The organism is Herminiimonas sp. NPDC097707, assembly GCF_044761395.1.
In the GTDB taxonomy this organism is placed as follows: Bacteria; Pseudomonadota; Gammaproteobacteria; order Burkholderiales; family Burkholderiaceae_D; genus Oxalicibacterium.
In genome coordinates this window covers 1381013-1438683 of the sequence record NZ_JBIWCI010000001.1, presented here as the reverse complement: position 1 = coordinate 1438683, position 57671 = coordinate 1381013, and the positions used below count along the sequence as shown (strand labels likewise).

Sequence of the window (57671 nt, the reverse complement as noted above, 5' to 3'; positions counted from 1 at the left end):
TTGTCTTGGCCACGTATGGTTTCGGTCAACTCCAGATTGCGGCGGGTGGCGGCATCGAGGCCGATGAATTCGTTTTCGGTTTCCACCGTGAGCGCGCGGACATGTTGCAGGCCTTTGCCCTGCGTGGCTTGCGCATAACGCAGCAAGGCACCGGCAGCGCCAATGGCGGCACTCAGGTGCTCCGCACCGAAGCCGGTGAGGGTGGACACCTTGAGTTGTTCATGCAAGGCCTTGCTGCCGTGTGCTATATCGAAATGCCAGTCCGGTACGGTCGTATTTTTTGCCAACGCATAATCGGAATCCGGGCCGTCTATGCTGCCCGGCAATAGAACCTCGGCCGGTGCAATGCGTTCCAGTTCATGCTTCAGACGCGTAGCGGCATTCTGAATGTCGGTGGTAAATTCCATCAGCTTCAATGCACCGCTCGCCATCGATAACCAGGCCAGACCGATGGTGATCGTCTTGCGCTGCGTCGTGCTGTACAGCGCGAGCAGCGGCTGTTCGGATTTTTCCGGCAGCAGATCGGAATCGCTCAATGTGCCCGGTGTAATCACGCGCAAGACCTTGCGTTCCACCGGCCCCTTGCTGGTAGCCGGATCGCCTATCTGTTCGCATAGCGCAATCGATTCGCCCAGCTTGACCAGTTTGGACAGGTATTGATCGACGGCGTGAAAAGGCACGCCGGCCATCTTGATCGGATTGCCGTTCGAGGAGCCGCGTTGCGTCAGCGTGATGCCGAGCAGGCGTGAAGCCTTTTCCGCATCCTCGAAAAACACTTCATAGAAATCGCCCATCCGGTAAAACAGTAGCGTTTCCGGATGCTCCGCCTTGATGCGCAGGTATTGCTGCATCATCGGAGTATGCTTTTCGTTCGCTGAGGGAGGACTTGCGTTTGTGCTTGCCGACGACATAGTGGATTCCAAAGTTTCTTTCAGTGATTTTGCCTGGGTATTTCAGCCGGTATAGCTTGAAATATGCCAGGCAAAAACAAAGATGCCATTGTATTCGACGAGATCGATTTTGTTGGGTGCTGCGATGTAAAACCTTGCATGCCTATCCTGCAGCGGCTGCGCCATGGAGACGCAGCCGCTGCAGTTTATCGGCCGCGGCCGCCCGAGCGGTGCGGCGCAGCCGGACGTGCATTGGCATTGCCGCCGAAGCTGCGCGCCTGACCATTGGGGCCGCTTGGCTTGGCGCCAGGTGCCTTGGCGGATTTGGCCGGTGCATTGCCACGTCCTTGTTGCGGTCTGCGGCCCGGTGCGTCGTTGCTGCGGCGCTGGATCGGTTGTGGTTTGGCATTCAGATCCGGTTCAAAACCGACGATCACTTCCGACGGCAATTTGCGCTTGATCAGTTTTTCGATGTCTTTCAGCATGTCCAGTTCATCGACGCATACCAGCGATACTGCTTCACCGGTGGCACCGGCGCGGCCGGTACGACCGATGCGATGCACGTAATCTTCCGGCACATTCGGTAAGTCGTAGTTGACGACGTGCGGCAGTTGATCGATGTCGATACCGCGGGCGGCGATATCGGTGGCGACCAATACCTGCAGGCTGCCATCCTTGAATTCGCTCAGCGCACGCGTGCGTGCGGACTGACTCTTGTTGCCGTGGATTGCCATGCCGCTGATGCCGTCTTTTTCCAGTTGTTCGACCAGTTTGTTGGCGCCGTGCTTGGTGCGAGTGAAGACCAGCACTTGCGACCAGTTATTGGTCTTGATCAGATGCGCGAGCATAGGATGTTTTTTGTCGCGATCCACAGGATGGATTTTCTGTTCGATGACTTCAACGGTGGAATTGCGACGTGCAACTTCAATCATGGCAGGCGAATTCAGCAAGCCATCGGCCAGTGCCTTGATCTCATTGGAGAAGGTGGCCGAGAACAACAGATTCTGGCGATTCTTCGGCAGTACGGCGAGTACGCGACGAATGTCCTTGATAAAACCCATGTCGAGCATGCGGTCGGCTTCGTCGAGAACCAGGATTTCCACCTTGCTCAGGTTGACGGTGCCTTGCTGCATATGGTCCAGCAAACGGCCGGGCGTGGCGACCAGAATATCGACGCCGTGCTTCAGCAACTTGATTTGCGGATTGATGCCGACGCCACCGAAGATAACAGCGGAGTTCAGATTCAAATACTTGCTGTAAGTGCGCACGCTTTCTTCAACTTGTGCCGCCAGTTCGCGGGTAGGTGTCAACACCAGGGCGCGGATAGGGCGTTGTGCGGAAGCCGATGCATGCGGTGTGCCGCTGGTGGCAAGACGGTGCAAAATCGGCAGGGTAAAACCGGCAGTTTTTCCAGTGCCGGTTTGTGCACCGGCCAGCAGATCGCCGCCGGCCAGTACGGCCGGGATCGCCTGTGCTTGAATCGGGGTAGGGATGGTGTAACCGTGTTCGGTGACGGCGCGCACAATTCCATCGGCGAGGCCGAGGTCAGTAAAGGACATGAAAACTCAATAGAAAATTATCGGCCTGTCGCCGCAGAGGGCGCCAGTCGCAGGCAAACGGATTGGGGGTGACGTCAAGAGACAGCGGCAAGGTGACTGGAGATATGCCGCGTGGGGCGAGTATAACAGCAGCGGGCTGCTAGCCGGGGAATAGTTGCCGGCTAGCGGGATGGCTCGATTATTTTGCGAACGGGCTCAGCAGTGACACCATTTGTGCGAATACTTTCGGTGTGCCGGCCAGTACATCACCCTTGTACAGGTAGTCGGACTCACCTTCAAAGGTGCCCATGATGCCGCCGGATTCGGTGATCAGCAGCGAGCCGGCTGCCATATCCCATGGCAGCAAACCTTTTTGAAAGAAACCGTCGATTCGTCCGCAAGCAACATAAGCCAGGTCGAGTGCAGCGGAACCCGGGCTGCGCAGGCCGGCGCAGTTTTGCGTCATGATCTTGAACATTTTCTGATATTCATCGATGTTGTCGGTGGCGCGGCACGGGAAGCCGGTGCTGATCAATGCATCGGCGATCTTGTCGCGTTTGGTGACGCGTATGCGTTTCTCGTTTAAATAGGCGCCGGCACCTTTGGTGGCGGTAAACAAATCGTTGCGAGTCGGGTCGTAGACGACGGCTTGCGTGATCTGGCCGCGTTGCTGCAAGGCGATCGAGACGCAGTATTGCGGAAAGCCGTGAATGAAGTTGGTGGTGCCGTCGAGCGGATCGATGATCCAGACATTGTCGTTATCATCGTGCAGATTGGCGGACGCGCCGGATTCTTCGGCCAGAATGGCGTGATCCGGATAAGCGGTTTTCAGAACCTCGATGATCGCCTGTTCGGCAGCCTGATCGACTTCGGTGACAAAATCATTCGGATTTTTTTCCGTGACTTTAACGCGATCGAGATCGAAGGATGCGCGATTGATGATGGCAGCGCCACGGCGAGCAGCCTTGATCGCCGTATTAAGCATGGGATGCATAGAGATTCCGTTAAAATGGCGACGCTGTCGCGTGAGCGAGAGCTATCCACCTAAATTGAAATTAATGAGCGATGCGGTATGGAGCTGCCATTTCGACATGATTCCTACCGCGCAATGTCGCTATTTTAAATGAACCTGCCACAAACCGACATGTCTCTTTTCAATCGCCTGCGCTTTGTGCTGGTCGAAACCAGCCGTCCAGGCAATATCGGTGCGGCAGCGCGCGCCGTTAAAAACATGGGTTTTTCCGAACTGGTACTGGTCAATCCGCGCTTTCCCGATGCAGCGATGCAGGAAGAAGCAATTGCTTTTGCCAGCGGGGCACAGGATATTCTGTCGTCGGCACGGATAGTCGGCTCGATTGAAGAGGCGCTGGCGGATTGCAACTATGCCGCAGCGGTGACTGCACGCTTGCGCGAATTTTCGCCACCTGTCATTACGCCACGAGAACTGGCGACGCGTCTGGCCGACGAGACTGGCTTGCAGGCGGCCGTGATATTCGGCAATGAACGTTTCGGCTTGCCGAACGAGATTGTGGAAAAGTGCAATGTGCTGATCAACATTCCGGCCAACCCGGATTATTCATCGCTGAATCTCGCGCAGGCGGTGCAAGTGCTGGCGTATGAGGCGCGCATGGCGGCCATAGTCGATGCGCCGTCGGCAGCCAGCAATATTGGTTTTCAGGGAGAAGCAGCGGGTATGGCGCAAATCGAGGGCATGTACGCGCACCTCGAACAGGCCTTGGTGGCGATAGATTTTCTCGATGCCGACAATCCGAAGAAGCTGATGCCGCGCCTGAAACGCCTGTTTTCCCGTACGCAGCTCGAAACGGAGGAGGTCAATATTTTGCGCGGGATTGCCAGGCAAATTTTGGCGAAGCAGAAGAACGCCAAATAAGAATTGAAGTAAGGAACTGTCCCGCTGTTCAATTCCAGGTGCGCATCAAGCCGACGGCCAGGCCTTCCAGCGCAAAATCATCGTGCTCAAGATCGACGCGGATAGCTTGGAAGTCAGGATTTTCCGGTAATAGTTCAATCAAAGAGCCAGTCTTCTTGTAACGCTTGACGGTGACGTCATCGCCCAGACGTGCCACCACGATCTGACCGTTCTTGGCGCTGTCGATTTTTTTCACCGCCAGCAAATCACCATCCAGAATGCCGGCGTCGCGCATCGACATGCCGCGTACTTTCAGCAGAAAGTCGGGTTTGGCGGAAAACAGCGATTTGTCGACGTTATACGTGGCTTCGATATGCTCCTGCGCCAGAATCGGCGAACCGGCCGCCACGCGTCCGACCAGGGGCAGGCTCAATTGCATCAGTGCGGGATGCGGCAGCGATAGTTGCGAGCCGCTTCTGTCCGATCTTGTGCCGCCCATGTCGCGCAGACGTATGCCGCGCGAAGTGCCGGGCGAAATTTCAATTGCGCCTTTGCGTGCCAGGGCCTGCAAATGTTCTTCTGCAGCGTTGGCAGAACGAAAGCCGAGTTCGGTGGCGATTTCTGCGCGTGTGGGTGGAAAGCCGGTGTTTTCTATGGCGTCGCGAATCAGGTTCAGGATTTGTTCCTGGCGGGCTGTCAGTTTGATCATTGCATGCGCCTTGCGTGAGTGATGCCTTGCTGTGAGCTGTTTATATAAACAGTCTGTATTTTTATACAGTGCATGCTTAAACGCAAGCCATTTGCCGATTTATCTACAAGGTCAGCGTGGAAAATTGCGATAAATACCTGAAAGCGTTGAGTTTTCTGCCCTCTGCGCGTATGATTACCGGTTTTCCTCTTCCCACACTCGTCTTGACGCCGGGGTGGGCAATCTTCAATCCGTCCAAAAGGAGCTTACATGCGTCATTATGAAATCGTATTTATCGTCCATCCGGATCAAAGCGAGCAAGTGCCTGCAATGATCGAACGCTACAAAGGCATCGTCACCGCACGCGGTGGTGTTGTTCATCGCGTGGAAGACTGGGGCCGCCGTCAAATGGCGTACCTGATCCAGAAACTGGCTAAAGCCCATTACGTCTGCCTGAACATCGAATGTGACGGCGAAACGCTGACAGAAATCGAAACCGGCTTCAAATTCAACGATGCCGTTCTGCGTCATCTGACCGTGAAAATGAAGAAGGCTGAAACCGCGCCATCGCCAATGATGAAGGCTGTGCAGAAGGAAGATGCTGCCAAGAGCCATCGCACCGAGGCACCTGCTGCCTAATTACTGCAACGACGTATCAGGAGAGTGAATCAGCTTCAGTTTGTAGCCACCATCGCCGAGCGTGAAATACTGCGCTATACCCCGGCAGGCGTCCCGATAGTGTCAGCAGTTTTGCTGCACAGTTCGCAACAAATCGAAGCAGGTGTTCCACGATTGATCGAGTTTGAGATTGCCGCGATTGCCGCGGGAGAAATTTCAGGCAGATTCAATCAAGCCGAGTTAGGCGGAACATTTCAGTTCACAGGTTTCCTGGCACGCAAGAGCCGTAACAGCAAAAGCCTTGTTTTCCATCTCACAGATTTCGAGACCCACATTTAGATACAGGAGCCCAAAATGGCATTCGGTAAAAAATTCGACAAAAGCAAAATGAAAGAAAAACGCAAACAACAAAATCCTTTGTTCAAGCGTAAAAAATTCTGCCGCTTCACCGCTGCACACGTAGAACAAGTTGACTACAAAGACGTGGACACACTGAAAGACTTCGTTCAGGAAAACGGCAAAATCATGCCAGCACGTCTGACCGGCACCAAAGCGATTTATCAACGTCAAGTCGATACAGCAATCAAGCGCGCACGTTTCCTCGCGCTGTTGCCGTACACCGATCTGCACAACGCATAATTAACGACTGAAATAGGAGAAAAACATGCAAGTCATTCTGTTAGAAAAAGTCGTTAATCTCGGCAATCTTGGTGAAATCGTTAAAGTAAAAGACGGTTACGCACGTAACTTCCTGATTCCACAACGTAAAGCTCGTCGTGCGACGACCGCTGCCGTTGCTGAATTTGAAGTCAAGCGCGCAGAACTGGAAAAAATCGCAGCGGAAAAACTGGCTGCATCGCAAGCGCAAGGTGAAAAACTGACCGGCCAAACCGTTCAAATTTCGCAAAAATCGGGTGTGGATGGCCGTTTGTTCGGTTCCGTTACCAACGCCGATATCGCCGTAGCGTTGACCAAGCAAGGTTTTGCTGTTGAAAAAGCACAAGTTCGCATGCCAACCGGCCCGTTGAAAGTAACCGGCGACCACACCGTTGCTGTTGCATTGCACACTGACGTTGTCATTGAAGTCACGATCACCATCGTTGGCGAACACGCTTAAGTTTATTTAAAGCATGTCTGGCACTCGTTGCCTAGAAAAAGCCGGGTTTTCCCGGCTTTTTTATTGCCCATTTTCTGAAAGCGCACACCTCTAGCAGGTATAATTCGCGCCATGAACAACCGTGCCGATCCGCAAGTAGATTCCCTTCGCGTTCCCCCGCATTCGATAGAAGCCGAGCAATCCGTCCTCGGCGGCTTGTTGCTGGACAATGCGGCATGGGACCGTATTGCAGACTTCGTCCATCAGGACGATTTTTACCGTTACGATCACCGCATCATTTTTCAGCACATCGTCAGACTGATCAATGGTTCCCGCCCCGCCGACGTGATTACGGTATTCGAGGCCTTGACCAATAGCGGCAAGGCAGAAGAAGTAGGCGGCGTCTCCTATCTGAATGCACTGGCGCAAAACACGCCGTCTGCCGCCAATATTCGCCGCTATGCTGAAATCGTGCGCGACCGTGGCATTCTGCGCAAGCTGATCACCGTCTCGGATGAAATTTCCGGCCAGGCTTTCAATCCGCAAGGCAAGGAAGTCAAGCAGATGCTGGATGAGGCCGAGTCCAAGATCTTTGCGATTGCGGAAGAGGGGTCGCGTGGCGCCCAGGGTTTCCAGGAAATTCAACCGCTGTTGACGCAAGTCGTTGAGCGTATCGACGAACTGTACAACCGCGACAGCACCAGCGATATCACCGGTGTACCGACAGGCTTTGCCGATCTGGACCGCATGACGTCCGGCCTGCAGCCGGGCGACCTGATCATCGTCGCCGGTCGTCCTTCGATGGGTAAAACCGCATTCTCGATCAATATTGGTGAAACCGTCGCAATCGAAAGCGGCTTGCCGGTTGCAGTCTTCTCGATGGAGATGGGCGGTACACAATTGGCAATGCGTATGCTGGGCTCGGTCGGACGACTGGATCAGCATCGCTTGCGTACGGGTAAATTGGCCGATGAAGACTGGCCGCGTCTGACGCATGCGATTCAAAAGATGAACGATGCGCAGTTGTACATCGATGAAACGCCGGCATTGAATTCGATCGAATTGCGCGCCCGCTCGCGGCGCCTGTCGCGTCAGTGCGGCAAGCTCGGCTTGATCATCATCGATTACCTGCAACTGATGTCTGCCAACTCTTCCGGTGAAAACCGGGCAACGGAAATCTCAGAAATTTCGCGTAACCTGAAAGGTTTGGCGAAGGAGCTCAATTGTCCGGTGATTGCACTGTCACAGTTGAACCGCTCGCTGGAACAGCGTCCGAACAAGCGTCCGGTGATGTCAGATTTGCGCGAATCCGGCGCGATCGAGCAGGATGCCGACGTGATTCTGTTCATCTATCGCGACGAGGTTTACAACCCGGATTCGCCTGACAAAGGCACGGCGGAAATCATTATCGGCAAACAGCGTAACGGTCCTATCGGCAGCGTGCGCCTGACCTTCCTGGGTCAATACACGAAGTTTGAAAACTATACCGGTTCGGCTGCCTTGTATCAGGGCGACTAATTCAATATGACCGATATGACCTCAACTGTAATCATTTCATTTCGCCCGGCCGGCAAGGCCTTGAGCGAACATCGTCGCATTTCAATATTTTAATATTCAAAGAGAGCAATTATGTTTGGACGACTCCTGCCGAAAGAAGGCAAATTTTTCGATCTCTTCAACGAGCATGCAGAATTTTGCGTCAAGGGTGCCAAGGAGATGGTCGCGTTGATGACCAATTTCGACGATCTGGAAATCCGCGTGCATGCGATTGAAGGTATCGAAAAGCAGGCCGACAAGGTAACGCATGCGACACTGGATGCGCTGCATAAAACCTTCATTACCCCTCTCGATCGCGACGATATCCATCAGTTGATTACACGGATGGACGACATCCTCGATCTGCTCGAAGATGCGGCGCAAACAATCTCCTTGTATGACATCAAAGCCATCACGCCGGAAGCCAAGCGTTTGGCCGAACTGTGCCTGGCCTGCACCGAAAAGGTCAAGGCTGCGGTTGGCTTGTTGCACAACATGGATAACTCGCGCGAAATTCTGGCCATCTGTGAAGAAATCGATCGCCTGGAGTCGGACGCCGATCACGTGATGCGCGCTGCGATGTCCAAACTGTTCCGCGAAGAACCGGATGTGCGCAATCTGATCAAGCTCAAAGCGATCTATGAATTGCTGGAAACCGTCACTGATCGTTGTGAAGACGTCGCCAATATCATCGAAGGCATCATCGTCGAGAACGCTTGATTCATTGAGCGTAACGTTGGCGTGCCTTGCCGTTGTTTTATAAATGACGCGCAAGGATGTCTTGTAAGTTTCTCGGTTGCTGGTGTATTTGTCAGCGACATACGCAGATAGAACAAAGAATAAATATCCATGCAAACTCTCCACATGAGCCTTTATGTCCTGGCCTTTTTGATCATATTGGCTTTGGTATTCGATTTCATGAATGGCTTTCATGACGCGGCAAACGCAATTGCGACGGTGGTATCAACCGGTGTATTGAAGCCGCAAACCGCCGTGATGATGGCAGCAGCTTTCAACTTCATTGCGATTGGTGTGTTTCACCTCAAAGTGGCGATGACGATCGGCACAGGAACAATTGATCCCATTGTGATTGATCACTACGTTGTATTTGGCGCATTGGTCGGTGCGATAGTCTGGAATGTGGTGACCTGGTATTTCGGCTTGCCGTCCTCCTCGTCGCATGCATTGATCGGTGGTCTGGTCGGTGCAGCAGTGGCCAAGGCTGGTACCGATGCATTGATTTCCTCCGGCTTGATTAAAATCATCGCCTTTATCGTGCTGTCGCCATTGCTCGGTTTCCTGTTCGGTTCCTTGATGATGGTGCTGGTATCGTGGTTGTTCGTCAGATCGACGCCGCGCAATGTGGATCGCTGGTTTAGAAGACTGCAATTGTTTTCTGCCGCAATGTACAGCCTGGGTCATGGCGGTAACGATGCGCAGAAAACCATGGGGATTATCTGGATGTTGCTGATCGCGGCGGGTGTATCGACCGCAGCCGATCCGCTGCCATGGTGGGTCATTATCAGTTGCTACACCGCGATCAGTCTGGGGACCTTGTTCGGCGGCTGGCGTATCGTCAAAACGATGGGGCAGAAAATCACCAAGCTGAAACCGGTCGGTGGTTTCTGTGCTGAAACCGGCGGTGCGATTACCTTATTCCTGGCAACTGCGTTGGGTGTGCCGGTTTCGACCACGCATACCATTACTGGCGCGATCGTTGGTGTCGGTGCATCGCGGAAGATGTCGGCAGTGCGCTGGGGTGTCGCAGGCAATATCGTTTGGGCGTGGATATTCACGATTCCTGCGGCTGCCTTTATGGCGGCGATTGCGTGGTGGTTGGGGACGATGATTTTGTAATCATTTCCGTTTAATAAAAAAGCCGCTTTATGCGGCTTTTTTATTGTCGTTTTGGTCCGGAATTTGTTGTATTGATGTTTGGTTTTCTTTGATCAATCTTGGTTTGCCGGGTGTGGCCCGGCGGCCACTTACTTTCTTTGCTTCGCCAAAGAAAGTAAGTAAAGAAAGGCGACCGCGGAGCCGCAGCCCCTGCGGGGTTCCCGTCTGTGCGGGGCAAAAAATGGGAAGCGAACGGAACTCGCCTTCGGCTCAGACAACGTTCACTTCTTTATCCATTTTCTGCCCCGCACAAACGGCTGCGTCAAAGCGGATAACAACCATAGCCTCTCTGATTTACAGAAGCAACGCACATAACGTGAAACAGCAAAGCTGTTGCTTTTGACTTGCCCGCATCTGACGTTGCCAAGTCAAGTGATCGTTAGACGGATAAAGAGCACAAACTTGTCTGAGCCGTAGGCGAGTTTGTTTGTGCTCCCGGCTGGCGATTGCTTGACTTGGGTACCCGCTTTAGCGGGCAACGGCTCCTGCGGTCGCCTTCTTTTGCTTACTTTTCTTGGCGAAGCAAGAAAAGTGAGCGGCTGCCGGGCCGCCCCCGGCATACCAAGCGTGATCTAAGAAATACAAGTATCAACACCAACAAACCAAAATCAACAAACCAAAATCAACAAACCAATAAAAAAAGCCTGCTAATCCAGCAGGCTTTTTTGTTACCACCGAAGCAGCGTGTGCTTACAACACTTCGCTCGCATGATCCGCCAGACGCGAACGCTCACCACGCGCCAGCGTGACATGACCACTATGTCCCCAACCCTTGAAGCGATCAACGACATAAGTCAAACCGCTCGAACCTTCAGTCAGGTAAGGCGTATCGATTTGCGCGATATTGCCGAGGCAAATGATCTTGGTGCCCGGACCTGCACGGGTGACCAGTGTTTTCATCTGTTTCGGCGTCAGGTTTTGCGCTTCATCGATGATCAGGAACTTGTTGACGAAGGTGCGTCCGCGCATGAAGTTGAGCGACTTGATCTTGATGCGTGAACGGATCAGGTCCTGCGTCGCCGCACGGCCCCATTCGCCAGCATCGTTGTCGGACTTGTTCAGCACTTCCAGGTTGTCGTCGAACGCGCCCATCCACGGCGACATCTTCTCTTCCTCCGTACCCGGCAGGAAACCGATGTCTTCACCGACCGGCACCGTCACGCGGGTGACGATGATTTCGCTGTAGAGCTTGGTTTCCAGTACTTGCGCCAAACCTGCTGCCAGTGCCAGCAAGGTTTTACCGGTGCCGGCCTGACCGAGCAGCGTGACGAAATCGCATTCCGGATCCATCAACAGATTCAGTGCAAAGTTTTGCTCGCGGTTGCGTGCGGTCACGCCCCATACGCTGTTCTTCATATGCGCATAATCGCGCAGGGTCTGGAGAACCGCCGTCTTGCCGTTGATCTGGCGCACCTGGCCGTAGAACGATGCTTCGCCATTCTTCGGTTCCATGTAGACGAACTGATTGACTAGCATCGTCGGCACGACGGGGCCGCTGAGGCGATAGAAGGTGTAACCGGTACCGTGCTTGTTTTCCTGCCACGATTCCATGCCCTTCGCATGTTTGACCCAGAAATCGTCCGGCAATTGCATGATGCCGGAATAGAGCAGGTCGGTATCTTCCAGTACGTGATCGTTCAGATACTCTTCCGCCGGCAAGCCCATCGCGCGCGCCTTGATGCGCATATTGATATCTTTCGATACCAGCACGATAGGGCGTCCCGGGTATTGCGCTTCCAGTGCGCGTACTACGCCGAGAATCTGATTGTCGGCCTTGCCCATGGGCAGGCCTTCCGGCAGCGTCACGTTCTGCAATTTGGTCTGGAAGAACAGGCGGCCTTTGGCATCCTTGTTGCCGAGTTTCGATAAAGGGATGCCTTCATCGATGGCATTTTCCTCGACGCCGCTGACCAGTGCATCCAGCGAACGCGATACCTGACGCGCACTGCGTGCGACTTCCGACATGCCCTTCTTGTGATCGTCCAGCTCTTCCAGAGTCATCATGGGCAGATAGACGTCGTGTTCTTCAAAGCGGAATAGCGATGTCGGATCGTGCATCAGCACGTTGGTATCCAGTACAAACAATTTTTTAATGCCGGATTTGTCGACCGGACGGCGGACGCCAGATTTTGGCGCCAGTGCGACGGTTTGTGCGGAGGCTGCACGCGGCTTTTCAGCCGGTGTTTTGTCGACAATTTTGGCGCGGACCGGGGCCGGCGCAGTGTGGCTCTGGCGTGCTGTCGGCTCAATCAATGTCAGTGCTTTGACAATCTTGTCCTTATCCGCCTTCGGATAGTCTTGCGGTGACAGCAGTGCAGCAGGCTTGGTCGGTAATTTAGGCAGGGGCATCAGGACCTCGATCTAGAAAGTTGGAAACATTGCACATACAAACAACGATGATGCACAGGCGAAAAGCAGGGACGGAGGAACGGATTTGAAAACGGTTGAGGAGAGGACGAAAGCGGAGGAGGTACAAATCAAAAGCAAAAAAGCCGTTTGGGAAGGCTCATGGCCTAATCCGCAAACGGCTTTCTTGGCGAAAAATTCTTTTGAATTCAATGGGTTCTACAAACCTAGGTAAGAGCCTTCACAAACTCCAGTACTTCATCGATGTGTCCAGGCACTTTCACTCCACGCCATTCTTTCACCAATTTGCCCGACTCGTCAATAATAAATGTAGAGCGTTCGATGCCGCGCACTTTCTTGCCATACATATTTTTCATCTTCATGACATCAAACATCGTGCACAAGGTTTCATCCGGATCGGAAATCAGTTCAAACGGCAATGCCAATTTTTCCTTGAAACCTTCGTGCGAACGGATGCTGTCGCGGCTGACACCAAAAATTTCGGCATTGGCAGCCTGAAACTGCGAGTACAGTTCGCGGAATTGAATTCCTTCCGTCGTGCAACCCGGCGTATTGTCCTTGGGATAGAAGTACAGGACGATTCTTTTCCCTTTGTAATCAGATAGTTGAAATGTCTGATTGCCTGTCATTGCGGCGGAAAAATCCGGCACATTCCGATTGAGTGCGGAAGGGCGCTCTGCCACGGCGATGTCTTGATCCATTTTTATCACTCTCTTAGTCGATGGTGTCGGCGCTATGCGTATGGCGCATGATGGACGAGCGATTCTTTGTCATTCCGGCATGTATTTAAAAATACATAATGCGGCCAAAAACAAAGATGGGGGCGAGATTTTATCCTTCAAGCAATGAAATCTGAAAATGCTGTTTTATTTGCATCGCCCGCACACGAACTCAATCCTGATTGAGCACCTTGATAAAGACAATCATTTTTGACCTTGGTTCAGCCAGCTTGCGAATGCGGTGACAAGCGGAAATTCATGCGTCAAATATCAGAGCCAGCGCGACCTTGCGGCCTTCTGCCATCAGAATGTTGTAGGTGCGGCAGGCGGCTTGATTGTCCATGCATTCGACACCTATGCGGCGCGCCGTCAATGGCGCAGTCAGGCGCGGATGCACGAAACGCTGGCGCGTGCCGGTGCCGAGAATGACGACATCCGGCGTGATGGCGTTGATCTGCTCGAAATGTTCGACTGTCAGGGCATCGAAGGAATTCACCGGCCACGGTGCAGGGGCAATCTCGGGCAGGACGATGAGGCTGTAGTTGAACGGAAGCAGATTGATTTCAACGCCGTTTTCATCGTAAGCAGTAACAGTCTGGTATTGCTGGGTGACGGTATTGTGGAGCTTCATGACGGTATAGGCGGAATATGAATCGGGATCGCAGGTGCGTATTTCCGATAGTTAGAAGATAAAGAACGCTTATTGTAACGTTTTCAGCCTTTAATCAGTCTTTATCGATTGATAAAATCAGTCGCTTTCGGCAAAATGGATCTCTTTCGCCGTGTAACATTGCGGCCGTCATTTTTCGCCGGTGTCGAGTTGTCCATCTTGCATGGATGACTTGAAGGGCCGGCGTTTCTATTAGGGCTTATCCGATAGGCTCTGAAAAATAACAAGGATATGTGCTGTGCGACCGATTCAAAAATCGAAAAAACTGGCTGACGTTTGCTACGACATCCGCGGCCCCGTGCTGGAAAAAGCACGCCAGATGGAAGAAGACGGTCACAAGATCATCAAGTTGAATATCGGCAATCTGGCCACTTTCGGTTTCGATGCGCCGGACGAGATTGTGCAGGACATGATCCGCAACCTGTCAAATGCGTCTGGTTATACCGATTCCAAAGGCTTGTTCGCGCCGCGCAAGGCGATCATGCAGTACTCGCAGGAAAAGAAAATTGCCGGCGTGACGATAGACGACATCTATCTCGGCAACGGCGCTTCCGAATTGATCGTCATGAGCATGAATGCCTTGCTCAATACCGGCGATGAAGTGCTGGTACCTTCGCCTGATTATCCTTTGTGGACTGCCGCGGTCAGCCTGTCAGGCGGTACGCCGGTGCACTATGTGTGCGATGAACAGGCCGACTGGTTCCCGGATATCGACGATATCAGGAAGAAAATCAATTCGAATACCAAGGCCATCGTCGTCATCAATCCAAACAATCCGACCGGTGCCTTGTATCCGGTGGAGTTGCTGCAGCAAATCGTCGACCTCGCACGCGAACATCAATTGATCGTATTTGCCGACGAGATTTACGACAAGGTTTTGTACGATGGCGCCAAACACGATTCGATCGCTTCACTGGCTGATGACGTGTTGTTCATTACCTTCAACGGCCTGTCGAAAAATTACCGTGCCTGCGGCTATCGCGCCGGCTGGATGATCGTTTCCGGTGAAAAGCGTTATGCCAAGGATTACATCGAAGGCTTGAACATGCTGGCCTCGATGCGTTTGTGCGCCAATGCGCCTGGCCAGTACGCGATTCAAACGGCACTGGGCGGCTACCAAAGCATCAATGATCTGGTCGGCCCGGGCGGACGCCTGACGCGTCAGCGTGATCTTGCGCACAAATTGCTGACCGAAATTCCGGGTGTGACTTGCGTTAAACCGAAGTCGGCCCTGTACATGTTCCCGCGCCTTGATCCGAAGATGTACCCGATCAAGGATGATCAGGATTTTGCCTATCAATTGCTGGCCGAGGAAAGCGTATTGATCGTGCAGGGCACGGGTTTCAATTGCCCGACGCCTGATCATTTCAGGGTAGTCTTCCTGCCGAATTCCGACGATTTGACGATAGCGATCGGCCGTATAGCGCATTTCCTCGAAGGTTATCGCAAGCGGCTGGGTTGAACGGTCATTTTATTAGTCGCCGCGTTTGCACAGCTTGTGAGCGCATATTGCAACTGACATCTTTTATACAGAAATTATGAAATCCATCAAAGTAGGTTTGTTAGGTGCAGGCACTGTCGGTGCAGGAACATTCAATATCCTGAAGCGCAATCAGGAAGAAATTTCCCGTCGCGCCGGTCACAAGATTGAAATCGTCATGGTGGCCGATCTGGATGTGGCGCGTGCCAAGGAATTGGTCGGCAGCGCCGATTGCGAAGTGGTCAATGACGGCAATCTGGTGGTCAACCATCCCGATATCGAGGTCGTGGTCGAATTGATAGGCGGTTACGGCATCGCGAAAGATCTGGTCTTGAAAGCGATTGCCAACGGCAAGCATGTGGTCACTGCCAACAAGGCTTTGCTGGCGGTGCATGGCGATGAAATTTTCAAGGCGGCGCAAGACAAGGGCGTGATGGTGGCGTATGAGGCGGCGGTTGCCGGCGGCATCCCCATCATCAAGGCCTTGCGCGAAGGCTTGACGGCCAATCGCATCGAATGGATCGCCGGCATCATCAACGGCACCACCAATTTCATCCTGTCCGAAATGCGCGACAAGGGTCTGGATTTCGACACCGTTCTGAAAGAAGCGCAACGCCTGGGTTATGCCGAAGCCGATCCGACTTTCGATATTGAAGGCGTCGATGCAGCACACAAGGCAACACTGATGGCTTCGATTGCATTCGGTATTCCGGTGCAGTTCGACAAGGCGCACATCGAAGGCATTACCAAACTGGAAGCCATCGACATTCGCTATGCCGAACAACTCGGCTACCGGATCAAATTGCTGGGTATCGCCAAACGCACGCCGCAAGGGATTGAATTGCGCGTGCATCCAACCCTGATTCCTGTCAAGCGTTTGATTGCCAATGTGGAAGGCGCGATGAATGCCGTGGTGGTGCAGGGCGATGCCGTGGGAGCAACCCTGTACTACGGCAAGGGCGCTGGCGCCGAGCCAACCGGTTCCGCCGTGATTGCCGATCTGGTCGATATCGCGCGTCTGGCCGATGCCGATCCGGCCCATCGCGTACCGCATCTGGCATTCCAGCCGAATGCAATGAGCGCGTTGCCGATACTGCCGATTTCCGAAGTCACGACCAGCTATTACCTGCGCATGCATGTGTCCGACAAGCTGGGTGTGCTGGCGAATGTCACCAGCATCCTTGCAGAATCGACCATTTCGGTGGATGCCATGCTGCAGAAAGAGCCGGCGCTGGGCGAATCGCAAACCGACATCATCATCCTGACGCATCAGACGCAAGAGAAAAATGTCGAAGCGGCGATCAGGAAGATAGAAACCTTGCCGACCGTGCATGGCAAGGTCACTAAAATCAGGCTTGAACATTTGAGCTGAACGGATAAAAAGGCGCTCGATAGGGCGCCTTTTTTCATGGCGCCATGCCCGTATGGTTTGCAATACGGTAAAACATCGACTCCCGGTGTAGCGGTTTGCGGCAAAAGGTCGGCAAAACCGGGATGGAGCAGGGTGTGCAAGCTATAATGGCGGTTGCTTTCATTGCTATTTATCCTATACCACGACATGCAATATATCTCGACCCGCGGTGCGTCCGCCCCCCAGTCCTTTTCCCATATCCTGCTTGGTGGCTTGGCGCCCGATGGCGGACTGTATCTGCCGGCTGAATATCCGCAAGTCACGGGTGCAGAACTCGATGTGTGGCGTACGCTGTCCTACGCCGATCTGGCGTTTGAAGTGCTGAAAAAATTCGCTACCGATATTCCGGAAGCGGATTTGCATGCGCTGGTGCACAAAACCTATACCGCGGACGTATATCGCAATGTGCGCCACGGCGAAGAAGCTGCACGCATTACGCCTTTGCGCCTGGTAGAGGAAAAAGACGGCAGCAAACTGATGCTGCAGGCCTTGTCGAATGGCCCGACGCTGGCCTTCAAGGACATGGCGATGCAATTGCTCGGCAATCTGTTCGAGTACACGCTGGCCAAACAACATGCGGAATTGAATATTTTCGGTGCAACGTCCGGCGATACCGGTAGCGCGGCGGAATACGCGATGCGCGGCAAGAAGGGCATACGCGTCTTCATGCTGTCGCCGCACAAGAAAATGAGCGCCTTCCAGACGGCGCAGATGTTCAGCCTGCAGGATCCGAACATTTTCAATATTGCCGTCGACGGCGTATTCGACGATTGCCAGGATATGGTTAAAGCCGTCTCCAACGATCACGCATTCAAGCAGCAGCAGAAAATCGGCACCGTCAATTCGATCAACTGGGCGCGTGTGGTGGCACAGGTCATTTATTACTTCCGCGGCTATCTGAGTGCGACTACCAGCAACGAACAAAAAGTATCGTTCACTGTACCGTCGGGTAATTTCGGCAATATCTGCGCCGGTCACATCGCGCGCATGATGGGTTTACCCATTCACCAATTGGTGGCTGCGACCAACGAGAACGATGTGCTCGACGAGTTTTTCCGCACCGGCGTGTATCGCGTGCGCAAATCGGCTGAAACCTATCACACCACCAGTCCGAGCATGGACATCAGCAAGGCATCGAACTTCGAGCGTTTCGTGTTCGATTTGCTGGGTCGCGATGGCGAGCGCGTGCGCGCCCTGTTCCAGAAAGTGGAAACGCACGGCGGCTTTGACCTGTCCGGCAAGCCGGGCAGCGATGGCGACGAGTTCAAGAACATTGCGCAGTTCGGTTTTGTTTCCGGCAAATCGACGCATGCAGACCGCCTGGCCACGATACGCGACCTGCACGCCAAGTACGATCTGATGATAGACACGCACACTGCGGATGGCGTCAAGGTCGCACGCGAACACCTGACGCCGGGCATCACGATGATCGTGCTGGAAACCGCCTTGCCGGCCAAATTCAATGAAACCATACGCGAAGCCCTGGGCCGCGATGCCGAGCGTCCGGCCGGTTTCGAGAATATCGAGGATTTGCCGCAACGTTTTGAAGTGATGACGAATGATATCGACAAGATGAAAGCGTTCATCACCGCGCATACCGGTTTGTAAAATCAGGATGTTTTCTGCAGCTGAATACACCTGCATTTACAATCGTTTTATTATCAGATTATCGAGCCGAGCATGACTGAACCCAAACCGCTGTTGAGCGTTGCTGAAGCACTGGCCTTCCTGTTGTCTTCCGCAAGACAAATGACGGAAACGGAAAACCTGCCGACGCTGGAAGCGAACGGTCGCATTCTCGCTATTGCACAAAGCTCGCAACTGGATGTGCCGCCGGTAGACAACACATCAATGGATGGTTATGCGGTGCGTGCTGCCGACTGCGCCAGCGGCGCGGCCGTGCTGCGCGTCAGCCAGCGCATACCGGCAGGACATGTCGGTCAGCCTCTGGAAGCCGGTTGTGCCGCACGTATTTTTACCGGTGCGATGATTCCGCAAGGCGCAGATGCAGTCGTGATGCAGGAAGTGTGTGTCGCATCGAAAGAGGGCGCTGACGATCTGGTGACCGTCAAGCACGCGCCGCAATCCGGCGAATGGATACGGCGCGCCGGTGAAGATATCCAGGCCGGCAGCGTGATTCTGCATGCAGGCCAGCGCTTGCGCGCACAGGAAATCGGACTTGCCGCGTCGGTAGGTTTGGCGACATTGCCGGTGGTGCGCAAGTTGCGCGTCGCCGTCTTTTTTACCGGTGACGAACTGGCGATGCCGGGCGATGCACTCAAGCCGGGAGCGATTTACAACTCCAATAAATTCACCCTGCGCGGCCTGCTGGAAAATCTGGGCTGCGATATTACCGATTACGGCATTGTGCCGGATACGCTGGCAGCGACGCGCGATACCTTGCGCCGTGCGGCAGCGGAGCATGATTTGATCATCACGTCCGGCGGTGTGTCGGTGGGCGAAGAAGATCACATCAAGCCGGCAGTGGAAGCCGAAGGGCATTTGAACATGTGGCAGATCGCCGTCAAGCCGGGCAAGCCGCTGGCGTTTGGCGAAGTCGATCGCGCAGAAAAATCCGGCAAGGAAAACGACACGGCATTCTTCCTCGGTTTGCCCGGCAACCCGGTTTCGAGTTTTGTCACCTTCCTGCTGTTTGTGCGTCCGTTTATTCTCCGGTTGCAAGGCGTGCAGGATGTGGCGCCGCGGGCATATGCAATGCGGGCCGATTTCAACTTGCCGAAAGGCGATCGACGCAACGAATTTTTGCGTGCGAAAATCAATATGGAAGGCGGCCTTGATCTGTTCGCCAACCAGAGTTCCGGCGTGCTGACTTCCACCGTGTGGGGCGATGGCCTGATCGACAATCCGCCGGGCAGAGCGATTGCGCAAGGCGATATCGTGCGCTTTATTTCATTCAGCGATTTGATGCATTGATCCATTACGAGTAAAGCAATATGAAAATTCAACTCAGATTTTTTGCCAGCGTGCGTGAAACGCTGGGTGTGACGCAAGAGTCGATTACGGTGCCGGAGAGCGTGACTACAGTTGGCGATGTGCGCGTATTTTTGCAGCAGCGCGGCGGTCTATGGGCCGAAGCACTGGCAGATGGCCGTTCATTGCGGATGGCCTATGATCAGGAAATGACCAATGCAGAGACGCCGATAGCGGATGGCGGCGAAGTGGCTTTCTTCCCGCCTGTCACCGGCGGTTGAATGCGGCAGCTTATTGCAGCAAGCAATAAGCAATTGAGCAATACGGAGTAAATCAGCATGGCGATACGCGTACAAACCGAAGATTTCGATGTCAGCAAGGAAGTGGCGGACTTGCGTGCGAACAGCCCGCAGGTCGGGGCTGTCGTTACTTTCATCGGCACTGTGCGCGACATGAACGATGGTGCCAGCGTGGCCGAGATGGAGCTGGAGCATTATCCCGGCATGACGGAAAAAGCATTGCAGAATATCGTTGAGCAAGCCAAGTCACGCTGGCCGATTTTTGACGCTTTGGTGATTCATCGCATCGGCCCTTTGCTGCCGCTGGAACAGATCGTACTGGTTGCCGTGACGTCGGCACATCGTGGCGAAGCGTTTTCCGCCTGCGAGTTCATCATCGATTACCTGAAAACAGAAGCACCATTCTGGAAAAAAGAGCAAACGCCGGACGGTGCGCGCTGGGTGGACGCGCGGGAAAGCGACGACACGGCGCTGACGAAATGGCATGGGGAAGGCCCGCTGTGAGCTGGCTGGCCGTCGGCTTCGGCGCGGCACTTGGCGCATGGTTGCGCTGGGGATTGAGTGTTTGGTTCAATCCGCTGAATGCCAATATCCCATTGGGAACGCTGATGGCCAATCTGGGCGGCGGTTACCTGGTCGGGATTGCCGTCGCTTTCTTCACCGGTCATCCAGGCGTGCCGCCGGAATGGCGGCTGTTTGCGGTTACCGGCATTCTCGGTGGGCTGACGACCTTTTCCACCTTTTCTGCCGAAGCCGTTCTCTTGCTGCAACGCGGCGACTATCTTTGGGCGCTGGGGCACACGATGTTGCATCTGCTAGGCTCGATTCTGTTCTGTATTGCAGGCTTTGCCACCTACAAGGCATTTACCTGAATTTGATTCAGCGCAAACCAGGCGTCTGAGATTTCCGTCACACTCGCTGCATATGGCGCAATGCCATACTTGAAAAAGGGTCGTGTTGACCCAATTTCTCTCTGCATCAATGATTTACCGAAGGAGAAATGCAATGCGTCTCGATAAATTGACCACCAAGTTGCAAGAAGCCCTCGCTGATGCCCAGAGTCATGCAGTCGGCAACGATAACCAATACATAGAACCAGTCCACGTACTTGTCGCACTGCTGAGTCAGGACGACAGCAGCACGCGCTCGCTGCTGCAACGCGCGGGGGCCAACATCAACGGCATGGTGACAGCGCTGAAAAGCGCGCTGGAGCGCCTGCCCAAAGTCTCAGGCACTGGCGGCCAGGTGCAGGTCGGCCGCGATCTGACCTCGCTCCTGAATCTGGCGGACAAAGAATCGCAGATGCACGGCGACGAGTTCATCGCCACGGAAATGCTCTTGCTGGCACTGACCGAGGACAAGTCCGAAGCCGGCAAGATCGCGCGCGAGAACGGTTTGACGCGCAAGGCGCTGCAAGCTGCGATCAAGGCGGTGCGCGGCAGCTCGAAAGTCGATTCGGCCGAAGGCGAAGGCCAGCGCGAAGCGCTCAAAAAATACACGATGGATCTGACCGAGCGTGCACGCATCGGCAAGCTTGATCCGGTCATCGGCCGCGATGATGAAATCCGCCGCACCATCCAGATTCTGCAACGTCGCTCCAAAAACAATCCGGTATTGATCGGTGAGCCAGGCGTGGGTAAAACCGCCATCGTTGAAGGTTTGGCGCAACGCATCGTTAACGGCGAAGTGCCTGAAAGCCTCAAGGGAAAACGTGTGCTGTCGCTCGACATGGCATCGCTGCTGGCTGGCGCCAAATATCGCGGCGAGTTTGAAGAGCGCCTGAAGGCGGTATTGACCGAGCTCGCGGAGGACGAAGGCCAAACCATCGTCTTCATCGACGAGATGCACACGCTGGTCGGCGCCGGCAAGGCCGAAGGCGCAATGGACGCAGGCAATATGCTCAAGCCGGCATTGGCGCGCGGTGAACTGCACTGCGTCGGTGCCACCACGCTGGACGAGTATCGCAAATACATCGAGAAAGATGCTGCGCTGGAACGCCGCTTTCAAAAAGTGATCGTCGATGAACCGACGGTGGAAGCGACCATCGCCATCCTGCGCGGCCTGCAGGAAAAATACGAAGTCCATCATGGCGTCGACATCACCGATCCGGCGATTGTCGCAGCCGCAGAACTGTCGCATCGCTACATTACCGACCGCTTCCTGCCTGACAAAGCTATCGATTTGATCGATGAAGCGGCGGCCAAGATCAAGATCGAGATCGATTCCAAGCCGGAAGTAATGGACCGGCTGGATAGACGCGTCATTCAACTGAAGATCGAACGCGAAGCGATCAGGAAAGAGAAAGACGAAGCGTCGCAAAAACGCCTGGCCCTGATTGAAGAAGAAATCGAAAAACTCGGTCGTGAATACGCCGATCTGGAAGAAATCTGGAAAGCCGAGAAAGCAGCTGCGCAAGGCAGCCAGCACATCAAGGAAGCGATAGAGAAAGCCCGTCTGCAAATAGAAGAGGCGACGCGCAAGAGCGATTGGCAGCGCGTGTCTGAACTGCAGTACAAGACGCTGCCGGAACTGGACGCACAGCTGAAAAATGCCGTCACCGGCGAAGCCAGCGCAGGCAAACCGCAACTGGTACGCACCCAGGTCGGCGCGGAAGAAATCGCCGAAGTCGTCTCGCGCGCAACCGGCATTCCTGTTTCGCGCATGATGCAGGGCGAACGCGAGAAGTTGCTGCAGATGGAAGACGCATTGCACAAGCGCGTGGTCGGTCAGCATGAAGCCATCGTTGCCGTGTCGGATGCGATCCGTCGTTCGCGCGCGGGTCTCGGCGATCCGGATCGTCCTTACGGTTCATTCATGTTCCTCGGCCCAACCGGCGTCGGTAAAACCGAGCTGTGCAAGGCGCTGGCGTCCTTCCTGTTCGATACCGAAGATTCGCTGGTCCGCATCGACATGAGCGAATTCATGGAAAAGCATTCGGTGGCCCGCCTGATCGGTGCGCCGCCGGGCTATGTCGGCTATGAAGAAGGCGGTTACCTGACCGAAGCCGTGCGGCGCAAGCCGTACTGCGTGATCCTGCTCGACGAAATCGAGAAGGCGCATCCAGATGTGTTCAACGTCCTGCTGCAAGTGCTGGACGATGGCCGCATGACGGATGGACAAGGCCGCACTGTCGATTTCAAGAACACCGTCATCGTGATGACATCGAATCTGGGTTCGCATAAGATTCAAGCGATGGAAGGCAACGAGCCGGCATTGATCAAGATGGCGGTGATGGCGGAAGTGCAATCGCATTTCCGACCAGAATTCATCAACCGTATCGACGAGATCGTGGTATTCCATGCGCTCGATGAAAAAAATATCGGCGCGATTGCCAAGATCCAGCTGCACACGCTGGAGCAACGTCTGCAACGCATGGATATGTCTATGGATGTATCGGAAGATGCATTGCAAAAAATCGCAGAAGCCGGTTTCGATCCTGTGTATGGCGCACGTCCGTTGAAGCGTGCAATTCAGCAGCAGATCGAGAATCCATTGTCCAAGGCTATTCTGGAAGGAAAGTTCGGACCGAAGGATGTGATTTCGGTTGATGTGAAAGATGGCGAACTGGAGTTCGCCAAAGCGAAGTAATGAAAAAGCCCGTCATGTAAACATGGCGGGCTTTTTTACATATTCCTTCAATGCTCAGGCCGGACGCGCATAGCTGACGGTAAGCATTTCCCACTGATGCCCATCGGGCTCATTCCAATAGACGATGCTGCCACCGTGTGCGGTATCGATTTGAAAATCAGTTCTCCCATGTACGTGGCTGCGGTAAGGAATGCCTGCTGCCTTGATGCGTTCGAGGATGGCATCGAAGGTTTGCTGCTCCACGCGGAAACAGTAATGCAGCATCGGAATCGGGTCTGCCCATTCATCAAAATCCAGCGTCAGGCTATTGCTTGCATACACCGGAGCGAAGGGTCCGATACCTGTTTCCGACCACGGTACTCCCAGCAGTTCGGCCAGCAGTTTGGCCGACGCCAGTTTGTCGCGCGCCGGCACCATAAGATGATCAAGATGGATAGACATTGCGCTCTCCTGTTTGTGGTAGCCATGCATACATGATGTTGGGCGATCAGCTTGCTATCGTCATCAAACTGGCATTGCCGCCGGCTGCCGTCGTGTTGACGCATAGCGCACGTTCATTGATCAGTCGCCATAAGGGAATCGCATGTTGAAAATTCGTCGTCACGACAGGCGCGATGGCGCCATCGCGTGCCGCCAGTGCCGTGCGCAAAGCGGGCGCATGCTGTTCGCGTTCAAGCAGGGCCAGCCGCAGATCGCGACAATCATGTTGATGTTCGATGATCGTCATGCCGGCGCGTAATCGCGCAGGAAGATCGTTTGGTACAAGCATGGCAGTGTTTTGCAACAACACGACTTGATTACCTGTTGCATATACGGCTGCCAGTTGATTCAGCAATGCCGGGGTCGTCTCTGCCACGCAAAGTACCGAACCGCGCGCGACAAAACGCAAGGTATTCAGTTCGCCGGTTGGCCCTTGCAAGTGCAGAACTTTTCCATACAGGCTATTGCTTGAATAATGACGGATCAGATCGCTGAGTTGCTGATGCCTGTGTGCCAGACTCCATGACAACAACTCTGCCAGGACAAGCTGCATCTGCTGCGTTTCCGCTGTGTGTTCCGTATCCTGATTTTCCATATTGAGAAGTGCTCCAGCTTCTCGTTGCAAGCGCTTCAGATAGAGCGGGCCGCCAGCCTTGGGGCCGGTGCCTGATAAACCTTCACCACCGAAGGGCTGCACGCCGACGACAGCACCGATGATGTTTCGGTTCACATAAATGTTGCCGACGTGTGCGTGATCGACGATGTCGTTGATGGTTTCGTCGATACGGGAATGTACGCCCAGGGTAAGCCCGAAGCCGGTCGCATTGATATCGCGGACCAGTTGCGGCAGATCGTCGCGGCGATAGCGCAGTACGTGCAGCACGGGGCCGAATACTTCGCGCTGCAGATCGCTCATGCGATCGATTTCAATGATGCACGGAGCAACAAAAGTGCCTTGCGTGCTTGTGGGCGGCAACGTCAGCTGTTTCAGGTTTCTTGTGCTGCGACCAGCCTGTTCTATGTAAGCCAGCAGATGTTGTTGCGCTTCTGCGTCTATGACCGGCCCGACATCCGTCGCCAGTTGATCGGGTCTGCCTATCTGCAATTCCTCAAGTGCGCCATGCAGCATGTTCAGGATTTTTTCTGCAATATCCGTTTGCAGGCACAACACGCGCAAGGCCGAGCAGCGCTGCCCGGCGCTATCGAAAGCGGAGGTAATGACGTCGCGTACGACCTGCTCGCATAAAGCGGATGAGTCAACGATCATTGCATTCTGACCGCCGGTTTCTGCAATCAATGGAATGTCGCGCCCTTCGGTAATGCTGCGTTGTTCCAGAGTGCGATGGATGATGGTTGCTACTTGTGTGGAGCCGGTAAAGACGACACCGGATACGCGTGCATCGGCGATCAGTTGTGCGCCGGTAGTTTCGCCACGGCCGGGTATGAAGAACAGCACGTCTTCCGGCACGCCGGCCTGATGCAATAGTTGAACTGCGCGGAAGGCGATCAACGACGTTTGTCTGGCTGGTTTTGCCAGTACGGAATTACCTGCTGCGAGTGCGGCACTGACTTGGCCGGTAAAAATGGATAAAGGGAAATTCCACGGACTGATGCAGGCTACCAGCCCTAATGCCTGTTCCATTTTCGCTGTTGTAATCTGCGCGCTGTAATAGCGCAGAAAATCAATGGTTTCCCGCAATTCGCTTATCGCGTTCGGCAAGGTTTTTCCTGCTTCCCGTATGCTCAGTGCGATGAGTTCCGCTGCGTGTTGCTGGAACAGTTCAGCGGCGTTTAGCAGTATGCCTGCACGTTCAGATGACGCAGTCTTCTGCCATTTTTCTGCACCGGATATCGCGAGTGCCAGCGCACGTTCGACGTCATCGGCATTCGCTTCGACGGCGGTGCCGAGTACGTCGCTGTGATCAGCGGGATTGCGAATGCTTGTTGCGGTAGTCGATGATGCGTTGCCGGGCAGGGGCTGTGCATGCCATTGCTGTTTGCTGTATGCATTTAAAGCGGAACTGAGATAACGCAGCGCATGTTCATCGCTCAAATCCATGCCTGCCGAATTGCGCCTTTGCCTGCCATATAAATCAACAGGCAAGACCAGAGCAGGGTGTGGCTTGCCGCCGGCTTGCGTAGCGAGTACGACCGGATCTTGCAGCAAAGAGGCAATGCTTACCTTGTCATCGACAATCTGATTAACAAAGGATGAATTGGCGCCGTTTTCCAGCAGGCGCCGCACCAGATATGCCAGCAGTGTTTCGTGAGTGCCGACTGGGGCGTAAATCCGGCAAGGCACGTTCAAATGATCGGTGCCAACGATTTGATCGTACAAGGTTTCGCCCATGCCGTGCAGACACTGGAATTCGTAATCGCTGATGTGCATCGCTTGCGCATGACTGTAAATCGTCGCCAGCGTCAATGCGTTATGCGTGGCGAATTGCGGGTAGAGCACCTTGCTGGCGGCCAGCAGTTTTTGCGCGCACACCAGATACGAGAGATCGGTATATGCCTTGCGCGTATAGACCGGATAAGCGGACAAACCATCGACCTGCGCACGTTTTATTTCCGTATCCCAGTACGCACCCTTGACCAGGCGCACCATGAATTTTCTTTTGCTGCGATGCGCCAGATCGATCAGGTAATCGATCACGTAGGGGCAACGTTTTTGATATGCCTGCACGACAAATCCGATGCCGTCGAATCCTTCCAGTTCCGGAGCGAAGGCCAGCGCCTCCATCAGATCCAGCGACAGTTCCAGGCGGTCAGCTTCTTCCGCATCGATGTTGATGCCGATGTCGTATTGCTTTGCCAGCAGCACCAGGTTTTTCAGGCGGGGCAGCAGTTCCTGCATGACGCGTGTGCGCTGCGACCTTGCATAGCGCGGATGCAATGCCGACAGCTTGACTGAAATCCCCGGGCCATTCTTGATGCCGCGACCGTTGCCGGACTTGCCGATAGCGTGTATCGCCGCTGTATAGGATTGATAGTAGGTGGCGGCATCCGCTGCCGTCATGGCGGCTTCGCCCAGCATATCGAAGGAATAGCGATAACCGTGCGCTTCATGATCGCGGCTGTTGTCCAGCGCTTCTTCTATGGTTCTTCCTGCGACGAATTGATTGCCGAGCATGCGCATGGCCAGATCCACGCCTTTGCGGATCAGCGGTTCGCCGCCTTTGCTGATCAGGCGTGTCAGTGCTGCGACCAGACCTTGTTCGCTGACGTTGCCGGCCAGTTTGCCGGTCACCAGCAAGCCCCAGGTGGCCGCATTGACGAACAGCGATGGCGATGCGCCCAGATGACGCTGCCAGTCACCCTTGCTGATCTTGTCCGCAATCAAACGGTCTGCAGTCTCGTGATCGGGAATGCGCAATAGCGCTTCGGCCAGGCACATCAATGCCACGCCTTCCTCTGAAGACAGCGAGAATTCATGCATCAATGCGTCGACGCCGGAAGAATGGCTACGTTTGGTGCGCATGCTTGTTGCCAGGCAGCGCGCCAGTGTCTGGCTTGCGGTTTGCAATGCGGGATCGGTGTTTGCCTGCTTCAGCAAATCCTGTACGGCGCTTGCTTCATCGCGGAAATATGCACTGGTGATGGCATCGCGCAGCGGCGTGGCCGTAGCGATAACTTCGGCGGCGAAGCTGGAAAAGGGCGGAGTAGCGATGAGTGTAGACATAGACGCACCCTGTTTGAATGAGTCATCCTGCTCCATCTTACATGCAAGTCATGCGTGTGTTGCGGCGGTAGATCGGAATACGAATACAGGGTGCAATCCCTCAGAGCTTCGCTTTCTTCGCAGGTTTCGATTTACCGGAACTGTTGAAGGCAGCTGCCTGAAGAACCAGCACCTTGAAGGCGGCTCCGTCAACTTCTTCGCCTTCGTGGATGTCGATCGCGCGGCGTGCGTTGCCGTCGAGGCTCGCGTTGAAGAGACTGGCCGGGTCTTTCAGCGACGCGCCCTTGGCGAAGGTAAGCTTCACTTTATCCTTGTAGGATTCGCCGGTGCAGATGATGCCGTCGTGCGACCAGACCGGCGTGCCCATCCACTTCCACTCTTCGACGACGTCAGTGTCTGCTTCCTTGATGAGCGTGCGCATTCTGGCCAGGATTTCTCCGCGCCAATCACCGAGTTCAGAGATTTTTTTCGAGATGAGTTCAGAGGCAGATTGTTCCTGGCTGGCGCCGGATTTTTTCATGTTCTTACCGTGGCGAGTGGAGTGAGAAATACTTGATCAGATTTGCGCTGCGTAATAGGAGCCAGTTGGCGGGCTTGCCAGCATTGGCGTAACGAGGCTGAATTTTTCAGGCGGGATGTTTTTCAATGACGCTTTATGTGCGGACACCGAATCCCAAGCTTCAATGAGAATGAATTCATTGGGCTTATGCTGATTTTGAAGTAGCTGGCATGATGCGCAACCCTGCGATTGTTCAACGAGCGGAATAATCGAGACAAGAAATTCGCGTAGCGATTTCCCCATGCCATCTTTGGCGACAAATGTATTGATACGCGTAATGCTCATGGATATCTCCTTGCAACTGTTATCGAAGGATTCCGGGATGCGCGGGTTGCCGGGTTGGATGATTTGGTGCTCGATTCTTTGCACTATTCAACCTTTGGATGCCGTCGAAGATGTAGGGTTCTAGTGTAGCCGTTCCCGCGACCATGGCTATCCAGATAGATTGCAGGCTATTAGCCCAAGCCACCTCGCTAGCCCGGAATCTCGGGTTCGACCAGTGTGGCAAGTTGCGCCAGAGATTCCTGCCAGCCGAGATAACACATCTCGACGGGAATAACTTCAGGTATCCCTGCCTGCACGATATTGATTTCCGTTCCGCATGACACTTGCCGTAAAGCCACTGTCACCTGAATTTCACCAGGCAAGTTCGGATCATCGAATTTATCGGTGTAGCGAATTTTCTGGTGGGGAACAAGTTCCAGATACTCGCCACCGAAAGAATGTCCGTTTCCGTTAGTGAAATTCGAAAATGACATCTTGAAAGTTCCACCGACCTTGGCTTCCAGATGGTGAACCTTGCACGTAAAACCGTAAGGCGGTAGCCACTTTGCCAGTGCGTCGGCATCCAGAAATGCACGATAAACACGCTCCGGAGGGGCGCGGAGCACGCGATGTAATTGTACGGTACCTGTAGGCATGGTCATTCTCCTTTCAATGCGGTTTTGATCCGGCTTTGAGCAGATAGTAGATGCTAAGGGTTTGTATGAGTTCCGCCTGAAATATGAGGTCAGAATTAATTAAATTTGTAATTAATTCTGACTGTTGCCTATTTGAATGTTGGGTTGATAAAACGTTAGCCCACCACTTTTTTGCTTCTTTTAGTTTGTGGAGTTATAAATTTTTTTCGCTATCACGCTTAGCAATACCATCTAATACCGACTTAGGCAGACTGTCATACAGTGCCTCAACTCGTGCTGGAGTAGAGATCATTGTCTCAGTAATTAGATTTACCAGATGGAATAAATGCCCAACAATTTCCGTGTTATCTGCGTCTATTTGGCCAGGGTGTACGGCATTGTTACCAATTACGCGTACGACATCGAGAGATTTTTGAACGATAGGTGGAAGTCCTTTTTTTACTAGGGTTCCGATATCAGAGTTAATATTTTTCCCTTCTCCACCCAAGTGGAGGCACAGTTTTTGAATCGCTAGTCGAAGAAGTGCTGCAGCTGCTTTTGGTGAAAGTGCTGCAATGGTTGCAGCTTCATGATAGTCAGCTGCTACGTCAGCCGGCATGTCTTGATTTGGTAGTGGTGCATTTCCTCGATTAGGGTCAATCATTGAGGTCCCGCGCCAAAGGGTAGCTTCACCACAATGCTCACAAAGAGACGATGCTAGCCAGTCTCCACTAGAGTATTGATTATTGCCTCCTAGCGATTTGTCGCTTACGGAGTATTGGTACTGACGGGAAAGAACACCGCAGTGCGGACAGGTAAAGGATTTTAATGAACGTTCCGGAGCAATGTATTTCATATTGTATAAGCGAAGGTTAAATTGGCTTTGTGATACTCAATTTGGTTTATACAGCAAAAGTGATTGATAACATGATGCTCGCTGGATACATGCGACATGTTTCAAAAACTGTATACTTATGAACAAGTGCGTTTGTAAATACTGCAGCGTCTGGTATGACTCTTAAAGCAACTCCACACTATCCAGATTCAAATAACAACTCTCCCGCGTAGTCGTCACGAAATCCGCCAGATAAGGTTTCTCCGAGACTTCCGGCAAACAAGCCGCATACAAGCGTCCGGTCAAACCATCTGCAGTGATCCGTTTGGCTTTCACATAATCGCGATTCAAATAATTCTGCGCAGCCCACACCGGTAGTGTTGCAATGCCGCGTCGGCTGGCGACCAGTTGCAACATCGCGACGGTCAATTCTGTCGTGCGACGTTCGACTTTTACACCTGCTGGTTTTAATACCTGTCGCACTACGTCGAGCATGTCGTCCGGCACCGGGTAGGTAATCAATGTATCGCCGATGAAATCTTCTGCAACTAAAAATTCCTTGTCGGCCAAAGGATGATCGTGCGCGACCAGCGCGACGATCTCGAAGCGGAATAGTGCGTGGTAGTCGACGGTTTCATCAGTATCGATCTCGGCCACGATGGCGACATCGGCTTTATGTTCATACAGCAAGCCAACCGGGTCGGCCTGGAAGCCGGAGACGATATCCAGCTCCACTTCCGGCCAGCGGCCGCGGAATACATCCATCGCCGGCATTAACCAGTCGAAGCAGGTGTGACATTCGACAGCGATGCGTAACTGGCCGGCGACACCTTGTGCGAGTCGTACCAGATCGCGTTCGGTTTCCGCGACTTGCGGCAGGACGGTATCGGCCAGTTTCAGCAAGCGTTCACCGGCTGGCGTAAAGCGCACCGGCACCGACTTGCGTTCGAACAATTGCGTGCCGTGGTGATCTTCCAGTTGCTTGAGTTGATGCGAAAGAGCGGATTGGGTCACGTTCAAGAGCGAAGCGGCGCGCAGCAGATTGCCGGCCTCACGCAGCGCGATCAGGGTTTTGAGGTGGCGGAGTTCCAGGATTGATTGCATGGCATTCTTTGTATGAATTAAATTCAAGATGATTCTTAATATTTATCGTTTGAATCATAGACCTTGCAAGTCCAAACTGGCAAGCCTCGAAATCGTTATTGGAGTTAAGGTATGTCAAACGCGGCAAAGGCACACATCCTGGGTTTTCCGCGCATAGGTGCGCAGCGTGAGTTGAAGTTCGCCGTCGAATCGTTCTGGCGTGGCGACACCGATCTGGCAGCGTTGCAGCAAACCGGAAAAACCCTGCGCCAGCGCCACTGGGCGGTGCAGGCTGATGCCGGTCTCGATTTTGTGTCGGTAGGCGATTTCGCCTGGTACGACCAGGTGTTGAATACGCTGGCTTTGCTGGGCGCTGTGCCGACGCGCTTTAAGTTCGATCCGAAGAAACTCACGTTGGCTGATTACTTCACGCTGGCGCGCGGTAATCCTGAGCACTTCGCGATGGAAATGACCAAATGGTTCGATACCAACTATCACTATCTGGTGCCTGAATTTACGGCGGACGTGCGCTTTGATGGTGGCGTCGATTGGCTGTTTGAAGAAAACGCTGAAGCCGTCGCGCTCGGTCATAAAACCAAGGTCACGCTGGTTGGCCCGCTGACATTGCTGTACCTCGGCAAGATCAAATCCGGCGTCACGAACAAGCTGGATCTGCTGCCGCAAGTCATCGCCGGCTATCAAAACGTGTTGCAGAGTTTACAGGCTACCGGCGTGGAATGGGTGCAAATCGATGAGCCGATACTGGCACTGGAGTTGGCTGCAGTCTGGCGCCATGCGTTTGCGCCAACTTACAAGGCACTGAGTGCTGCTGCACCAAAACTGCTGCTGGCAACTTACTTCGATCAAGTGCGTGAACACAGCGCCTTGCTGCGCGAGCTGCCGGTGGCCGGTGTGCATCTGGATCTGGTACGCGGTGCAGGGCAGTTGGATGACTTCCTGAAAGACTGGCCGCAGGATCGCGTGCTGTCTGCCGGTATCGTCGATGGCCGTAATATCTGGCGTGCTGACTTGGATGCAGCGCTAGCCGCACTGAAACCTTTGCAGGAAAAACTTGGCGATAAGCTGTGGGTCAGCGCGAGTTGCTCCTTGCTGCACGTGCCAGTCGATCTGGCGCATGAAAACAAGCTGGATGAAGAGCTCAAGGGCTGGCTCTCATTCGCTACGCAAAAGGCACATGAAATTACGGCGCTCAAACGCGCGTTGAATGGCGAGAAAGATGCGGTGGCAGCGCAATTCAATGCAGCCGCTTTGGCGGTTGCAGCACGCAATACTTCGCCACGTATACACAATCCATTGGTGCAAAAACGCTTAAGCGAAATCAGCAAAATTTCTGCAGTGCGCAACAATGTATTTGCCGATCGTATCGTCAAGCAGCAGGCGCGCTTCAAGCTGCCTGCTTTCCCTACGACCAATATCGGTTCCTTCCCGCAAACCGCCGACATTCGTCAGGCGCGCGCGCAATACAAACGTGGCGATATCGGACATCTGGATTATCTCGAGCGTATGCGCGACGAAGTGCGCATGGTCGTGCAAAAGCAGGAAGAAATCGGTCTCGACGTTTTCGTGCATGGCGAGCCGGAGCGCAACGATATGGTCGAATACTTTGGCGAACAGTTGTGGGGCTACGGCTTCACCGCGAACGGCTGGGTACAAAGCTACGGTTCACGTTGCGTCAAACCGCCATTCATCTACGGCGACGTGTATCGCCCGGAAGCAATGACCGTCGGCTGGAGCGAATTCGCACAAAGCCTGACCAGCAAGCCGATGAAAGGCATGTTGACCGGTCCGGTCACGATGTTGCAATGGTCGTTTGTGCGTGACGATCAGCCGCGTGACACGACAGCGTTGCAAATCGCCTTGGCCTTGCGCGATGAAGTCGTCGATCTGGAAAAAGCCGGCATCGGCATGATTCAAATTGATGAGCCTGCATTCCGCGAAGGCTTGCCTTTGAAGGCTGCCGACTGGCCGCATTATCTGGATTGGGCGGTGAAAGCTTTCCGTATCAGTGCATCGGGTGTGCAGGACGACACGCAGATCCACACGCACATGTGCTATTCGGAGTTCAACGACATTCTGCCGTGGATCGCCGCGATGGACGCGGACGTGATCACAATCGAAACCTCGCGCTCGGATATGGAATTGCTGGATGGCTTCGGCGAGTTTGCGTATCCGAACGACATCGGTCCCGGCGTCTATGACATCCATTCACCACGCGTGCCGCAAGTGGAAGAAATGCAGCGACTGTTGCGCAAGGCACGCGGCGTGATTCCTGATGCGCAGTTGTGGGTCAATCCGGATTGCGGCCTGAAAACACGTGGCTGGCCGGAAACGACCGCAGCGCTGGAAAACATGGTGCTGGCGGCGCGTACCTTGCGCGCTGAAGTCGCAGCCGTGCAAAAAGCAATATCAGCTCCGACATAAAAGCACGCATGGGTTGATGCGCTTGAGCCTGTCAAGACGGGTACGTGGATATTTCCTCGTACCCGTTTTTTATTTCGGCAGCTTTTTATCGAGTATTTGGCAAAGACGGGCGCGACAGTGCTGAAACCGTTAATCGTAGGGTTTCAAGCCGGGAATTGTTAGAATGGCGTATTCCCGGAACTGCTATCTTTGCGCGGTCTCCATTCTTCCATTCTTGCCAGGTTAGACCTTCCCTATGTTGAGTTACCGCCATGCCTTCCACGCAGGTAATCACGCCGATGTACTCAAGCATCTGGTGCAGATCCAGTTGCTGAAGTACATGAATCAAAAAGATACGCCGTATATGTACATCGACACGCATGCCGGTGCCGGCGTGTACGCGCTCGACAGCAATTATGCTGCAAAGAATGCCGAGTTCGAAACCGGTATCGCCAAATTGTGGGATCGCAAGGATCTGCCCCCAGCACTGGCTGAGTACGTACAAGTTGTGAAGGCGCTCAACCCAAGCGGCAAGATGCGTTATTACCCTGGCTCGCCATATTGCGCAGACAGCATCATGCGTGAACAGGATAGATTGCGCCTGTTCGAGCTGCATCCGGCCGACAGCAAGCTGCTGGCCGATAATTTCCGCAAGCTGCAAGCGCATGCAGCCGAGCAGGGGCAGCGGCAAACCGTGCGTGGCAAGCGCATCATGATAGAGCGCGGCAACGGTTTTCAGGGTTTGAAGGCTTTGCTGCCACCGCCGTCGCGCCGTGCGCTGGTGCTGATCGATCCGCCATATGAGGACAAAACTGATTACCGCAGCGTTGTGCAAACCGTTTCCGATGCCTTGACGCGCTTCGCCTCCGGCACTTACGCGGTCTGGTATCCGGTACTCAATCGTCTCGAATCGCGCCAGTTTCCGGATAAATTGAAGCGCCTGACGGCAAACGGCTGGCTCAATGTCACCTTATCGGTCACCACGCCATCGCCGGACGGTTTTGGTCTGCACAGCAGTGGGATGTTTGTGCATAACCCGCCGTGGACGCTGGAGCCCATGTTGCGTGAGCTGATGCCCTATCTGGTGAAAACGCTGGGTGGCGATTCAGGCGCAGGCTTTACGCTGGAAAGCGGACAAACCGTGGCGACCTACACTGGAACGCGTCGCGTATAAGAGGCGCGTGCCGGTGATAAGCGGGAAATCACATTGCTCGGTAGTGATTGAGGGAAGGTCAATATAATTGTTTCTTTGGAAATATTGAAGAGTGATCAAGCATGCCAATTAACATAAATTTGCATGGAGTCATTATTTCCAATTGGAAATGGGTTTATCCTGAGTTCGTAAGAGTTTGCTGTAAAACAAGAATAAAATACGATAAAAAAGCATTTAATATTTGATCGAACGTCAGCAACAGTCGTTTTTCAAAGTTAAATCAGGCGCGATACGACTGATCCTCGCGTTCCAAAAATCAGAGAGCAGCATCTTGATGATCACAGATCTCAATCAGCACCTGCCTGATGAGCAACAAGCTCGCGTGAAAGAATTTTTTCTCGCACGCCAACCCATCTTAAACAGTGAGCAGAATCTGGTGGCGTACGAACTGCTGTTTCGTCGCGCCTTGTCCGGTCCCGCCAATGTGATTGACGATCTTGCCGCCACCGCCTCGGTGATTGCACACGCTTCCGAACTGGGTATTGTCAATGTGATCGGCACTTCGCTGGGATTCTTCAATGTCGATGCAGCCGTGCTGATGCGTGACTTTGTGAATTTCCTGCCGTGCGACAAGGTGGTGCTGGAAATCCTTGAGACAGTGGAAGTGACGCCGGAGTTGGTGGCGCGTGTGGCCGAACTGTCCGCCCAGGGTTTTACTTTTGCGCTGGACGATGTGATTTCCCACTCCGAAGCACTGCAAAAGTTATTGCCGCTGGTGAAAATCATCAAGATCGATATTACCGGCATGACTAAAGCCGAAATCGCCAAACTGGTCGATTATTTCAGGCGGGACGATAAATTATTGCTGGCTGAAAAAGTTGAAACGATAGAGCAGTTTCAGGATTGCATGGACCTCGGGTTTCATTATTTCCAGGGTTATTATTTTGCCCGGCCGGTTATTCTTTCAGGCAAAAAACTGGCGCCATCCCAGTTGGCCGTCATGCAGTTGATGGCGCTAATCATGGCGGATGCCGACACGGCTGAAATCGAAGCCAGCATCAAGAAAGATGCCTCGCTGGTGCTGACCTTGCTGCGCCTGACCAACACGCCCGGCCTGGGAGTGACGCGGCGCATCGATTCACTGAGCCAGGCGCTGACGGTGCTTGGCCGTCGTCAATTGCAGCGCTGGCTGCAAATTATCCTGTATGCAGAACACCACAAGGGCAGCCAGTTCAATTCGCCTCTGCTGCAACTGGCCACCACGCGCGGCAAGCTGCTGGAGTTGATTACGGAAAAATTGCGGCCCGGACAGCGAGCGATGGCGGATACGGCCTTTACCGTCGGTATCATGTCCTTGATGGACACCTTGTTCGGCCAATCGATGCAGCAAATTCTGGAGCAGGTTGCAGTGGTGGATGATGTCAGCAGCGCATTGCTGGCGCGCCGCGGATTTTATGGCGATTTGCTCAAGTTGGCGGAATATATTGAACAGATAGAAAAAACCGGTGCCTTGTTGGTGCCGACTTTGCAAAAACTGCAGCTCTCGATTGAAGATTTGTATGCCTTGCAGCTGGCCGCATTCGAGTGGAGTAATATCGTATCGCGTGCGTGAAGATAACGTAGTTGCAGTCCTAGTCGGCTCTTGTACTCATATTTGAACTGCAGCACCCGTTCCGCCTCCTGATATTTTCCCGCCCGATGTTCATTCACTTTGATCAACGCAGAATGTGCCCGCCGTAAACCGATGCGGGCAAGAAGTTAAAGTAGACCATGATGAATCAAGCTGTAAACACTGAAGACGACGATGAAGATGGCGGTGCACCGCCGATTCCTGCCGGCGCCAAAAATTACATGACGCCGCAAGGTCATCTGCGGATGAAGAACGAGTTGCTGAAACTGATAGACGTCGAGCGGCCGGAAGTGGTGCAAATCGTGTCGTGGGCCGCATCCAACGGCGATCGTTCGGAAAATGGCGATTACATTTACGGCAAGCGGCGTTTGCGTCAGATCGATGGTCGCATACGCTTTCTGACCAAACGGCTCGATCTGGCGGAAGTGGTTGATCCAACCGTGCATTACGGCAGCGAGCAGATTTTCTTCGGCGCCACTGTGCGCTATGAAACGCAGGCCGGTGATGAACATACGGTCACGATATTGGGAATTGATGAACTCGATCCGCTGCATGGAAAAATCAGCTGGATTTCGCCGGTTGCTCGTGCCTTGACCAAGGCGCGCGAGGGTGATTCCGTCACGCTGAAAACCCCCGGTGGCCTGGAAGAACTACTGATTCTGGAAGTGACTTATCCGGCACCTGCTGCCTGATACCAACAGGGTGGATGGCGGAAGTAACTAGCTTGTACCTTTGTGCCGCAGCAAACGGGTAACGCCGGGAATCCCACGCAGATTACGCATCAAACGCGCGAGATGCACACGGTCCTCGACCTGTACCGTAAAGTGCAGATAGGTAATCATGTGTTCTTTGTCTTCATCCATGCCGACGTGTGTGATGTTGGCATCGGATTCGCCGATTTCAGCCGCAACGCGGGCCAGAATCCCTTTTTCATTGCGTGCCAGCAGCGTGATGCCGCAATCGAAACGACGATTGATGTCGGCACCCCATGTGACCTCAATCCAGCGATCCGGCTCTTTCGAGCGCTGTCTTCTCGCTACATCACACTCAAGGGTGTGGATAGTCAGACCTTGATCGCGTTTCATCTGGCCGATGATGGCATCGCCCGGAATCGGCTGGCAACACGGTGCCAGCTGGACGGCAAGGCCTTCGCTGCCGTAGATGACGACCGGATCTATTTTCTTGTTTACCACTTCGCCATTGGCATCGAGCAGTGGGTGCTGCGATGGGTTGTCGTTTTCCAGCATGCCGAGAATGTGGCGCGCCACCAATGCTGCCATGCGTTTGCCGACGCCAATGTCGGCATACAGATCGTCCAGCGATTTGGCGCTGGATTCGTTCAGCAAACGCTCGATTACGGCGGGAGACAAATCGGGATTCAGATTCAGGGCGCTTAAGGCCTGTCCCAGCAGCTTGCGACCGAGGTCGATCGATTCGACCAGATTGATGGTGCGCAGATGATGGCGAATCGCCGAGCGCGCTTTGCCGGTGCGAACGAAACTCAGCCAGTTCGGATTCGGACGCGAGCTCGGCGAGGTGATGATTTCAACGATATCGCCGTTGCGCAATTCAGTGCGCAGCGGCACCTGTTCCAGATTGATCTTGACGGCAATGGTCTGATCGCCGACGTCGGTATGAATCGTATAGGCGAAATCCAGCGCGGTGGCGCCACGCGGCAGGGCGATGATTTTCGATTTCGGCGTGAATACATAGACGGAATCGGGGAACAGATCGACTTTCACATGCTCCAGGAACTCGGCCGAATCGCCGGTCTGCTTCTGGATGTCGAGCAGCGACTGCAGCCATGCATGCGTGCGCTGCTGCAGATCGTTCAGGCTGCCTTCATCATCCTTGTACAGCCAGTGTGCGGCGACGCCGGACTCGGCCACGCGATGCATGTCTTGCGTGCGAATCTGGAACTCGACCGGCGTACCGTAAGGGCCGATCAATGTAGTGTGCAGTGATTGGTAGCCATTCAGCTTGGGAATCGCAATGTAATCCTTGAACTTGCCCGGCATAGGCTTGAACAGTGCATGTAGCGTACCCAGCGCGACATAACAATTCGCGAAGCTGTCGACCACCACGCGGAAGCCGTAGACGTCCAGCACCTGCGAAAACGACAGGCGCTTGTTCAGCATCTTCGTGTAAATGCCGTACAGCGTTTTTTCGCGACCGTAGACTTGTGCCGGGATGCCGGTTGCGTCCAGCGTTTTGTTAACCGATTCGAGAATCTTGCTGACCACTTCGCGGCGATTGCCGCGTGCTGCCTTGACGGCCTTGCCCAGCGTTTTGTAACGCATCGGATACAGATGCGAAAACGACAGGTCCTGCAATTCACGATAAATATTATTCAGGCCGAGGCGATGTGCGATCGGCACATAGACTTCCATCGTCTCGCGCGCGATGCGGCGTTTCTTGATGGCGGACATGGAGCCCAGCGTGCGCATATTGTGCAGGCGATCGGCCAACTTGATGAGGATGACGCGTACATCCCGCGCCATCGCCAGCAGCATCTTGCGGAAGTTTTCCGCCTGCGCCTCGATCTGGCTTTGGAATTCAAGTTTCTCCAGCTTGGACAGGCCGTCGACAATATTGGCGACCGGCGCGCCGAAGCGTTCGATCAATTCATCCTTGCGTACGTCCTGGTCTTCCATCACGTCATGCAGCAGTGCCGCCATGATCGCCTGGGCATCCAGCTTCCAGTCGGCGCAGATTTCCGCGACAGCGATGGGGTGTGAAATATACGGTTCACCCGACATGCGCATTTGACCAAGATGCGCTTCATCCGAAAAGCGATAGGCTTCCTTGACCTTCTTCAATTCGGAAGGCGTCAGGTATTCGGCGAGCTTGTTGTTCAGCTCCGTGACAGACGCTACGCCGGAAACCGGTGCAGGCGTTGAAGCAGGGGATTTGTTCGTTGTAACTTTGGAGGCCGAGCGGTCGGGAACCGCTCGGTTATTGGGAGCGACGGATAGCGTTGAATCTGCAGGTGTCAGGCTCATTCTGATCAGTTATCAGCCGCATCGCGGTTAGCAATATAGGTTAATTAGCTTGGGACTTTTTTCAACATTTCAATACCGACGTGGCCAGCTGCGATTTCACGCAGGGCAATCACGGTTGGCTTGTCTTTTGCGTCAACCTTAGGCGTGTGGCCTTGCAGCAATTGACGTGCGCGATACGTTGCGCACAAGGTCAGTTGAAAGCGGTTTGGAATCTGTTTGAGGCAGTCCTCAATGGTGATGCGGGCCATATGTGCTCCTAAAAATACGATATCAGCTTAAATTGGCATGAATGCCCAATTGGGCGAACAGGGATGCGTTCCGGGTTGACTGCTGCGCGAAGCGACAGCGAGTGGCTTTAACAATTGCACTTAACTCGGCTAAAGCGACTGTAAACTCTTGATTGATAATAACATATTCGAACTCCGACGCGTGCGCGATTTCGCCGCCGGCAGCCAGAATTCGGCGTGTAATCACGTCATGATCGTCCTGGCCGCGTTTTTTCAGGCGTTCTTCCAATGCGGCAATCGATGGCGGCAGGATAAAGATGCCGACTGCATGCGGGAATTGCTTCTTCACCTGCTGCGCGCCTTGCCAGTCGATTTCGAGCAAAACATCGACGCCGGCTGCCATTTGTTCGGCAATCTGGATGCGTGAAGTGCCGTAATAGTTGCCGAATACCTCTGCCGATTCGAGGAATTCGCCTGCGCTGCGGCGCGCAACGAAATCTTCCGCCGAAGTGAAAAAATATTCACGCCCGTGCTGATCGTTCGGCCGTGGCGGCCGGGTTGTGTATGAAATCGACAACTTGATCGATGGCTCTTGCTCCAGCAAGGCGTTGACTAGGCTGGATTTGCCGGCGCCCGATGGCGCAACGACCAAAAATAAACTGCCGGAAGAAGTAGCTTGCTCAGACATCTGCGTCCCTGATTACGGTTTTAATGGTTAATTACAATACATGCAGCATGCAAGCGGCAGCGTCGTCGCGCCGCTTGCGCCGGATTTATTCCAGATTCTGCACCTGTTCGCGCATTTGTTCGATCAGCAATTTCATCGCCATCGAAGCGTCGGACAATTCCTTGAGCGCCGCCTTGGAGCCGACTGTATTGGCTTCGCGATTGAGTTCCTGCATCATGAAGTCCAGGCGCTTGCCGACCTGACCGCCTTTTTCCAGGATAACGCGGGTTTCGCCCAGGTGTGCGGACAGACGGGTCAGTTCTTCCGCTACATCGACGCGTATGCCGTACAGCGTGACTTCCTGACGGATTCTGTCCAGCGCTTCTTCACGGCTGATGGCCGGCTGTGCGGCGGCGTCCCCGTTTCTGACAGCCAGGCCCAGTGCCTCCTGCATGCGGTCGGTGGCTTTCTGCTGGAATTGTGCGATGACCTGAGGGATCAGCGGCGCGATGCGCAAGACGATTTCTTCCATATCGCTGACGCGTGCAAGCAGCATCGTTTGCAGGGCATTGCCCTCGCGCGCGCGGCTTTCGACAAACGCCGCCATGGTGGTTTGCATGGCCGCGATGACGTCGGCTTGCAAGGTGTCCTGGCCCATTTCAGCTTCTTCGATGACGCCAGGCCAGCGGAGTAATTCGCCGACCGACAAGGGCGCTGCATCGGTAAATTGGCGGCGCAGATCGGTTTGCAGTGTTGCCAATGCATTCAGGACAGTCGCGTTCAATGCTTGCGTGGTGTCGGTGGCAACTTTGCGGCCGAAACTCAAACGGCATTCAACCTTGCCGCGAGTAACGCGCGCCATGATTGCTTCGCGCAAGGAAGGTTCCAGCGCGCGCAAATCGTCGTTGATGCGAAATTGCAAATCGAGAAAGCGCGAATTGACGCTTTTGACCTCGATCGTCAATGTGCCGTTGCTGGTCTCGTGAGTGGTAACCGCATAGCCGGTCATGCTGCAAATGGTCAAAATCAGTTCCTCGGTTTTACTTTACAAAGTGGTGATTTATCCACACAATCCACAACGAGCCCTGTTGCCTGAGCCGGACGGGGAGACAAGAGGCAGACAATATTGCCATTTCAATTTTTGTCGCACAGCTATTCAATCTTGAATCAACGCGACTGAAACTAAACAGGACGACATGGCTGCGCAAAACAATGCTCCGTTACCGGATGGGCTGGAGATCGCTGGATATCGCATTGTAAAGAAGATTGCGTCTGGCGGGTTCAGTATCGTCTATCTGGCCTATGACGAAGACGGTAATGCGGTTGCGATCAAGGAATACCTGCCTAGCTCATTGGCGCTGCGTCAGCCCGGTGAACTGGTACCGGCAATTTCGCCGGAAAATCTGCCGGTTTTCCGCATCGGTTTGAAATGCTTCTTTGAAGAAGGCCGCGCACTGGCGCGCATCGCCCATCCGAATGTGGTCAGCGTCACCAATTTTTTCCGCGCCAACGAAACCGTTTATATGGTCATGGGTTACGAATCCGGCCGCTCGCTGCAGGATCACATCCTGCGCCGTCGCGACAAGGGCGAGAAACCGCTGGTATCGGAACGCTTCATCCGCAAGATGTTCAGCCATGTGATGAACGGTTTGCGCGAAGTGCATACCAACAAACTGCTGCATCTGGATTTGAAGCCTGCGAATATCTATCTGCGCGTGGATGGCACGCCTATCTTGCTGGATTTCGGTGCCGCGCGACAAACGCTGAAAGCAGATTTGCCGAAACTGTATCCGATGTATACGCCGGGGTTTGCGCCGCCGGAGTTGTACGTGAAGAACGGCAATCTGGGACCATGGACGGATATTTACAGCATAGGCGCGTCGATGTTCGCCTGCATGGTAGGTGCACCGCCGCAACCGGCTGATCAACGCAAGCTCAACGACAAGATGGATGGTCATTTCAACAAGCTGGAAGGCGTTTATTCGTCGGATTTGATCAAGGTGATACGCTGGAGCCTGATGATCGATCCGCTGGAACGTCCGCAAAGCGTGTTTGCACTGCAAAAGGCCTTGCGCGAACCGATTTCGGATAAACAGGGCGATGCCAAATTGCAGCAGGTCACACGCAAATTGAAAAGCATGTTCAGTGCGCTGGGCAGGAAATCGAATGCCCTCAGTACGACCATACAAGAAAACACACGTTAATCCTTACTCATTGCCGTAACTCTTATTCGACGACTCTATGCGATTCTCTGTTTATCAAGAAAGCCATATCGGCGGTCGCAAGAACAATCAGGACCGGATGGGCTACAGCTTTACACGCGACGCGCTGCTTTTGCTGGTGGCGGACGGCATGGGCGGCCACATCATGGGCGAAATGGCGGCGCAGATTGCGATGCAGACGATCGCTTCCCTGTTTCAGGAAAACGCCACGCCTTATGTGAAAAAACCGGAGCGCTTCCTTGAAGACAGTTTTTTTGCTGCGCATAGGGAGATTCATCGCTATCGCGCCATCAACAATCTGCCGGAAACACCGCGCACCACCATCGTTGCCTGCCTGATCCAGCACAACAGTGCGATGTGGGCGCATTGCGGCGATTCGCGTTTGTACTGGATGCGCGGCGGCCAGATTCTGGCGCGCACACGCGATCATTCGCGTATCGAAACCCTGATTGCGCAAGGCAAGGTCGATGCTTCGGAACGCGATACGCATCCGGACCGCAACAAGCTGTTCAACTGCCTGGGCGCGCCCAATATGCCTATCGTCGAAATTTCGCGCCGTGTCAGCCTGCAGGCTGGCGATGTCATGCTGCTGTGTTCAGATGGTTTGTGGTCGGTCTTGCCCGATCATGAATTAGCACAACGCCTGCACAGCAATACGATCGTGCGCGCCGTTCCCGAGTTGTTGACGACAGCAACCGCCATTGCCGGTAAAACCGGCGATAATGTCACCGCGCTGGCAATGATGTGGGAAAGCAGTGAAAACCTGCAAGGCAATAGCACCATCACCACGCATACGCTACCGATAGGCAGCGTGACCACCACGATCCAGGCGCCGCGGCATCAGGATCTGGAGAGCGCCGACACGTATAACGATTCAGAAATCGAAAAAGCGATTGAAGAAATCCGCAACGCCATCGATAAATCATCCCGTATCACTTCCAGGAATTAATGTCTCATGTCGTATGAAAATCGTCCCAGCGGGCGCGCCGCTGATGCCTTGCGCGAAATTAAACTCACCCGCAATTACACCAAGCATGCCGAAGGTTCCGTATTGATTGAATGCGGCGACACCAAAGTCATCTGCACCGCCAGTATCGAAGATCGCGTACCCGGATTTTTAAAAGGCAAAGGCCAGGGCTGGCTGACAGCGGAATACGGCATGCTGCCGCGCTCGACGCATACGCGCATGGATCGCGAAGCGGCACGCGGCAAGCAGTCTGGTCGCACGCAGGAAATTCAACGTCTGATCGGCCGGTCCCTGCGCGCAGCATTTGATCTGCAGGCATTTGGCGAACGTACGCTGCATCTGGATTGCGACGTCATTCAGGCTGACGGTGGCACGCGTACCGCCGCGATCACCGGCACCATGGTTGCCGCCTACGATGCTTTCAGCAAGCTGGTGGCGCAGAACGTGATTCCTGCCATCCCGCTCAAGCATTTTGTCGCGGCGATTTCGGTCGGCGTCTACAAAGGACAGCCCGTGCTGGATCTTGATTACGACGAAGATTCGGATTGCGATACCGATATGAACATCGTCATGACCGATGCCGGTCACTTCATCGAAGTGCAGGGCACGGCGGAAGGTGCGGCCTTCGATCGTGCCACGATGGATCGTCTGCTGGATCTGGCGCAAGACGGCATCCGCGATCTGATCGTGATGCAAAAACAGGCTTTGGCGATTGCTGCGTAAAATAGAGCTACGTCAGACCCGCAAGCTTGTTTTAATGTAATCGCCAAGGTTTTTTGCCTTGCATAACCCGGCTGCTGTTGATGCCGGGTTTTTTATATCGTTTTAATTTTGGATTGATTAGATTTCATGTCGCGTACCCTCATCCTCGCCTCTAATAACGCCGGTAAATTGAAAGAATTCAGTGCACTGCTCGCGCCCATCAATTTCGATTTGCATACCCAGTCCGAATTCAATGTGCCGGAAGCGGAAGAGCCACACGTCACTTTTGTCGAGAATGCAATTGCCAAGGCGCGCCATGCCGCACGTCTGACCGGCAAGTCCGCGCTGGCCGACGATTCCGGTGTCTGCGTCAATGCACTGGGCGGTGCGCCCGGCGTGTATTCCGCACGTTATTCAGGTGAACCGAAATCCGATCAGCGCAACAATGAAAAACTGATCGCCGATCTGGCCGCACATGCAGATAAATCCGCTTACTACTATTGCGTGCTGGTCTTTGTGCGTCACGCCGACGATCCGCAACCGGTGATCGCCGACGGTCGCTGGAATGGCGAAATGCTGGCAGAGCCGCGCGGGCAGGGCGGCTTTGGCTACGATCCGTATTTCTGGATTCCAGAGTTGCAAAAGACCGCGGCAGAATTAACGTCGGAAGAAAAGAACCGCCTGTCGCATCGCGGGCAAGCCTTGCGTGCGCTGATCGAGAAGTTGCGATGATCCCGATCAAACCGATAGGCAATGACGCTGCATTCAATCTCGATCACTCACAACCTGCACGCGCCGCCACCGCCTACCTTCAGCCCGGTGCGCTCAACCTGACTGCGTTGCCGCCGTTATCGCTGTACGTGCATTTCCCGTGGTGCGTGAAGAAGTGTCCGTATTGCGACTTCAATTCGCATGAGGCGACTGGTGGCTTTCCGGAAGACGAATATCTGTCCGCCTTGCGTGCCGATCTGGAACAGGCATTGCCATTGATCTGGGGCCGCAAGATTTACACAATCTTCATAGGTGGAGGCACGCCAAGCCTGTTGACGGCAAAGGGACTGGATCGCCTGCTCTCCGATATTCGCACTTTGCTGCCGCTGGATGGCGCAGTCGAAATCACGATGGAGGCCAATCCAGGCACTTTCGAAGCAGAGAAGTTCAAGTCGTATCGCAGCAGTGGCGTCAATCGTCTATCGATCGGCATACAGAGTTTCAATGCCAGACATTTGCAAGCGTTAGGACGGATTCATGATGGCGATGAGGCGCGTCGTGCGGTCGATATCGCGATGGCGAATTTCGACAACTTCAATCTTGATTTGATGTATGCCTTGCCATCGCAAACACTGGAAGAAGCGCGGCAGGATGTGCAGACTGCGATTGCCTTTGCGCCGCCGCATCTGTCGCTGTATCACCTGACGATGGAGCCGAATACCGTCTTCGCCAAATATCCGCCGGTGGTGCCGGACGACGATGCCAGTGCCGACATGCAAGACATGATTGCGGAAGAAACCACCGCTGCCGGTTATCAGCACTATGAAGTCTCTGCCTATGCGCAGCCGAAGCGGCAGGCGCGGCACAACCTTAATTATTGGCAGTTCGGCGATTACCTCGGCATCGGTGCCGGCGCGCATACCAAACTATCATTCCCGCATCGCGTGATCCGGCAGGCACGCTACAAGCAACCGAAGTCGTACATGGAACAGATGCGTCTTGGCAATCCGATCCAGGAAGAGACGGAAATCAGCCGTTCAGAGCTTGGTTTTGAGTTCATGCTCAACGCGATGCGTTTGACCAATGGCGTGGAAGTAAACCTGTTTGCCGATCGCACAGGCATGCCCTTGAACGCTATCGAGCGTGCATTGCGTGCAGCAGAAGACAAAGGCTTGCTGTACCGCGACCATAAAACGATCAAGCCGACCGAGCTGGGGCAGCGCTTCTTGAATGATCTGCAACAAATGTTTTTGGCCGAATAGGCGATAAATTATCGGCCGACAGCCTGCATTCCAAGGAGAGTTAGGTATAATGCGACCTCTTGGAAGTTGATGGGCATGGTCGCCGATAGTTTGCACGTCCTGTGCAGCGAGGTTTGAATCGGACCGATACAGTTCATCTGTCGATATCCAAATGGAAGCGTGGCCGAGTGGTTGAAGGCACCAGTCTTGAAAACTGGCGACGGTTTGCGCCGTTCGTGAGTTCGAATCTCACCGCTTCCGCCAGAAGTCCTTATTCTAAAAGGATTTAGGCGGTTATCTGCCTTCCTACACCCTTGGATCAACCTGTCGATGCAACTCTGCATCTCTCAAGGTATCGTCATGCCAGTGCGCTCAGCCAATCCAGAAAGATCCCAGTTTTTTCCGAGCAGTATCATTCTGGTATGAAGATCTTCACGAATCTGATTGCTGACTTCACATCCCAAATAGCGCAGGGTTTTGTCGCGTAGGTCGACATAAATCAAATCGTAATGCTTGTTAAGCGAGTGCCATAAGGCATGCGCGCCAGTGGATTGACGTGCGCCACTAATCAAGCAGTTTCCTGCGTCCAGCCACCATCGATAGATGGCGCTTGCTATGCCTCGGCGTTGATAGGCGGGCGCGTATTTGGAATGTGTCGCGCGCAGGTATTTGTCTTGGCGACGATTCAGTTCGATCAAACGATTAAAGACGGTATACCCTGCGAGGCGGCGGTTCTTCATGTCTTCGACATAGATATAATATTCTTCATCTGCCTCGCGATAACGGAAGGCTAGATCTGGAAGATTGATATCTATGCAGGGAAGATCGTAAAGAATATCGCCGGGCTTATTCAAGCGTCTATTGAGCGCATCGAGTTCTCTTTCCAGCTCGGAGGGTGGGAGCTGTACGTCTATGCGCAGTTCCATGATGCGCGCAAGCCAGAAAATATATGGATAGGGGAGGGCTAGGCTATGCAAGGTAATCTCCAAATGCGATTATGAAAGTCGATTTTTCAGGGGTGGCAACATGGCATCAAGCCAGGCAAGCGCCACCCCACCAACCGCTCATCAAGCGTTCTGGTTTCGACTTGGCACGGACCTGAGCACTTGCTTCCCATGCATCAAACTGAACGATCAATCCGGCATAGATGCCGTACCCTTCACCCGCTTGTATTTCCTCCATTGCCTGCAAGCTTTCACCAGCCTTGATTGTGCCGTGAGCAACCATGGTCTCCTTGGCCTTGATGCCCCAATTTGCTTCCAGATGTTTTTCGCAAAAGATGGCTGCGCCGGATTCGATTCCATTGCCGGCCCAGATGCAGTCAAGCCCAGTGATGGATCCATTCACTCGGATGCTTTTTTCACAGCGGAATGCGCCTTTGACCATGAGGTCTTGTCCGACAAACGTGTTGCCTGCAACAGACAGGTCACCGCCGCAAAATAATTCCCACTCGGCGCGCAAGTCGCCTCCGCAACGCAGGTTTTCTTGAACCTCAATGCCCCAGTTCGCCTTGATGTCTCCGCCAGCGTCCAGCATTCCTTCGCTGCGTATGCTGCCGGTAGCGCGGATATCTTCGCCGGCGATAATGGAGTGGCCGGCACGAATCCCGCCACCGGCACGTATTGCACGTCCGGCTCTGACAATCGAAGTGACTTCAATGTTGCCTTCTACTTCCAGTGTTCCGGCAAATACGATGGCTTCAGCATCAATGGCATCCACTTTTAATACGGCATTAGTAGGACCAAACTGTGTGAGTAGCCAGCAGGCGTCATCGACCCTGCCGGCACTGACGAGTGCATCCAGTAGCGGTTGGTAATCGCTGCCTTCCTGATGGTTGCGTAAAAACCAGCGAAATCCATCGGCACAGGGGCTCTTATGTTTAACGAAGTTTTTTGTCAGTTCCATGGCGACTTTGAGAGATGAAAAAAGTACAGCGCACGATAGGCTGTAGAAACCGGAGATGGGCGAAGAGAGAACCTGCTGTGCATGCGCAGCAGGCGCACGAACGGAAGCTCGGCAAGAACTGGCTTGCCGTAAATAATCGAAGACATGGAGTAAATCCCAAAGCGCGGCCTAAACTCAAGAAAGAGTTAGCCGCTATCGCGCCTGGCTTAAGCCCGGCGATAGATGAATTGCGCTAATGAGAGAAAAAAAGTATCGCCGGGCTTAGAAATCTGTTGTCGGCTGGAGGGCGTGCGTGATGCCCTTAAACCTGAGCACGTGCGAAAACGGAACAGTCATTAAAGACCGTTCTGATGCAAATGTGCCAAAGGAATAAACGAGGAGTGCCATAGGCGTAAGTATAGGCGATCCCGCGATATCGGGCAAACCATGGACTTTGTTGCAATACCCAGTCCCCTGAATGAGTATTCGCCACACAGTACCTGCGCCATGACGTCTAAGCGTACTAGCTCAGGGGAATGGTTCGCTATCGGCCAATAGCGAACTTGCAATCACTACCGCAAAAGCGTTGAAGTACGTGTGCTTGCAAGCAATGACAGACGTCAAGAAATGCTAATTAAAGAATAGTCTTTACCGATAGAACGGTTCGACCTTGCCTTTTAATTTAGTCATTAAGGGATGGCCCTTCCGATCTAGTGCCTTTCCGGCCGGGACTTTGACCCATCCCTCGCTGATGCAATATTCTTCAACATCGGAGCGCTCTTTATCGTTCAACTTAATACCGACATCGTGTTCAAATATGGCGGCGACGTAGTAAGGGCTGCGAGGATCGACGGAGAGTCGGTCAGGAAGTGATGGGGGGTGTGCAGTATCGTTCATGGCCACAATTATCAACTATAAAATTAAGCAAAACAAATTTTTCTTTGGTTGGCTAGTCACTTGGTAGTCGCTATCGGCCATGAACAGACTCTCGCCGTTTTACTAATGAATCGAGCCTGTTGTTGTCGTGGCTGAAGTAGTGCAAGACCTTCACTTCGACGATCTGCGATTCCACCTGTATCGGACGGGTCCCGTGAATAGCTGTAAATCTCAGTGTAGTGGCCTGACCCAAGGGAGGGCCTTGAGCTGTCATTCAGCATTGGCTGAATTTTCTCCATCATTTGGAGATGCCAGGGAAAATTCATGGCAAAAATGTAGCACATGGAATAAACGCTGAAACTAGCAAGCCACCAATCACCACAAACTGCGCTATGAGCAATGTCAACTTTTGGCAGTCTCTCGTTCATCAATACAGGTGACGATTTTCTTTAACGTGATTGCTCCATACACAGGGCATTACCGTTGTCTTTATATGTTCTGGTCAGTTGGTAAATTTTGTGGATGGACATCGATTACACATGCCGATTCGAACATTGGATTTTCGAATTGAAGGTCGCCGGCATGCGCGGCACTGCTTCTATTCCTGGCGTAGCCGCGTGGATTTGCTATCACGCGGCAATGACCAACCCGGTAATCGAAGGAGTCGTGTACGTGGCCGTGCAGCCAAAAATCTGCCTTGTCTAGCAGCGGTCCCAAATCACTGATGAAAGCAGCATTCAAGGGATTGCCTGCGTATCGTGGATGTACAGATAAGGGGTGCGGGCCGTGATGCGTCACTACAACTGTCTTCCCCTGATACGGTATCGCAAGTTGATGCTCTAACCATTGTCGAGAATATTCATGTTCCTTCAAGGCTCTGCTTGCGGTAAATAATCCATCTTCTGTGCGTATTAACCTGTGATCATTGAGGCAGCGTTCAGAATTTTCCATCAGAGCCTGCTGTGACTGACTGTTATCAAGACGGTAGTCCGTCCACAGTGTGGCTCCCAGAAATCGCACACCACCAAAATCGACGACATCGTTGTCCAAAAAATGAATGTTGGTGCCTTCGGTCGCTTTGCGTAAAGTAAGACGGGCCTGCTCAAATGATTCCCCATAAAACTCGTGATTGCCTGGCAGGTACAGAACTGGCACTGGCCAATTCTTGAACAAATCAATGGCTTGCGTTCCGTTTGCAATATCGCCAGCAAGAACCAATACATCCGCCCCGTCGGCAGGTGCAATCAGACGTTCGCCGGGGAAGTCTCGCTGAAGTAATTCGAGATGCAGGTCTGAAGCAAGCTGTATTTTCATTCTAAAGATATTCCCATAGAGTTGTACGCATATGCTTATCTTCGAAGTACCTGGAAAGCCCAAGCTCATCGAACACCAAGGAAAGCCATCATTTCTTAAATTGTAGCGGGCGCATAGAGGTAAGGGGGAGGTAGAAAGAATGCAGCCTGCAACAAAGGACTTTTTCGTTAATCAGAAACTGCTTTTATATCGTCAATACGCCGACCTGAAACTTTTCCCTTTTGTCCATCGCGTTTGCCAGTGATGTTGGAACGATGCTGCCAAATCAGGATTATTCCACACCACTAAAACGTTCTCGCTGTTGGACTTGGCTGCGGCCTGACTGTAATTGAAGCTGCCGTTCTGTACGTGCTGTTCGTCGGACACGATGTACTTGTCATGGTGGATGGCGTAGCTTGAAATCGTCCGCGTCGGGATGCTGCCGTTTACCAGCAAATTGAGGGCAGCGAGGTTCGCCTTTCCTTTATTGCCTTTTTCGTCGACCAGTACGCGGACATCGACCCCACGCTTCTTTGCCATGAGCAGCGCCTTTGCCACGGCGGGTGAGGTGAATGAATATGCAGCGAGACGTATGCTTTTATTCGATGCATGGATAAGCTTGAGCACAAGTTTTTCTGCGCCGGCATTGGGCGAGAATGCGCTTTCGATGAGTCCTGTGGCTGGAGCGGTTGTCGTTCTTGATTGGATTATCTGGGATAGTTCGTCTAGCAGGCTGGGTTGTTTCGCATACGTAGAAAACGGGATGAGAAGAGAAAGCGACAGCAGTATTTTTTTCATGCGACATTCTAACGGCTCGCACATGGTGGCGAGTTGAGCGCTGCGAATTATTCGCTATTAAATTGCAGCTGATCTTTTTCTTTAACGAAAGAGTTGCAAGCTGATTTGATGGAAGTCGTAGCTTTATTTTTCGTCGCCACGATTTTAAAAGTTGATTTGGGACATAAGTTATCCCCGGAATATGTGGATAGTCCTGTGGATAACCGTTGCGCTAGTAAGGTATGTCATTGAACTGAAAGAGATTTTCCTTTCTGCAAAATTTAGCTGCGTAGGATTGCACTGGCGCGCTTACCTGTTATCTGACGTTCAAATTCCTTTTGTCTGATTGGAATCCATGTAGCCATCACCTAGTATCGATTGCATGACTATTCATCAATCATCAATAAAGGAGAATTTCATGGCGAAGCAAGGCAAGACATCGTTTGAAAAGGCTGATAAACCCGGCGACAAAAAGAATGATTCAGGACAACAAGGTAAGCGTGACAACACGGAAACGCCGGATAAGAATCTGGATCCGGAATCTGAATTTGCAGTGAATGAATTGCGCGAAGAGCAGCGTAATACCCACTAAATAAATCCCGTAGCTTGCCTGTGCTGGATCCGGTAAAAATAAAAGAAGCGCAAGGCGAGTTTGCCTTGCGCTTCTTTTTTATTAATCTGCAAAAAATTACTGATAACAGAAGGGCATGTTCACGCGTCTTTTTTCATCTCATTAAAATTGTTCCCAATTGCCGCCAGCCGGTTCAGCGATCAGACGAGGGCGTGGTTCTGGAATGCTGCGATTGAGCGACTTGGTAGAAGGGCGTGTTTCGGTAACGACGAGCTGCTTTTTCTGTGAGGCGACAGCCAGTTGCCTGGACGTTGCGTTGCTATCGATCTTGAACACATCGACAGTGCGCTCCAGCTTGGCCGCTTGATCCTTGAGCGAAGCCGCTGCTGCCGCTGCTTGCTCCACCAGCGCTGCATTTTGTTGCGTGACCTGATCCATTTGTACTATGGCTTCATTGACTTGCTCGATGCCGCTGCTTTGTTCGTTACTGGCAGCCGTGATTTCGCTCACGATATCGGTCACACGTTTGACGCTGCTGACGACCTCGGTCATCGTCGCTCCGGCTTGTGCTACCAGCTTGCTGCCGATATCGACTCTGCCGACTGAATCATCGATCAGTACCTTGATTTCTTTTGCTGCTGTAGCGGAACGTTGTGCCAGATTGCGCACTTCTGTTGCGACGACAGCAAAGCCGCGCCCCTGTTCGCCGGCACGTGCCGCTTCGACCGCGGCATTCAATGCCAGGATATTCGTTTGAAATGCGATGCCGTCAATGACGCTGATGATGTCGGCAATTTTTCTGGCGGATTCGTTAATACCGTTCATTGTTTCTACAACTTGTCCGACAACTGCACCGCCTTTGATGGCAACTTCGGATGCGGATAATGACAGGCTGTTGGCTTGTTTGGCATTGTCGGCATTCTGCTTGACGGTGGAGGTGAGCTCTTCCATCGACGAAGCGGTTTCTTCCAGCGAGCTGGCCTGCTGTTCGGTGCGGCTGGATAGATCAAGATTGCCGGTAGCGATTTCGTCGGATGCAAGGGCGATGGTGGCAGTGCCGTTGCGTACTTCGCTGACGATGCCGACCAGGCTTTCGTTCATGTCTTTGAGTGCTTGCAGGAGTTGGCCGGTTTCATCTTTGCCGGTGACTTCGATCCGGCTGGTCAGGTCGCCGGCTGCCACGGTTTTTGCGACGGCAACTGCCTGATTCAATGGACGGGTAATGGCGCGGGTGATAAAGATGCCGAGCGTGATGCTCAATAAAAGAGCAATACCAGTGATGATGAGAATAATCGTCACTGACTGGTGGGAGGTTTTATTGGCTTCCTGGCTTTTAGCATCGACGACGTCCTGTATCGATTTGACGACCAGGCCCATGTCGGCGACGATTTGTCGCCGGAGCGGGCTGCATTCTGTGACAAGGAATGTCCCGAACTCTTCCATCTTTCCAGCATCGCGATATTTGCGCGGGCGGTTCAATTCTTCCGCCATCTGGCGCAGTCCCTTGCTGACTTTTTCAAAATCGGTATTGCCTTTGAACAAAGGCTCCATTTTGTTCAATGCATCCAGATAAATGGCTTTTTGCTGATCGAGGATATCAAGTTCTTTTCTTGCGTCTGCATCGCTGGTAAAGACGTATGCATTCCTTGCCGAAAGACCGGTCTGACCCAGTGCCTCGCGGGCGGTATATAGGCGCTCTAGTTGATCTGTGCGTATGGAATTCTGTGCGTTAATGACGTCATCGATCTGGGTGATGCGCATCAATGAGAAAAGAGCGATTGCTAAGGTGACCAATACGGCGATACCGAATCCGACCCCGAGTTTGGTTCCTACCTTCATATTGGCGAACATTAGAGTCCCCTTAAAAGTTGGATGAAACTATGCCTTGACGAGCTGCTTGCATGAGCTGATCGGACGCCCTCCATTTCTTTTGGGAAACTATGTGTAACGTTACCACTTTGTTGGCGGAAAAAATCTCCCCTGTTCATGAGATTTTTCAATTTGTCACAATTTTTGATGTCGAATTTTATTTTGTTGCAATAATTGCCATGATTATTGCGTAATAAAGATCCGTTTCAGAGAGCTGTTTGCAGTGTGGACGCAAACGCACAATCGTAAAAATGCGAGTACGCTGAAACAGTTGGCACAATTTTAAGTAACGGCGAGGAGTCATCATGAGCCATACAGATGTTGAGCAGCATCACGGTTACTCTGTCCACGGCACCAGTGAGAAGCACGACACCGGCAAGTGGGTGGGCAGCTTTCATATCGCGCAGCACGGTATTCCCGGGGTCAGCATCAGCGTGACCGATACAATATTCGATTCTTCCGAAGAAGCGGCGTTGCATGCGTTACGGCAGGGCCGCTTGTACATAGACAGGAAACTGGTCGGCAACCAATAGCGCGAACTGGCCGCAGTCAATTGCCGCATGAGCAGTTGCGCATAGTGCGCCTCAAGCAGTTTTTATTCCGGTGCGATTAAAGCGCGAAATTTTCCCGTAAATAAAATCCGACTCGGATCAATCGATTGCGCATGGATATCTTTGCGCTCGATCACGACAAATGTCTTGCGCGCATCGTGCGGACGTGTGGCGTCAGGCGGGTATTCCAGTGTTCCTTTCGTGTAATAGGTTGAGGAATAAGCAGGCGGTGTGCGATACAGCAATTCGGCGTCTGCTTGTTTGGCTGCATGGTGGTATGCAGCGATCAGGTCGCGATCCGAATTGCTGCCGGCATTGCTGATAATGACAGGAGCGCACATGATCGATAGCAGCGCAATAGCAAGCACGGCCATGCTTGTGCGACGCAGTGCTGGTGCGGGGGCATGATCGAGCCAGCGCGCAGCAAGCACGGCAAACGGCAAGGCGGCAGTCAACCCGTAAGTCCAGATGATATTGCTGCTGAATGTGAAGAACAGTAGCGGTGCGAGTGTCGCGCACCACAAGAAGCGCTCTACCGGCAGCAATTGCTTACGACGTTTGAACAACATGCGAGACAGTTCAGTCGCAAATATGCCTATCCACGGCAATATGCCGATGACCCAGAATATCCAGATTGCTCCTAACGGTTGCTTTTGCGCGATACCGTAGCGATCACCTTTCCATCCCGGCACCAGGAAGCGCGAGAAGTGCTCGCCGACGATGAAGTAGTTAATGAAGCCGGGATTGTAATATTCCGCCGCGATATACCAGGGCATGAAAATGCCGAGCGCAATGACGACGCCCACCCAGTCGAAAATATCCTTGAACATTTGCAGCGGACGTCTTTCGATGATGGCGTAGGCAAAGAGCGGCAGGCCGATCAATGCCCATGTGGCCAGTCCTTTGCAAAGAGCACCCAATCCGACCATCGCCCAGAAAGCCAGGCGCCAGCGCCGTCCTGCCTGCCGGTCGGCCGTCGCTTTGAGTGCACGCCATGCAAAATATAGTGCGGCACTGATCAGCATCAGTTGCACTGCATCCGTCATCACGGCACCGGCACAGAGAAAAAACAAGGGCGAGGTAGCCAGCACTGGCGCCACGAGCCAGCGTTGCCGGATCTGCAATTCACCTGCAAATGCCCATGCAAACCATAACGCAACGAGCGATGCCAGCAACGCTGGCAGGCGCGCGGCAAATTCGTTGATGCCGAAGAACATCATCGAGGCCGCACTGACCCATGTGGAAAGTGGTGGCTTGGCAAAGAAGGGCGTGTGGGGATCAATGTGCGGCATCAACCAGAAACCATTGCTGACAGTCAGTCTGGCGATCTCGCCGTAGCGTGCTTCGGTCGTGTCGGCCAGCGGTAGCACCAGCATCAGGCCGATACGATATGCCAGCAGCAGGAGCGCAGCACCCAGCAGCCACCACAGGTAATTTTGCGATATTCGCAGTGATATGCTGCGCGTTCGATTGTTTGCCGGTACTGCGTGAGGTTCAAATGCAGGGACTACTTGTTGATCCATGGAGTTCTCAGGTAAGAGGAGATGCACTGGTCTTGGCTGCAGTTGCGCGAGCAGGGCTCGCAGAGCCGCTTTCGCTTGTACACAAGAGCGGGAATCGCACGGTGACGATCAGCCCGCCCTTGCTGTCTGCTGTAGACAGTTCTATCGTGGCCTCGTGTTGCGTGGCTATCGTTTTGGCGATGAAAAGACCGAGGCCGCTACCCGATTCGCCGGTTCCGTCACGCCGATAGAAACGGTCGAACACGCGCTCGCGGTCCTGCTCCGGAATGCCGGGACCGTTATCCCTGACGCGCAATAGCACGGTGTGCTCGGCGGCATTTGTATTGACTGTTACATCAACACGTCCGTGGGATGGGGTGTAGCGAACCGCGTTATCGACCAGATTGCCAAGCAGGATGCGCAAGCTGTCTTGGTTGCCTGTGATCATGGCGACATCGCTACCCTGATCGTCATTGATTGCGATACCCAGGTCCACGCTTTTATGTTCTGCCTGTGGCGCGTAATCAGAGACCACGCGTGCGGTTAATTGCCGCAGATCGATCTTTTGGCTCGATCGATCGGCAATGCGGTGTTCATACCGCGCCAGCGTCAGCAACTGCTGCACCAGATGGGTGGCTCGATTCAGGCGTTCATGCAATTTTCCGAAGCCTGTCGCGCGCTGACGGTCGTCGTTTTCTCGTTCTACCAATTGTAGTTGCAGCTTCAATGCGGTCAGCGGTGTGCGCAGTTCGTGTGCAGCGTCGGCGACGAATGCGCGTTGTGTCGCCAGGGTCTGATCCAGACGCGTCAGCAAGTCGTTGAGTGCCGCCAGCATTGGCTGCAACTCGGGGGGATAGCGTTCGCCTGGTAAGGGCTCGAGTGCATTCGATGAGCGCTGGCTGATGGCTCTTGCGAGATGATGCAGAGGATAGAGGCTGCGGCCGACGACGATCCAGATGAACAGCGCCAGCACAGGGATCATAGCGAGGAACGGAAGCAGCGAACGCAAAGCCATCGAAGCAGCCATGTCGTTGCGTACGGCCTTGGGTTGTGCGACCTGAATGATGCGGTCCTGATCGGTTTCGCTATAGACGCGCCAACGTTTGCCGCTCAGGGAAAGCGACTTGAAACCGAAACCTTCGATTTTCTGCAGCTGGATGTTTGGTGCAGAGGTAAAAATCAGTTCCCCCTTGGTACTCCATATCTGGACCAATATTTCCTGGTTCGGATCGTCGTCGAGCGGCAGGTCGTGGCCGGCAGAGAGCTGAGCCGGCAGCGCGCCGGCGATCTGCTTGAGCTGGTAGTCGAACATTTCATTCATCTCGGTGCGTACTTGCACGTAGACGGCAAGCCCGGCAATCAGCGTGGCGGAAAGCATGCCGCCGAACAGATAGATGAGAAGCTGCCGCTGTATTGTCCTCATGACGGCACGCCTATCTTGTAGCCGACGCCACGCACGTTCTTGATAAAATCCGTTCCCAGCTTTTTGCGCAAGCCGTGTATGTACACTTCAACGGTATTGCTTTCAATTTCTTCATTCCAGCCGTACAGGCGCTCTTCCAGCTGGGCCCGCGACATGACGCGGCCGGGTGGGTCTATCAGTGTCAGCAGCAGTGCAAATTCGCGCGCCGAAAAATGTACCGATGCACCGTTGAAGGTGGCCTCATGCGTGGCCGGATTCATGATCAGTTCGCGGTATATCAGTTCGGAGCTGACACGACCCGAGCGACGCCTCAGCAAGGCGCGCATTCTGGCAAACAGTTCATCCAGATCGAAGGGCTTCACCAGATAGTCGTCGGCGCCGCTATCCAGTCCCTGTATGCGTATGGCAGTGGCATCGCGGGCCGAGATGATCAGCACGGCAGCATCGCCGTGCTTGCGACGATAGTTGGTCAGGACGGCGAGGCCCTGTTTGCCCGGCAAGCCCAGATCCAGCAATACGATGTCGTACGTGTGGGAGCAGATGGCGAGTTCGGCAGCGTGGCCATCCTTGGCCCAGTCAACTGCGTATTGTTCCTTGCGCAGTCCTTCTTCCAGGCTTTCGCCTATCATCGGATCGTCTTCAATCAGTAAAACGCGCATGCCTTGCTCCGGTTGACTCAGATCAAACCTCGCGTATCAAGGCTGTCTGATGGCGATAGGCTAGCGACAGCAGCGTTAAGGAAGAGTGAATCAGGCAATCCGGCAACAAGTTTTTCAGTGATCCAGCCATTGAACCGGCTTCCCCTGTGATGTCCGGCCATAGGCATCGAACAGGATGCTCAGTCCGA

55 protein-coding genes and 1 tRNA gene (2 of these 56 running past the window's edge) are annotated in these 57671 nt (G+C 53.6%); 28 read left to right on the top strand and 28 right to left on the bottom strand.

The annotated features are described in order from the left end of the window. From mutS to ACIQW9_RS06910, 3 genes are all read right to left on the bottom strand, one after another. Positions 1-911 carry the start of a DNA mismatch repair protein MutS gene (gene mutS / locus ACIQW9_RS06920; protein ID WP_402334610.1) on the bottom strand. 1759 nt of this gene lie to the left of the window's left edge, so 911 of the gene's 2670 nt are visible here — the first part of the coding sequence; it begins with the start codon at positions 909-911; its stop codon lies beyond the left edge, outside the window. A 185-nt stretch (positions 912-1096) separates the two neighbouring features. Beyond that, positions 1097-2449, bottom strand: a complete 1353-nt coding sequence (locus ACIQW9_RS06915) for a DEAD/DEAH box helicase (RefSeq protein WP_402334608.1) — start codon at positions 2447-2449, stop codon at positions 1097-1099. A 178-nt stretch (positions 2450-2627) separates the two neighbouring features. After that, on the bottom strand, positions 2628-3413 hold the full coding sequence (locus tag ACIQW9_RS06910; RefSeq protein WP_402337936.1) for an inositol monophosphatase family protein: 786 nt from the start codon (positions 3411-3413) through the stop codon (positions 2628-2630). 138 nt (positions 3414-3551) lie between these two features. Between ACIQW9_RS06910 and ACIQW9_RS06905 the strand changes: the two genes are divergently transcribed. Then, positions 3552-4319 (top strand): RNA methyltransferase, encoded by a 768-nt coding sequence (locus ACIQW9_RS06905; protein WP_402334605.1) that lies wholly within the window; start codon positions 3552-3554, stop codon positions 4317-4319. A gap of 28 nt (positions 4320-4347) precedes the next feature. Here the strand turns inward: ACIQW9_RS06905 and lexA are convergent, their stop codons facing one another. Next, entirely contained in the window at positions 4348-5007 is a 660-nt protein-coding gene (gene lexA / locus ACIQW9_RS06900; RefSeq protein WP_402334603.1) for a transcriptional repressor LexA, read from the bottom strand. Between the two features lie 249 nt (positions 5008-5256). On the opposite strand from lexA, the gene rpsF reads away from it, so the two are divergent. From rpsF to ACIQW9_RS06865, 7 genes are all read left to right on the top strand, one after another. Next, entirely contained in the window at positions 5257-5625 is a 369-nt protein-coding gene (gene rpsF / locus ACIQW9_RS06895) for a 30S ribosomal protein S6 (protein WP_011871571.1), read from the top strand. Positions 5626-5649: 24 nt separating this feature from the next. Continuing rightward, positions 5650-5943, top strand: coding sequence for a primosomal replication protein N (gene priB, locus ACIQW9_RS06890; RefSeq protein ID WP_011871570.1), 294 nt, complete (start codon positions 5650-5652; stop codon positions 5941-5943). Positions 5944-5958: 15 nt separating this feature from the next. Continuing rightward, positions 5959-6243 (top strand): 30S ribosomal protein S18, encoded by a 285-nt coding sequence (gene rpsR, locus ACIQW9_RS06885; RefSeq protein WP_402334599.1) that lies wholly within the window; start codon positions 5959-5961, stop codon positions 6241-6243. 25 nt (positions 6244-6268) lie between these two features. Beyond that, positions 6269-6721, top strand: a complete 453-nt coding sequence (gene rplI, locus ACIQW9_RS06880) for a 50S ribosomal protein L9 (protein WP_011871568.1) — start codon at positions 6269-6271, stop codon at positions 6719-6721. A 111-nt stretch (positions 6722-6832) separates the two neighbouring features. Further along, complete coding sequence (locus ACIQW9_RS06875) at positions 6833-8218, top strand: replicative DNA helicase (RefSeq protein WP_011871567.1); 1386 nt, start codon at positions 6833-6835, stop codon at positions 8216-8218. A 111-nt stretch (positions 8219-8329) separates the two neighbouring features. Beyond that, positions 8330-8956 (top strand): DUF47 domain-containing protein, encoded by a 627-nt coding sequence (locus ACIQW9_RS06870; RefSeq protein WP_011871566.1) that lies wholly within the window; start codon positions 8330-8332, stop codon positions 8954-8956. A 129-nt stretch (positions 8957-9085) separates the two neighbouring features. Then, complete coding sequence (locus ACIQW9_RS06865; RefSeq protein ID WP_402334596.1) at positions 9086-10093, top strand: anion permease; 1008 nt, start codon at positions 9086-9088, stop codon at positions 10091-10093. Positions 10094-10822: 729 nt separating this feature from the next. Here the strand turns inward: ACIQW9_RS06865 and ACIQW9_RS06860 are convergent. From ACIQW9_RS06860 to ACIQW9_RS06850, 3 genes are all read right to left on the bottom strand, one after another. After that, entirely contained in the window at positions 10823-12481 is a 1659-nt protein-coding gene (locus tag ACIQW9_RS06860; protein ID WP_402334593.1) for a PhoH family protein, read from the bottom strand. A gap of 224 nt (positions 12482-12705) precedes the next feature. Continuing rightward, positions 12706-13200 (bottom strand): peroxiredoxin, encoded by a 495-nt coding sequence (locus tag ACIQW9_RS06855; protein WP_402334590.1) that lies wholly within the window; start codon positions 13198-13200, stop codon positions 12706-12708. Between the two features lie 274 nt (positions 13201-13474). Next, the gene (locus ACIQW9_RS06850; protein WP_402334587.1) at positions 13475-13849 is read right to left on the bottom strand and encodes an Mth938-like domain-containing protein; all 375 of its coding nucleotides are present in this window, start codon (positions 13847-13849) and stop codon (positions 13475-13477) included. 277 nt (positions 13850-14126) lie between these two features. Between ACIQW9_RS06850 and ACIQW9_RS06845 the strand changes: the two genes are divergently transcribed. From ACIQW9_RS06845 to clpB, 8 genes are all read left to right on the top strand, one after another. Then, positions 14127-15350: a pyridoxal phosphate-dependent aminotransferase gene (locus ACIQW9_RS06845; RefSeq protein WP_011871560.1), complete on the top strand. Its 1224-nt coding sequence runs from the start codon at positions 14127-14129 to the stop codon at positions 15348-15350. A gap of 76 nt (positions 15351-15426) precedes the next feature. Continuing rightward, positions 15427-16740 (top strand): homoserine dehydrogenase, encoded by a 1314-nt coding sequence (locus tag ACIQW9_RS06840; protein ID WP_402334584.1) that lies wholly within the window; start codon positions 15427-15429, stop codon positions 16738-16740. Between the two features lie 186 nt (positions 16741-16926). Next, positions 16927-18387, top strand: a complete 1461-nt coding sequence (thrC, locus tag ACIQW9_RS06835) for a threonine synthase (RefSeq protein WP_402334581.1) — start codon at positions 16927-16929, stop codon at positions 18385-18387. A 72-nt stretch (positions 18388-18459) separates the two neighbouring features. Next, the gene (glp, locus tag ACIQW9_RS06830; RefSeq protein ID WP_402334579.1) at positions 18460-19713 is read left to right on the top strand and encodes a gephyrin-like molybdotransferase Glp; all 1254 of its coding nucleotides are present in this window, start codon (positions 18460-18462) and stop codon (positions 19711-19713) included. A 20-nt stretch (positions 19714-19733) separates the two neighbouring features. Then, a complete protein-coding gene (gene moaD, locus ACIQW9_RS06825) occupies positions 19734-19991 on the top strand; it encodes a molybdopterin converting factor subunit 1 (protein ID WP_402334576.1) in 258 nt (85 codons plus the stop codon). Between the two features lie 57 nt (positions 19992-20048). Continuing rightward, entirely contained in the window at positions 20049-20513 is a 465-nt protein-coding gene (gene moaE, locus ACIQW9_RS06820; RefSeq protein WP_402334573.1) for a molybdopterin synthase catalytic subunit MoaE, read from the top strand. Next, positions 20510-20881 carry a fluoride efflux transporter CrcB gene (crcB, locus tag ACIQW9_RS06815; RefSeq protein ID WP_402334570.1) on the top strand — a complete coding sequence of 124 codons (372 nt, stop codon included), beginning with the start codon at positions 20510-20512 and terminating at the stop codon, positions 20879-20881. The genes moaE and crcB overlap by 4 nt, the downstream gene beginning before the upstream one ends. Positions 20882-21014: 133 nt before the next feature. Then, on the top strand, positions 21015-23597 hold the full coding sequence (gene clpB, locus ACIQW9_RS06810; RefSeq protein ID WP_402334567.1) for an ATP-dependent chaperone ClpB: 2583 nt from the start codon (positions 21015-21017) through the stop codon (positions 23595-23597). Positions 23598-23651: 54 nt separating this feature from the next. Here clpB and ACIQW9_RS06805 read toward each other — a convergent pair whose 3' ends face one another. The 7 genes from ACIQW9_RS06805 to ACIQW9_RS06775 all read right to left on the bottom strand — a co-directional run bounded on the left by ACIQW9_RS06805 (position 23652) and on the right by ACIQW9_RS06775 (position 31156). Then, on the bottom strand, positions 23652-24038 hold the full coding sequence (locus tag ACIQW9_RS06805) for a VOC family protein (RefSeq protein WP_402334564.1): 387 nt from the start codon (positions 24036-24038) through the stop codon (positions 23652-23654). A 46-nt stretch (positions 24039-24084) separates the two neighbouring features. Continuing rightward, positions 24085-27759, bottom strand: coding sequence for a trifunctional transcriptional regulator/proline dehydrogenase/L-glutamate gamma-semialdehyde dehydrogenase (putA, locus tag ACIQW9_RS06800; RefSeq protein WP_402334563.1), 3675 nt, complete (start codon positions 27757-27759; stop codon positions 24085-24087). A gap of 100 nt (positions 27760-27859) precedes the next feature. Next, a complete protein-coding gene (locus ACIQW9_RS06795; RefSeq protein ID WP_402334560.1) occupies positions 27860-28279 on the bottom strand; it encodes a DUF1801 domain-containing protein in 420 nt (139 codons plus the stop codon). A gap of 36 nt (positions 28280-28315) precedes the next feature. Continuing rightward, positions 28316-28603 carry a putative quinol monooxygenase gene (locus tag ACIQW9_RS06790; protein WP_402334557.1) on the bottom strand — a complete coding sequence of 96 codons (288 nt, stop codon included), beginning with the start codon at positions 28601-28603 and terminating at the stop codon, positions 28316-28318. Between the two features lie 188 nt (positions 28604-28791). Then, positions 28792-29238, bottom strand: coding sequence for an SRPBCC family protein (locus ACIQW9_RS06785; RefSeq protein ID WP_402334554.1), 447 nt, complete (start codon positions 29236-29238; stop codon positions 28792-28794). A gap of 193 nt (positions 29239-29431) precedes the next feature. After that, positions 29432-29881 carry a DUF4145 domain-containing protein gene (locus ACIQW9_RS06780; RefSeq protein WP_402334551.1) on the bottom strand — a complete coding sequence of 150 codons (450 nt, stop codon included), beginning with the start codon at positions 29879-29881 and terminating at the stop codon, positions 29432-29434. Between the two features lie 354 nt (positions 29882-30235). Continuing rightward, entirely contained in the window at positions 30236-31156 is a 921-nt protein-coding gene (locus ACIQW9_RS06775; RefSeq protein ID WP_402334548.1) for a LysR family transcriptional regulator, read from the bottom strand. Positions 31157-31267: 111 nt separating this feature from the next. Here ACIQW9_RS06775 and metE point away from each other — a divergent pair, with 111 nt between their 5' ends. The 4 genes from metE (at position 31268) to greB (ending at position 37031) form a co-directional block, all read left to right on the top strand. Further along, entirely contained in the window at positions 31268-33577 is a 2310-nt protein-coding gene (gene metE, locus ACIQW9_RS06770) for a 5-methyltetrahydropteroyltriglutamate--homocysteine S-methyltransferase (protein ID WP_402334545.1), read from the top strand. Positions 33578-33812: 235 nt separating this feature from the next. Further along, positions 33813-34730 carry a 23S rRNA (adenine(2030)-N(6))-methyltransferase RlmJ gene (locus ACIQW9_RS06765; protein ID WP_402334542.1) on the top strand — a complete coding sequence of 306 codons (918 nt, stop codon included), beginning with the start codon at positions 33813-33815 and terminating at the stop codon, positions 34728-34730. A 313-nt stretch (positions 34731-35043) separates the two neighbouring features. Further along, on the top strand, positions 35044-36321 hold the full coding sequence (locus tag ACIQW9_RS06760; protein ID WP_402337933.1) for an EAL and HDOD domain-containing protein: 1278 nt from the start codon (positions 35044-35046) through the stop codon (positions 36319-36321). A gap of 161 nt (positions 36322-36482) precedes the next feature. Next, complete coding sequence (greB, locus tag ACIQW9_RS06755; protein ID WP_402334539.1) at positions 36483-37031, top strand: transcription elongation factor GreB; 549 nt, start codon at positions 36483-36485, stop codon at positions 37029-37031. A gap of 27 nt (positions 37032-37058) precedes the next feature. Here greB and ACIQW9_RS06750 read toward each other — a convergent pair whose 3' ends face one another. The 4 genes from ACIQW9_RS06750 to ACIQW9_RS06735 all read right to left on the bottom strand — a co-directional run bounded on the left by ACIQW9_RS06750 (position 37059) and on the right by ACIQW9_RS06735 (position 41244). Then, positions 37059-39341, bottom strand: a complete 2283-nt coding sequence (locus ACIQW9_RS06750; protein WP_402334536.1) for a RelA/SpoT family protein — start codon at positions 39339-39341, stop codon at positions 37059-37061. Positions 39342-39385: 44 nt separating this feature from the next. Then, on the bottom strand, positions 39386-39589 hold the full coding sequence (gene rpoZ, locus ACIQW9_RS06745; RefSeq protein ID WP_011871540.1) for a DNA-directed RNA polymerase subunit omega: 204 nt from the start codon (positions 39587-39589) through the stop codon (positions 39386-39388). A gap of 22 nt (positions 39590-39611) precedes the next feature. Further along, positions 39612-40256 carry a guanylate kinase gene (gene gmk / locus ACIQW9_RS06740; protein ID WP_402334533.1) on the bottom strand — a complete coding sequence of 215 codons (645 nt, stop codon included), beginning with the start codon at positions 40254-40256 and terminating at the stop codon, positions 39612-39614. Positions 40257-40341: 85 nt separating this feature from the next. Next, positions 40342-41244: a YicC/YloC family endoribonuclease gene (locus ACIQW9_RS06735; protein WP_402337931.1), complete on the bottom strand. Its 903-nt coding sequence runs from the start codon at positions 41242-41244 to the stop codon at positions 40342-40344. A 187-nt stretch (positions 41245-41431) separates the two neighbouring features. On the opposite strand from ACIQW9_RS06735, the gene ACIQW9_RS06730 reads away from it, so the two are divergent. From ACIQW9_RS06730 to ACIQW9_RS06705, 6 genes are all read left to right on the top strand, one after another. After that, on the top strand, positions 41432-42439 hold the full coding sequence (locus ACIQW9_RS06730; RefSeq protein WP_402334530.1) for a serine/threonine protein kinase: 1008 nt from the start codon (positions 41432-41434) through the stop codon (positions 42437-42439). A 37-nt stretch (positions 42440-42476) separates the two neighbouring features. Continuing rightward, positions 42477-43406: a PP2C family protein-serine/threonine phosphatase gene (locus tag ACIQW9_RS06725; RefSeq protein ID WP_402334528.1), complete on the top strand. Its 930-nt coding sequence runs from the start codon at positions 42477-42479 to the stop codon at positions 43404-43406. A gap of 6 nt (positions 43407-43412) precedes the next feature. Then, positions 43413-44147 (top strand): ribonuclease PH, encoded by a 735-nt coding sequence (rph, locus tag ACIQW9_RS06720; RefSeq protein ID WP_402334525.1) that lies wholly within the window; start codon positions 43413-43415, stop codon positions 44145-44147. A 126-nt stretch (positions 44148-44273) separates the two neighbouring features. Next, positions 44274-44858, top strand: coding sequence for an RdgB/HAM1 family non-canonical purine NTP pyrophosphatase (rdgB, locus tag ACIQW9_RS06715; RefSeq protein ID WP_402334523.1), 585 nt, complete (start codon positions 44274-44276; stop codon positions 44856-44858). Then, on the top strand, positions 44855-46099 hold the full coding sequence (gene hemW / locus ACIQW9_RS06710; protein WP_402334520.1) for a radical SAM family heme chaperone HemW: 1245 nt from the start codon (positions 44855-44857) through the stop codon (positions 46097-46099). The genes rdgB and hemW overlap by 4 nt, the downstream gene beginning before the upstream one ends. Positions 46100-46252: 153 nt before the next feature. Then, positions 46253-46342 (top strand) — tRNA-Ser (locus tag ACIQW9_RS06705). Between the two features lie 83 nt (positions 46343-46425). Here the strand turns inward: ACIQW9_RS06705 and ACIQW9_RS06700 are convergent. The 5 genes from ACIQW9_RS06700 to ACIQW9_RS06680 form a co-directional block, all read right to left on the bottom strand. Continuing rightward, a complete protein-coding gene (locus ACIQW9_RS06700; protein ID WP_402334517.1) occupies positions 46426-47004 on the bottom strand; it encodes an N-acetyltransferase in 579 nt (192 codons plus the stop codon). A gap of 106 nt (positions 47005-47110) precedes the next feature. Further along, positions 47111-47983 (bottom strand): hypothetical protein, encoded by an 873-nt coding sequence (locus ACIQW9_RS06695; RefSeq protein WP_402334514.1) that lies wholly within the window; start codon positions 47981-47983, stop codon positions 47111-47113. Positions 47984-48610: 627 nt separating this feature from the next. Next, the gene (locus ACIQW9_RS06690) at positions 48611-48859 is read right to left on the bottom strand and encodes a DUF3297 family protein (RefSeq protein WP_402334512.1); all 249 of its coding nucleotides are present in this window, start codon (positions 48857-48859) and stop codon (positions 48611-48613) included. A gap of 468 nt (positions 48860-49327) precedes the next feature. Next, entirely contained in the window at positions 49328-50152 is an 825-nt protein-coding gene (locus ACIQW9_RS06685; protein WP_402334510.1) for a metallophosphoesterase, read from the bottom strand. A 192-nt stretch (positions 50153-50344) separates the two neighbouring features. Beyond that, complete coding sequence (locus ACIQW9_RS06680) at positions 50345-50929, bottom strand: phospholipase D family protein (RefSeq protein ID WP_402334507.1); 585 nt, start codon at positions 50927-50929, stop codon at positions 50345-50347. Positions 50930-51326: 397 nt separating this feature from the next. Here ACIQW9_RS06680 and ACIQW9_RS06675 point away from each other — a divergent pair, with 397 nt between their 5' ends. Next, positions 51327-51500, top strand: coding sequence for a hypothetical protein (locus ACIQW9_RS06675; RefSeq protein WP_402334504.1), 174 nt, complete (start codon positions 51327-51329; stop codon positions 51498-51500). A gap of 141 nt (positions 51501-51641) precedes the next feature. On the opposite strand, the gene ACIQW9_RS06670 is transcribed toward ACIQW9_RS06675, so the two are convergent. Then, the gene (locus tag ACIQW9_RS06670) at positions 51642-53330 is read right to left on the bottom strand and encodes a methyl-accepting chemotaxis protein (protein WP_402334501.1); all 1689 of its coding nucleotides are present in this window, start codon (positions 53328-53330) and stop codon (positions 51642-51644) included. Between the two features lie 323 nt (positions 53331-53653). Here ACIQW9_RS06670 and ACIQW9_RS06665 point away from each other — a divergent pair, with 323 nt between their 5' ends. Then, positions 53654-53881 (top strand): hypothetical protein, encoded by a 228-nt coding sequence (locus tag ACIQW9_RS06665; RefSeq protein ID WP_402334498.1) that lies wholly within the window; start codon positions 53654-53656, stop codon positions 53879-53881. A 62-nt stretch (positions 53882-53943) separates the two neighbouring features. On the opposite strand, the gene ACIQW9_RS06660 is transcribed toward ACIQW9_RS06665, so the two are convergent. The 4 genes from ACIQW9_RS06660 to ACIQW9_RS06645 all read right to left on the bottom strand — a co-directional run. Beyond that, the gene (locus ACIQW9_RS06660; protein ID WP_402334495.1) at positions 53944-55422 is read right to left on the bottom strand and encodes an ArnT family glycosyltransferase; all 1479 of its coding nucleotides are present in this window, start codon (positions 55420-55422) and stop codon (positions 53944-53946) included. 7 nt (positions 55423-55429) lie between these two features. Then, entirely contained in the window at positions 55430-56824 is a 1395-nt protein-coding gene (locus ACIQW9_RS06655) for an ATP-binding protein (RefSeq protein WP_402334492.1), read from the bottom strand. Then, complete coding sequence (locus ACIQW9_RS06650) at positions 56821-57483, bottom strand: response regulator (protein ID WP_402334489.1); 663 nt, start codon at positions 57481-57483, stop codon at positions 56821-56823. Before ACIQW9_RS06650 ends, ACIQW9_RS06655 begins: the two co-directional genes overlap by 4 nt. Positions 57484-57597: 114 nt before the next feature. Beyond that, positions 57598-57671 carry the 3' end of a phosphatase PAP2 family protein gene (locus ACIQW9_RS06645; RefSeq protein WP_402334486.1) on the bottom strand. 643 nt of this gene lie beyond the right edge of the window, so 74 of the gene's 717 nt are visible here — the last part of the coding sequence; the start codon falls outside the window, past its right edge — the gene reads right to left on this strand; its stop codon occupies positions 57598-57600.

Excerpts from the sequence above, each read along its gene's own strand:
- ACIQW9_RS06855 (WP_402334590.1), bottom strand. The coding sequence starts at position 13,200 with ATGGATCAAGACATCGCCGTGGCAGAGCGCCCTTCCGCACTCAATCGG.
- ACIQW9_RS06795 (WP_402334560.1), bottom strand. The coding sequence starts at position 28,279 with ATGAAAAAATCCGGCGCCAGCCAGGAACAATCTGCCTCTGAACTCATC.
- ACIQW9_RS06775 (WP_402334548.1), bottom strand. The coding sequence starts at position 31,156 with ATGCAATCAATCCTGGAACTCCGCCACCTCAAAACCCTGATCGCGCTG.
- ACIQW9_RS06695 (WP_402334514.1), bottom strand. The coding sequence starts at position 47,983 with ATGGAACTGACAAAAAACTTCGTTAAACATAAGAGCCCCTGTGCCGAT.
- greB (WP_402334539.1), top strand. The coding sequence starts at position 36,483 with ATGAATCAAGCTGTAAACACTGAAGACGACGATGAAGATGGCGGTGCA.
- hemW (WP_402334520.1), top strand. The coding sequence starts at position 44,855 with ATGATCCCGATCAAACCGATAGGCAATGACGCTGCATTCAATCTCGAT.
- ACIQW9_RS06875 (WP_011871567.1), top strand. The coding sequence starts at position 6,833 with ATGAACAACCGTGCCGATCCGCAAGTAGATTCCCTTCGCGTTCCCCCG.
- ACIQW9_RS06670 (WP_402334501.1), bottom strand. The coding sequence starts at position 53,330 with ATGTTCGCCAATATGAAGGTAGGAACCAAACTCGGGGTCGGATTCGGT.
- ACIQW9_RS06690 (WP_402334512.1), bottom strand. The coding sequence starts at position 48,859 with ATGAACGATACTGCACACCCCCCATCACTTCCTGACCGACTCTCCGTC.
- ACIQW9_RS06685 (WP_402334510.1), bottom strand. The coding sequence starts at position 50,152 with ATGAAAATACAGCTTGCTTCAGACCTGCATCTCGAATTACTTCAGCGA.
- moaE (WP_402334573.1), top strand. The coding sequence starts at position 20,049 with ATGGCGATACGCGTACAAACCGAAGATTTCGATGTCAGCAAGGAAGTG.
- glp (WP_402334579.1), top strand. The coding sequence starts at position 18,460 with ATGACTGAACCCAAACCGCTGTTGAGCGTTGCTGAAGCACTGGCCTTC.
- rph (WP_402334525.1), top strand. The coding sequence starts at position 43,413 with ATGTCGTATGAAAATCGTCCCAGCGGGCGCGCCGCTGATGCCTTGCGC.
- ACIQW9_RS06680 (WP_402334507.1), bottom strand. The coding sequence starts at position 50,929 with ATGAAAAAAATACTGCTGTCGCTTTCTCTTCTCATCCCGTTTTCTACG.
- ACIQW9_RS06735 (WP_402337931.1), bottom strand. The coding sequence starts at position 41,244 with ATGACCGGCTATGCGGTTACCACTCACGAGACCAGCAACGGCACATTG.
- ACIQW9_RS06780 (WP_402334551.1), bottom strand. The coding sequence starts at position 29,881 with ATGATTGACCCTAATCGAGGAAATGCACCACTACCAAATCAAGACATG.
- ACIQW9_RS06700 (WP_402334517.1), bottom strand. The coding sequence starts at position 47,004 with ATGGAACTGCGCATAGACGTACAGCTCCCACCCTCCGAGCTGGAAAGA.
- ACIQW9_RS06865 (WP_402334596.1), top strand. The coding sequence starts at position 9,086 with ATGCAAACTCTCCACATGAGCCTTTATGTCCTGGCCTTTTTGATCATA.
- rpsR (WP_402334599.1), top strand. The coding sequence starts at position 5,959 with ATGGCATTCGGTAAAAAATTCGACAAAAGCAAAATGAAAGAAAAACGC.
- thrC (WP_402334581.1), top strand. The coding sequence starts at position 16,927 with ATGCAATATATCTCGACCCGCGGTGCGTCCGCCCCCCAGTCCTTTTCC.
- ACIQW9_RS06725 (WP_402334528.1), top strand. The coding sequence starts at position 42,477 with ATGCGATTCTCTGTTTATCAAGAAAGCCATATCGGCGGTCGCAAGAAC.
- metE (WP_402334545.1), top strand. The coding sequence starts at position 31,268 with ATGTCAAACGCGGCAAAGGCACACATCCTGGGTTTTCCGCGCATAGGT.
- ACIQW9_RS06765 (WP_402334542.1), top strand. The coding sequence starts at position 33,813 with ATGTTGAGTTACCGCCATGCCTTCCACGCAGGTAATCACGCCGATGTA.
- ACIQW9_RS06860 (WP_402334593.1), bottom strand. The coding sequence starts at position 12,481 with ATGCCCCTGCCTAAATTACCGACCAAGCCTGCTGCACTGCTGTCACCG.
- ACIQW9_RS06805 (WP_402334564.1), bottom strand. The coding sequence starts at position 24,038 with ATGTCTATCCATCTTGATCATCTTATGGTGCCGGCGCGCGACAAACTG.
- ACIQW9_RS06650 (WP_402334489.1), bottom strand. The coding sequence starts at position 57,483 with ATGCGCGTTTTACTGATTGAAGACGATCCGATGATAGGCGAAAGCCTG.
- putA (WP_402334563.1), bottom strand. The coding sequence starts at position 27,759 with ATGTCTACACTCATCGCTACTCCGCCCTTTTCCAGCTTCGCCGCCGAA.
- moaD (WP_402334576.1), top strand. The coding sequence starts at position 19,734 with ATGAAAATTCAACTCAGATTTTTTGCCAGCGTGCGTGAAACGCTGGGT.
- rdgB (WP_402334523.1), top strand. The coding sequence starts at position 44,274 with ATGTCGCGTACCCTCATCCTCGCCTCTAATAACGCCGGTAAATTGAAA.
- ACIQW9_RS06850 (WP_402334587.1), bottom strand. The coding sequence starts at position 13,849 with ATGAAGCTCCACAATACCGTCACCCAGCAATACCAGACTGTTACTGCT.
- ACIQW9_RS06840 (WP_402334584.1), top strand. The coding sequence starts at position 15,427 with ATGAAATCCATCAAAGTAGGTTTGTTAGGTGCAGGCACTGTCGGTGCA.
- clpB (WP_402334567.1), top strand. The coding sequence starts at position 21,015 with ATGCGTCTCGATAAATTGACCACCAAGTTGCAAGAAGCCCTCGCTGAT.
- ACIQW9_RS06665 (WP_402334498.1), top strand. The coding sequence starts at position 53,654 with ATGAGCCATACAGATGTTGAGCAGCATCACGGTTACTCTGTCCACGGC.
- ACIQW9_RS06870 (WP_011871566.1), top strand. The coding sequence starts at position 8,330 with ATGTTTGGACGACTCCTGCCGAAAGAAGGCAAATTTTTCGATCTCTTC.
- ACIQW9_RS06910 (WP_402337936.1), bottom strand. The coding sequence starts at position 3,413 with ATGCTTAATACGGCGATCAAGGCTGCTCGCCGTGGCGCTGCCATCATC.
- ACIQW9_RS06655 (WP_402334492.1), bottom strand. The coding sequence starts at position 56,824 with ATGAGGACAATACAGCGGCAGCTTCTCATCTATCTGTTCGGCGGCATG.
- rpoZ (WP_011871540.1), bottom strand. The coding sequence starts at position 39,589 with ATGGCCCGCATCACCATTGAGGACTGCCTCAAACAGATTCCAAACCGC.
- ACIQW9_RS06730 (WP_402334530.1), top strand. The coding sequence starts at position 41,432 with ATGGCTGCGCAAAACAATGCTCCGTTACCGGATGGGCTGGAGATCGCT.
- rplI (WP_011871568.1), top strand. The coding sequence starts at position 6,269 with ATGCAAGTCATTCTGTTAGAAAAAGTCGTTAATCTCGGCAATCTTGGT.
- ACIQW9_RS06750 (WP_402334536.1), bottom strand. The coding sequence starts at position 39,341 with ATGAGCCTGACACCTGCAGATTCAACGCTATCCGTCGCTCCCAATAAC.
- lexA (WP_402334603.1), bottom strand. The coding sequence starts at position 5,007 with ATGATCAAACTGACAGCCCGCCAGGAACAAATCCTGAACCTGATTCGC.
- ACIQW9_RS06660 (WP_402334495.1), bottom strand. The coding sequence starts at position 55,422 with ATGGATCAACAAGTAGTCCCTGCATTTGAACCTCACGCAGTACCGGCA.
- ACIQW9_RS06760 (WP_402337933.1), top strand. The coding sequence starts at position 35,044 with ATGATCACAGATCTCAATCAGCACCTGCCTGATGAGCAACAAGCTCGC.
- ACIQW9_RS06790 (WP_402334557.1), bottom strand. The coding sequence starts at position 28,603 with ATGAGCATTACGCGTATCAATACATTTGTCGCCAAAGATGGCATGGGG.
- ACIQW9_RS06905 (WP_402334605.1), top strand. The coding sequence starts at position 3,552 with ATGAACCTGCCACAAACCGACATGTCTCTTTTCAATCGCCTGCGCTTT.
- gmk (WP_402334533.1), bottom strand. The coding sequence starts at position 40,256 with ATGTCTGAGCAAGCTACTTCTTCCGGCAGTTTATTTTTGGTCGTTGCG.
- ACIQW9_RS06785 (WP_402334554.1), bottom strand. The coding sequence starts at position 29,238 with ATGCCTACAGGTACCGTACAATTACATCGCGTGCTCCGCGCCCCTCCG.
- rpsF (WP_011871571.1), top strand. The coding sequence starts at position 5,257 with ATGCGTCATTATGAAATCGTATTTATCGTCCATCCGGATCAAAGCGAG.
- ACIQW9_RS06915 (WP_402334608.1), bottom strand. The coding sequence starts at position 2,449 with ATGTCCTTTACTGACCTCGGCCTCGCCGATGGAATTGTGCGCGCCGTC.
- ACIQW9_RS06675 (WP_402334504.1), top strand. The coding sequence starts at position 51,327 with ATGGCGAAGCAAGGCAAGACATCGTTTGAAAAGGCTGATAAACCCGGC.